Consider the following 57671-nt stretch of genomic DNA (forward strand, 5'->3'; position numbering starts at 1 on the left):
GCATTTGCACCATGTTCATAGGCATCAGGCAGATACTTAAACAGTAAGTCTAGTGCTTGTAATGCTTGACCATCGCTATATTCGTTAGCCATTACACTCACGTATGCCTCTAATGCATGGGTCACCGCATCTATGCCACCAAAGGCCGTGAGTGACTTTGGCATATCCATTACCAGATTCGGATCAACGATTGCCATGTTTGGGGTTAACTCATAATCGGCAATCGGATACTTCATACCCGTTTTTTCATCTGTTACTACGGCAAAAGGAGTCACCTCAGAGCCTGTTCCAGATGTTGTTGGTATAGCAACCATTTTAGCTTTCCTACCCAATTTAGGAAATTTATAAATACGTTTTCTAATATCCATAAAGCGCAGTGCTAAGTCGGCAAAATCAACATCAGGATGTTCATACATTACCCAAATAATTTTAGCCGCATCCATTGGCGAACCACCGCCTAAGGCGATAATGACGTCAGGTTGGAAGCTTTGAGCAACTTTGGCACCTTGTTTAACGATCTGCATGGTTGGGTCGGCCTCTACCTCGTAGAAGACTTCAGTTTCAACCCCTTGGCTTTTTAAAATCTTGATGGTCTCATCACAGTAACCGTTATTGAACAGGTATTTATCCGTTACAATAAGCGCACGTTTGTTATCGCTGAGCTCTTCTAGAGCGATAGGTAAGCTACCACGGCGGAAATAAATAGAAGAGGGAAGTTTGTGCCACAACATATTTTCAGCTCTCTTAGCGACCATTTTCTTATTGATTAAGTGGCTCGGGCCGACATTTTCTGAAATGGAGTTACCACCCCAAGAGCCACAACCTAAGGTTAACGATGGAGCGAGCTTGAAGTTATATAGATCGCCAATCCCGCCCTGTGAAGCTGGGGTATTGATTAAAATGCGCGCGGTTTTCATTCTAAAACCGAAGGCCTTAACTCTTTCGATTTGTGTATCTTGATCGGTATACAGACCCGATGTGTGCCCAATGCCCCCAAGGGTGACTAAGGCTTCAGCTTTATCCATTGCATCGTCAAAATCTGCTGCTCGGTACATAGCAAGTAGTGGTGATAGTTTTTCATGGGCAAAAGCTTCAGCTTCATCAATATCAGATACCTCACCAATGAGCACCTTAGTGGTGTGGTGCACCTCTATTGCAGCCATCTTGGCAATACTCGCGGCGCTTTGACCAACGATATCGGCATTTAGCCCACCATTTTTTAAAATAACATCTTGCATAGCAGCAGTTTCTTCGGCATTTAATATATAACCGCCATGGCTTGCAAAACGCTCTTTAACCGCTTCGTAAACCTCATCTACAATGACAACCGCTTGCTCTGAAGCACAAACTACACCGTTATCGAAGGTCTTGGACATTAAAATAGAACTGACTGCACGTTTTATGTCAGCTGTCTCATCAATGACAATTGGCGTGTTACCTGCGCCGACACCAATAGCGGGTTTACCTGAAGAGTAGGCGGCTTTTACCATTCCTGGTCCACCTGTCGCAAGAATAAGATTGATCTCTTTATGGGTCATCAATTGATTAGATAATGCCACGGATGGCTCATCTATCCAGCCAATAATATCTTTAGGTGCACCAGCAGCTACCGCAGCGTCTAATACAATACGTGCAGCTGTGGTTGTTGAATTTTTTGCTCTGGGATGCGGGGAGAAAATAATGCCGTTTCGAGTCTTAAGGCTGATCAGCGCCTTAAAAATGGCGGTAGAAGTTGGGTTTGTTGTTGGCACTATGCCGCAGATAATACCGACTGGCTCGGCAATGGTGATGGTTCCAAATGTAGGATCTTCTGATAGGATCCCGCAGGTCTTTTCATCTTTATATTTGTTATAGATATATTCTGAGGCAAAGTGGTTTTTAATCACTTTATCTTCAATGACTCCCATTTGAGTTTCACTTGCAGCCATCTTGGCAAGGGAGATCCGCGCATCTGCAGCGGCAAGGGCGGCGGCTCTGAAAATCTTATCGACTTGTTCCTGAGAGTAGTTAGCGAACGCCAGTTGCGCCGTTCGCACTTTATCTACTAGGAGGTTGAGTTCTTGCTCATTTGATACAGTCATAATCGCAATCCTGAAAAAATTTAGCCAAACCGTATTTGGCTAAACATTCTCCGGTGCTCTAAAATCCATTTGATGAAGAAAAATTACACGCAAAAGCACGGCTATGCCGTGATGAATGCCACAGTTTCGGGGCAATCTGTAATTTTACAACTAACTTAACCAACTCTTGTTGCGGTTTTGGGTCAGAGTTTTGAATAATTAATTAGAAAATTTTATTCAAAGTTGTGATTCAGGATAGAAAATCTCATTTTTTGTTTTTAGGGTCATGAGTTAGAGTAGCGCAACATTTTTTAGAACAGATAACGCCTTGGGTGCGTTGAGGATAAGACGTTGGATTTAACACTCTATGTTAAATTTTTTCTCGGCTTAGTCGCGATAATTAATCCATTTGGTTTATTACCGGTTTTTGTGAGCCTAACCAGTCATCAGACTGAAGTTGAACGTAATCAAACGGCCAAGGTTGCTAACTTCGCTGTTGTGGTGATTTTACTGGTAACGATATTTGCAGGGCAACACATACTAAATCTGTTTAGTATTTCGTTGTCAGCATTTAGGATCGCAGGCGGTACGCTGATTGCCATCATTGCGATGTCGATGCTTCAAGGTAAATTGGGTGAAGTTAAACGGAACAAGGAAGAGGGACGAGAAGCCTCGGCTATGGACTCGGTCGCCGTAGTTCCATTAGCGCTGCCATTAATGGCTGGCCCTGGTGCGATCAGTTCTGTGATTGTTTCTTCTGCTGAGCATAGCAGCATAGAAAACCTTATCGGCATGTCAATTTCCATCATAGTGTTTGGTATATTGAGCTTTTTGCTGTTTAGAATGGCGCCGATAATTTTTAAATTACTCGGTAATACTGGCATTAACGTGATCACCCGTTTAATGGGCTTGATAATGTTGTCTATTGGTATTGAAGTGATAGCCGCAGGCGTTAAAGGTTTTTATCCTGGCTAATAACGAGCTAATAGATAGCTAAAGTTGCATAGGTATACTAAATGAAAGGCACTCGATGAGTGCCTTTCTTGTAAGTTTTAATCAATGAGCTAATCAACAACAAAATAGCAGGTTATGGTCGTAATTAGTAAGAGCATAAGCTAGGACTAAAACTCGCAATTAAGCTCCATCATAGAACCCGATTTTGGACTAAATAGGTGCTGATGCAATCTGGCGGCAAACTCGTCTGTCATGCCTGAAATATAGTCAGCTATCACTCTATGACTGTTTTCTCCTTGTTTTTCACTGGCAAGCCAACGTTCTTGGGTATTGAGTGGCAACAAGCGCTCTGGATCTGAAATAAAGGCTTCAAAGAGCTCCATCACAATCTGCTGTCCTTTATATTCAAGCATCTGGATCTCAGGCTTTCTAATCACATACTTAAATACAAACTGTTTTAGCACGTTAAGCGCAGCATCAAATGCTGGCTCTAATGCTGCATTATATTTTAATAAAGGCTCAGTAAATCCTTCGATTTCATTGATTGCTATTGCGGTGACAAAACCATTAACTAAGGTGCCAATTGCATCTTTACGTTCATGATGTTTAGCAGAGAATAAGCGTTGGCTTATTGTGGCAAACTCATTTTTTAGCCATGCATCTTCGCTATTACACAGCACTTGAGTGACGTCGTTGTTCCACTGATGTTCGCTGACAATGCCCATGACTATAGCATCTTCTAAATCGTGCACCGCGTAGGCAATATCGTCGGCTAGCTCCATGATTGAGCAATCAAGTGATTTATATCGGGTTCGTTTGTGCTGACCCTCGCTGACAGTATAGCTAGACAGAAATAACTGTTTGTCCTCTTTAGAAAGCGGTGCTAATACCCAATCTAAGATCTCTAGGTCATCATCAAAAATACCTTTTACGGGCGGCCACTGAGATGGCTTTAGTTGCCTAAAATGTTGGACAGATTCAATTGATTGTGCTCGACAAAGTTGTGAATAAGGCGCGGGATATTTTAAGATCCCAAGTAAGGTTCGCCTACAAAGGTTCATGCCGTAAAATTCGGTATAGGGTTCTAGGCGGGTTAATATTCTAAAAGTTTGTCCATTCCCTTCGAAGCCACCGTGGGCGCGCATCATATAGTTGAGGGCGACTTCACCTCCGTGTCCAAAAGGAGGGTGGCCAATATCGTGAGCTAAACATAAGGATTCGATTAAACTCATAGAATCGAGTAGAGGATTGAACTCAGGCTGTTTTTGCTTAAGCTGTGCCCTAATGCCAGTACCTATTTGAGACACCTCTAACGAATGTGTCAGCCGAGTACGATAAAAATCGTTCATGCCCACACCAAGTACTTGAGTTTTAGCTTGAAGTCGCCTAAAAGCGGCAGAGTGCAAGATCCGGGCACGATCACGCTGATAAGGACTACGATGATCATTGCGTCTAAGTTTATCTTCCCCTAAACGTCTTTCATTCCAAACCGAGTGTGTCATAGTCGAACCTCAAAAGGTGTTAAAGCAGTTTATTAATATCGTCGAGATCGAGAGTGAAGCTAGGAATAAAACATTCAACAAAGTATCTGACTGCAGGGTTAGGATCATTATTAATACTGTGTTCAAGTCTCTTTTGCGCGGTGTTGAACTCGGTATTTCCAGCGCGCTTTTCTTCAAGGCATTTAAGGTAGGCACACAAGGTATCAGCAGACTTCACCAGTGCTTTATATTGCGGATCGGCATACTCACTGGTGAGCAAGGCCTGATAATCACTTTTAAACTCATCTGGCACCATTTCAAGCAAACGGTGCTCAGCAATCGCTTCAATCTTTTTATATTCAGCTTCTATTTCTTTATTGAAATACTTAACGGGAGTTGGCAGATCGCCAGTTAATATTTCGCTGGCATCATGGAATATGGCGATGGTTGCAGCTTGGTATGGGTCAAACTTCCCATCAAATTTTTTGTTGCTAATTAAAGCAAGTGAATGCGCTACCATTGCGACCTGAAGAGAGTGTTCTTGAACATTTTCAGTTCTAATATTGTACATGAGTGGCCAGCGTTGAATTAATTTCATTCTAGCTAGGTGGGCAAATAAGTGGCTCATCGCATTCCTTGTAGGCATGTATACTTCAATGAATTCAGATTAGCATAGTTGTTATACAAAAAAACGACCCGAGGGTCGTTTTATCTATCTAGTTATTATAAATAATAATTTGATTAGCCACTTAGTCCACTTAGTCCACTTAGTTCACTTAGCTTAAGTGCTATTGCTTATAGTTTCCTAAAAAGTCGCCAAATTCCGACAGCGCCTTAGTTAACTCTTCTTTATGAGGCAGAAAAACGACGCGAACATGATCAGGCTCTGGATAGTTAAAGGCTGAACCTTGTACGAGTAAGATCTTGCGGTCTTTTAACAGGTCGAGAACCAAACGCTCATCATCACGTAAGTTAAACTTCTTTTGATCCAGCTTTGCAAAGGCATACAATGCGCCTTTAGGCGTTTTTACACTCACACCCGGAATCGAGTTAAGCATTTCAACACAGGCGTCACGTTGTACACGCAAGCGTCCGCCAGGTTGTACTAACTCCTGGATGCTCTGATAACCACCTAATGCTGTTTGAATCGCGTGCTGACTTGGTACGTTTGCGCATAGGCGCATAGATGCAAGCATATCCAAGCCTTCGATATAGCTCTTAGCCGATTTTAAGTTGCCTGTAAGCATCATCCAGCCTACGCGGAAACCTGCAGCACGATAAACTTTAGATAAACCGTTAAAAGTGACCGTTAAGATGTCGTCAGAGAGACTTGCTGCAGGAATATGTTCAGCTTCATCATATAGAATTTTGTCGTAGATCTCGTCAGCAAACAAAATCATATCGTTTTGGCGGCATAGTTCAATCACTTCAAGGATCAGTTCTCTTGAATAAACGGCGCCCGTTGGGTTGTTCGGGTTGATAAGAACGATACCACGGGTTCTAGGCGTAATTTTACTCTTGATATCTTCAAGATCAGGGAACCAGTCAGACTCTTCATCACAGCGATAATGCTGCGCTTTACCACCAGAAAGGTGTACAGCAGCGGTCCATAGAGGGTAATCAGGTGACGGAACCAGTATTTCATCGCCACTATTAAGTAGGCCTTGCATCGCCATAACGATCAGTTCTGATACGCCATTACCGATATAGATGTCTTCGATATCAACACCGAAAATACCTTGAGACTGATAATGCTGCACAATCGCTTTACGTGCTGAGAATAGTCCTTTGGACTCGCAGTATCCTTGCGCACTTGGTAGGTTCAGAATAACATCACGAACGATCTCTTCAGGCGCTTCAAATCCAAATGGGGCAGGGTTGCCGATGTTAAGCTTTAGAATTCGATGACCTTCATCTTCTAGTCGACGGGCTTCTTTATGCACCGGACCGCGAATGTCATAACAAACAGAATCTAATTTATTGGATTTGATAATAGGGCGCATCTACACCTCGAAAATGCTGAAAATTTTAGCCAAACATACCTTTGACTTAGTTGCAGGCACAATAGCTAATTTCAATCGACAAATAAAGGATTAAATCACTAATTTGACGGCGTTAAAAAGTATATGATCTCAATTATCAGCTGCCGGATATTCATATTTAGATTTTTACACTGTTCCGGTGCCAATCTGGCAGTGCTAAGTTTGGTCTGTTCTACTACTAACACCATATAAAAACTAATTGATTAATTTGTTAACTTGATCGGACTTCAGTATGAGCAAACTCATTTCAGGACAAGACACAGCCAATAAAAAAGCCAGCGTATATACGCTGGCTTTTTTAAAGCAATGTTTAAAAACTTAAACGCGCTTTTTGAACTCGTTAGTACGAGTATCAATTTCAATCATGTCACCAGTTTTCACGAAATCAGCAACACTTAATGTACCGCCGCCAGTGATGGTAGCTGGCTTCATTACTTTACCTGAAGTATCACCACGAGCAGATGGCTCAGTGTAAGTCACTTCACGTACCACTGAAGTTGGTAGTTCAACTGAAATCGCTTTGCCTTCGTAGAAAGTAACTTGGCAATTTTCTTCCATACCGTCAACGATGTATGCTGCTGCATCGCCAAGGTTTTCTGCTTCAACGTCGTACTGGTTGTATTCAGCATCCATGAATACAAACATAGGGTCAGCAAAGTATGAATATGTACAATCTAGACGCTCTAGAATGATGTCTTCCATCTTGTCTTCACCTTTGAAGGTGCTTTCAGTAGAAGAGTCTTGTAGAACATGCTTAAGCTTTAATTTAACGATTGCAGCGTTACGGCCAGAACGAGTTGTTTCAGTTTTTTGAACAACCCATGGGCTGCCATCTAACATGATCACGTTACCAGGACGGAGTTCATGAGCAGTTTTCATTACACTATTTCCTATTTTAGGTTTTTCTATTTAAACGTAGTATCTTAGCTATTTTTGACAAATTGAACTAGTCGAGAAACAAGATCTACATCATTTATTGCATCAATTGGCCATTGTTTAGCGTGCTGCAACAGTGGCAAACCGACTAAATTTATTTTTTGCCAGTAGCTAGCTGTTTGTTCTTGCTGTTCTTTATTAAAGGCAAGATTTAATGCTTTCCAGCTTATCGCTAATTCTGGCGGCAGATTATTACAGTAAAGCTGCATAAAGGCATCTAATTTTATTAGATGATAGTCATCTTCTTGTGCATATATGTGCCAAATGAAGGGTTTTGCGGCCCATTGGGCTCTTAAGAATGAATCTTCACCGCGCACAATATTAAAATCACAGCTCCAAAGTAACTTATCGTAACCTTCTTGATCTGTCATTGGCAAAATATGGATTACTAAATTCCCAAGCTTTATCTGCATTCCTGCACTGAGCTCTGCAATAGAGCAGGGGAGTATTGTTTGTAAGCTATTAAGGCTCCGCCCCTTAGGAAACAAAGCATGAATCGTTTGTTGGCTATCTTGCCATGTTTCACATAAAGCGAGTAACGCATCAGACTCATAGCTAAAAACGCTAACGACATTATCTTCAGGGCTTATGCCCCTAAGCCCGAGGCTTGCAAATAAATTGTGCCGATTTTGTGAGTCTTGCTGCCAAGCATCGCGCTGTTCAAACAGTTTATTTTCGCAAATGAGCCCACCAGTTTTAGCTGTGAATCCGGGGAAATAAAAGTATTTCTTCAATCCACTGGCTTGCATCGAAGGAAGTCCGTGACAGCCTTCTACCCAAGACTCTGCACTCAGGTATTCAAGATTAAGCCATAAAGGCGGTTTTGCTGCACTTGAATCGAGTTTGTATACCTGATGGATGGCGATTAAGTTGTTTTTAACAGACTCAGGCAATTCACACGCAAAGGCCTCAATAAGCACAGTACCGGCTTGATAAGAAATCGCTAATGGCTCAGACCACTGATTGATGGTGACACCAAAATGAACCTGGCTTATCAAGTTAGGATCGAGTGCGGGCAATATGTGTGAGAAGCTTTTTAAATCATCGACCCATAAGGTGATAGCAATAGGTTGCTCTGCAGACAATTGTTTTGCAAGTCGCCATGTGACGCCAATGTCACCATAATTATCAACGACCGCACAAAAGATATCCCAACGTTCTGGGCTATTTTGACTTGTCATATTACAAAACTCACTCTATCTGCTCAATGCGAGACGGTTAAATCGGCAATTGAGCCTTATTAATGAGACAAAAAAGCGGCATAATAATATGCCGCTTTTATAGAATTACGCTAAAAGTAAATGATTACCTTTAAGGTGTGATTCTTTAGTCTTCAAGCTCAGCTAAACACATCTCTTCATAGATCTGCTTAACCCATGCATCAACGCGCTCTTCTGTTAGCTCAGGCTGACGATCTTCGTCGATACCTAGACCTACAAAGTGCTTGTCGTCTGCTAAACCTTTTGATTCTTCGAAATCATAGCCTTCAGTTGGCCAATGGCCAATAACGACCGCGCCACGAGCTTCAACGATTTCGTTGACCATGCCCATAGCATCAAGGAAGTACTCTGCGTAATCTTCCTGATCGCCACAACCAAAGATTGCGACTAATTTGTCTTCGAAGTTGATTTGCTCAAGTTCAGGGAAAAAGTCGTCCCAGTCACATTGTGCTTCACCATAGTACCAAGTTGGAATGCCAAAAATGAGCAGATCGTAATCTGCAATTTGTTCCTTGGTACTTTTGGCAATATCTTTTACCTCAACCATTTTTTTACCCAGTTTCTTTTGGATAATCTTGGCTACGGCTTCGGTGTTGCCTGTATCAGACCCGAAAAAAAGACCTACAGTTGCCATTGTTGTTCCTTTAATATCTAGTTAACTATTAATGGTATGCGTGCATTTAAAAGTGGGTTAGTCACTAACCTGCTTTTGAAGTATAGATTCGATTAGTTGGCTACGGCTGATATTACTGGCCATAGCTTGTTCATTCAAGGCGTCGTACAAATCTTGTGACACCTTTAACTCTATTCGTTTTAATCCGTTTGCTCGATCACGCTGAATTTGGTTTCTTTTATTAATTTTAAGCTGTTGGTCCCGAGGCAAAGGATTGCTTCGAGGCCTACCACGTCGCTTTTCTGTTGCAAACAGATCAATGGTGGTTCTATCTGATGTTTCTTTTGCCATTGAGTTCGTATTTACCCGATGCCTGAGCTTTCCCAGGTCATCTGTATAATCCCTTTTGCAATAAACCCGGCGCAGCCGAGAAATAAAACTAGCCAAACAATGTTTCGCCCAAACGTCGGCACATTGCCTTGCTTGAGTACATCTCTAATGGCCATACCAATAAAAAAGAAAATGGCTGCAAAAAACAGGTTTAAGCCGAGAGCTTCAATCTGTTCCATATACTGCATCAACATTCGCCATTCCTTTCTAGGCTAAAAAAAGTTGCGCGAATATACCATATAAGTTTTCAAGCGGCTATATGCTTTACCGCTTTCTGTGGTGAAAAACAGCTTAACATTGTGTAATAAAATCTTTGACTATACGGTTAAAAATGCTGGCTTTTTGAGCGTGTAACCAATGACCCGTGCCTTCGATTGTTTTGGCTTTAACCGTTGGGAATTGTGACAGTATTGCTTGTCTGTGTTCAGCAGTCACATAATCTGAATCCCCTCCACGTATAAATAGACAAGGGCCTTGGTAGGAGTGATTAAAGGTTGGCCAATCAATAATATCGGCGTAACTGGCTTTTAAGCCGTCTAGGTTCATTTTCCATATAAAACCTTGCTCTGTGCGAGCAAGAGATTTTAATAAAAACTGCGCGGTACCCTCGTCAATATCACAAGATTGCATATAGGCGAGCGCTTGGCGTCTATCTTTAATCTCTGATAATGGCATGGATGCTAATGCAGTAAAGACTTTGTCATGGCGACTTTGGTAAGCTACCGGCGCGATATCTGCAACGACTAGCTGGCTAACACGCTCTGGGTAACTGAGTGCGGTTGCCATGGCTATTTTCCCCCCCATAGAATGTCCAATAAGAATCGCATCCTTGCAGTTAAGCTCATCAATCAAGTTAACCATGCTATCGGCTAGTGATTGATAACTCATATTGGCTACTTGGGGGCTGCTGCCGTGATTGAGTACATCAATGCGAACAACGGTAAAGTTTGCCTCGAGCTCTTTGCCCAAAGCCTTAAGGTTATCAAGATCACCAAATAAACCATGAATAAGGATAACTACGGGGCCTTGACCGCTTGTCACATAATGCATTGTCTTTCCACTTACTTGAATCGAATGGCGCAGATTGTGCCTTGGTTTACGCTAAAATCCAACAAAGAGCGCACATACCCGTGATTAACGCTTAAAAAGTAAACATTGTTTGTTTAGTAAATAGGATCTTTCTCCTCTGGATCGCAGTTTTCATTTAATGACGCTTTATCAAGGCTCTAAACCTCGCTACACTGGGCGGATAATTCGGGACAGTTATGCGATCTTTTTGCATTTTAGAACACCGATCCGCTTTTCTACTTAAGGAAGATAACCGTTATGAAATATATCGAAGTTGATGAAGAGCTTTATCGACACATCGCCAGCAAGACTGAACATATTGGCGAGAGCGCTTCGGATATTTTGCGCCGTATATTGGGATTACAAGTTGAATCAGTGGTTCAAGAAGCACCTGAAAAGATCAGTCATCCGAGTCTTGAGCACTCTTCACCTAAGCCAGTAAAGGTCGCTAAAGTAGCAACTAAGGCCGTTTCTGATTTTACCCGTTTGATCGATGTCGATGCGTTGGCAGCCCAAAAGGGCGCGGTAGGGCGTTTTCTATTTATTCTAGATACGGTTTATAGAGCATCAACGACACAATTTGAGCAGGTGTTACAAATTCAAGGGCGTGACCGCTTATACTTTGCGACGTCAAAAGATGCACTGTTAAAAGCCAGTAAATCAGCAAATCCAAAAGAGATAGGCCAAAGTGGTTTCTGGGTCACGACAAACAACAATACCGCTAAAAAGCGCACAATTCTTTCTGAAGTTTTGCTGCAGTTCGGTACGAATGAAGAGCAAGTGGCTCAAATTATAGAAAAAATTTAACGACATAAAGCGTTAACGTAAAATGTATAAACTTGCTGTGACGACATTAAAAACACGGTAAATAAAGGAGAGGGTAATTGGCTACACACAAGAGAGCAGGATTGATTGCTGAGCAAAAGGATTTGGTCAATATCCCCAAACTCGTTAGCCTATATTATAGCTTAACGCCCGATGTGAGAGATGTAACTCAAAAAGTGACATTTGGTACCTCGGGTCATCGTGGAAGTGCGATGCAAAAAAGCTTTAATGAAGCACATATTGTTGCCATTGCTCAAGCAGTTGCTGATTATCGAAAGCAAGCCAATATCACGGGTAAGTTGATATTAGGTATTGATACACATGCCTTGTCACAACCCGCAGCCATGTCGGTTGTTGAAGTGTTAGTGGCTAACGAAGTTAGCGTTGTGGTTCATAAAAATGATGGTTTCACACCGACTCCAGTGGTGTCTCATGCGATTATTTGTGCCAACAATAATCCAGTAGACGGTTTAGTCGATGGCCTCATTGTAACGCCTTCCCATAATCCGCCTCAAGATGGTGGTATTAAATACAATCCTCCCCATGGTGGACCCGCTGAAGGCGAAATCACCAGCTGGATTGAAGGCAGAGCCAACGAATATCTTGCTAAGCATTTAGCGGGCGTTAAGCGTACTCCATACAGCGCCGCGCTTGATAGTGGATATATAATAGAAGCCGACCTTATTTCACCTTATGTTGAAGACTTAAGTCAGGTCGTTGATATGCAGGCGATTGCAGATGCGAAACTCCGCTTGGGCGTCGACCCTCTCGGTGGCTCTGGGGTTCACTATTGGTCACCGATAGCAAAGTATTATGGTATCGACATCACAGTGCTTAACGACAAAGTCGATCCAAGTTTTAGCTTCATGCCTCTGGATAAAGACGGCAAGATCCGCATGGACTGCTCATCACCTTATGCAATGGCCGGTCTTTTAGAGCATAAAGATAATTTTGATCTTTGTTTAGGTAATGACCCTGACTTTGACCGTCATGGCATTGTCTGCCCAGGCAGTGGATTAATGAATCCCAATCATTTCCTTGCGGTTGCGATTGATTACCTAGTGACCCATCGACCTCATTGGACCGAACAGATGGTGATAGGTAAGACTTTAGTATCTAGTGCGATGATTGATAAAGTTTGTCAAATGCACAATAAACAGATGTCTGAAGTACCAGTAGGGTTTAAGTGGTTCGTTGAAGGCTTAGCCAATAGTGATTTTGCTTTTGGCGGTGAAGAAAGTGCTGGCGCAGCGTTTTTAAGAACAGATGGCAACACCTGGTGTACCGATAAAGATGGCTTTATTTTATGCTTGTTAGCGGCTGAAATTTTGGCTGTGACCGGTAAAACACCACAACAACGATACGATGAACTAGAAGCGCAGTTTGGTAAGAGTTTTTATCAACGCATCGATAGCCCTGTGAGCCTTGAAGACAAAGCTAAGTTTTCGAAGATTTCAGCAGATACGATTGCGGCGAATACCCTTGCCGGAGACGTTATCTTACAAAAGTTGACCCATGCACCGGGCAACGGCGCTGCTATTGGTGGTATTAAAGTTGTCACTGAAAAAGGCTGGTTTGCCGCTCGCCCATCGGGTACCGAAGCCTTATTTAAACTTTATGGTGAAAGTTTTGTTAGCCAAGCCCATCTGGCTAAGCTGTTAGACGATGCGCAGCAGATTGTCGCTCAAGCATTAAAGTAACAAATACAGCAAAAAATATACTCATCAGTAATGACTAAAAAAGGCACCTTGCGGGTGCCTTTTACTGTTTATAAGCATTAGTGAGCATGTTGGGGTTAGCGCCTTTGCTTCATTTGGCGTTGGGGCGATGACTAGTAGCTGATGTGGCAGCTCGGTAATTCGTTCTTAGCGAGGTAATTCTGATGGTACTCTTCGGCGTGATGAAACTGCTGGCAAGGGACGATTTCAGTTACCACGTGTCTCGCACCCCATTTTTGGCTTTTAATCAAAGCCAGTTTTGAGATCTCAGCCAGTTGTTTCTGCTGCTTATCGTGGAAAAAAACAGTACTTCGATACTGCGTTCCTATGTCTCCACCCTGTTGATTAAGGCTAGTTGGGTTATGGTTTTGCCAGAAAACATTGAGCAAATCATCAAACGACACAATGGCAGGATCGTATTTAACTTGTACGACTTCTGCATGACCGGTTGTGCCGGTTTTTACTTGCTGGTAGCGAGTGTATTGATCCTTACCGCCCATATAACCGCAAGTACAATCAATGACACCTTCGACTTCTCTAAAGAAATATTCAACTCCCCAAAAACAACCTGCGCCGAATGTTGCCAATGCCATAGTTTACCCCTTAGTGCTGCTCTTGAATGTTGATGACTTTGCCTAGTAGCCGTTTGGATGGCTAGATGTCTTTATCTTGTTTTATTTTTTTGGCTTATGCAAGCAGAAATTAGACTCGTTGATTATTAGTTATACTATCTCGATAAAATCTGTACCCGAATAGAGGGGCAAATATGCTATTATCCTTGGCAGAATCAGTTCAGAATGCCGTAGAAACAAATGCTTGTTGCTTAATGATTTCTCGGAATATAAAGCTGACGTACCACAAATAAGGAGTAGTTTGTGTTTCACGAATTGAAACAGTCTAAGGACTTTTTAGCGCTTACCCTGGCACATCCACAATATTTACCAGAAACGTTCGAGTTTGAGCTTGATAATCAGATCCGAGTAGAAGTGTGGGACACGGGTGTTATCATGTTTGAGCCGATTAATGCTAAGCACACCAAAGATATTGTCTTATCTTGTGCGGTTCACGGCAACGAAACAGCTCCGATAGAACTGTGTAATGATCTCATGACACAACTACTGGGTGAGAACATCGCGCTAAAACAGCGAATACTATTTCTTATTGGTAATCCACCGGCTATCCATAACGGCACGCGCTTTATCGATGAAAATCTCAATCGATTATTTAATGGCGCGTACTCTCGTGGTGAGGGCTTGTGTAATCCTGAGCGGGTAAGAGCGCAAAAACTTGAGCATTATATCGATAAGTTTTTTGCCTCTCAATCAGGCGAACGCCACAGAATACATTATGACCTCCATACTGCAATTCGCCCCTCTAAACATGAAAAGTTTGCTATTTACCCTTATCGCGCCAACCGTAAATACAGTAAGCAACAGATCATGTTTCTCGAATCTTGCGGTGTAAATACTATTTTATTACACCACGAACCAACGACAACGTTCAGTTATTTCTCCTCTGAAAATTATCATGCCGACGCATTTACCATTGAACTGGGTAAGGTGTTTCCTATGGGGCAAAATGATATGACGCGCTTTATTGCGATGAAAGAGATGCTAACACTATTAATGACGGGCAAAGATCTACAGTTACCCGACTTTGATATGAAACGCTTAAATCTGTATCAAGTTTGCCGTTCGGTAAATAAACATTTTGATGATTTTGAATTTAGCTTCGCTAACGATGTTGAAAACTTTACTGCTTTTCCAAGAGGATACACCTTAGCGAAAGAGGGCGGCAAAGAAGTCAAAATCGAACAAGAGTTTGAATCGATTGTTTTTCCAAATGCAAAAGTACCTGTAGGGCAGCGGACGGTTTTGTGTTTAAAGCCTGCCGATGAAAGTCAATTGGACTAAATTCAAACTGAATAACTGCGCATGTAAACCAATATATACATGCACAGACATGCTTAGTTGTGGTTTCAATGATGGGAAGTGTTGAGAGTTAGTTTACGTTAACGTAATGTTCTTCCCGCGTATTAGAATAGCAAGGCGCCGTATTTAGTCGTTTAGCGGCACCAACAATAACAAGAGCACATTATGAGCAACGCAACAACGAATGCAGAAACAGTCCATCGCGTGAGCTTTCTTGATAAAGACTCACTGTCGATCCCGATTTTAAAAGTGTTACAAGCAGATGGTACCGCCTATGAAGGCGCCGTATTGCCTGTAATAGACGAAAAGCTAGCCAAACAGATCCATGATACTTGCGTATTTACCCGAGTATTAGACGAGCGTATGTTGGGCGCACAACGTCAAGGTAGAATTAGCTTCTATATGACTTGTACTGGTGAAGAGGCTTCTATTATTGGTAGCACAGCCGCCCTCGATGATGGCGACGTTATCTTAGCGCAATATCGTGAACATGCAGCGCTGCGTTACCGAGGTTTTACGACTGAACAATTTATGAACCAAATGTTCAGTAATGAGAAAGACTTTGGTAAAGGCCGTCAAATGCCAATCCATTACGGCAGCCAAGCACTTAACTATCAAACGATTTCTTCGCCGCTAGCAACTCAAATCCCCCAGGCAACAGGTGTGGCTTATAGCCTTAAAAGACAAGGTAAGCGTAATATTGCTATCTGTTACTTTGGTGAAGGTGCGGCTTCTGAAGGTGATTTCCATGCGGGCCTCAACATGGCTGCAGTGTTAAATTCTCCGGTTATTTTCTTTTGCCGTAACAATGGTTACGCAATTTCTACACCTACAGAAGAGCAGTTCAAAGGTAACGGTATCGCCAGTCGTGGCGTGGGTTACGGCATGCATACTATCCGTGTTGATGGTAACGATATGTTGGCCGTACTTGCGGCAACGCAACAAGCTCGTGCCTATGCATTAGAGCATAACGCGCCAGTACTTATTGAAGCTATGACCTATCGCTTGGGAGCACACTCTTCTTCAGATGATCCATCGGGTTACCGCTCTAAAGATGAAGAAGCAAAGTGGCAACAACACGATCCAGTAAAACGCTTCAAACTTTGGATGATCAATAAAGGCTGGATGAATGAGCAAGAAGATGCCGATCTGTATGTGAAATACCGTGAAGAGGTATTATCTGAACTCAAAGTGGCAGAAAAAATACCCACGCCTCATCTCGATAGCATCATCGAAGATGTTTACGATACGCCAACTCCTTTACTTAAAAAACAGTTAGCACAGCTGAAAGAACACGTTAAAAAATATCCAGAATCCTATCCAAAAAGCGCAGGGAGAGTATAAGCCGTGGCTCAAATGAATATGTTGCAAGCCATTAACCAAGCGCTGAGCTCGGAAATGGAAACAGATGAAACAATGACAGTGTTTGGCGAAGATGTCGGTCACTTTGGAGGGGTCTTTAGAGCAACCTCTGGCCTACAAGAAAAGTTTGGACGCGACCGTTGTTTTAATACGCCGTTAACCGAACAAGGCATAGCAGGCTTTGCCAATGGTTTAGCATCAAATGGCATGACGGCTGTCGCTGAGATCCAATTTGCCGATTATATTTTTCCTGCAATTGATCAAATCGTTAATGAAAGTGCCAAATTTAGATACCGCAGTGGTAACGAGTTTGATGTGGGCGGGCTGACCTTTAGAACTCCATATGGTGGCGGAATTGCAGGCGGTCACTATCACTCGCAATCACCAGAAGCTTATTTTACTCAAACACCAGGGCTTAAAGTGGTTGTGCCGCGTAATCCAGAGCAAGCGAAGGGCTTATTAATCGCCTCTATTCGTGATAAAAACCCGGTGATATTCTTCGAGCCTAAACGCTTATATCGCGCCTCAGTTGGTGATGTACCCGAAGGTGACTACGTTATCGAACTCGGTAAAGCGGAAGTCGTGAAAGTGGGGACTGATATCACGCTTCTAGGCTGGGGAGCTCAGATGGAGATCCTTGAAAAATCGGCTGAAATGGCGGCTAAAAAAGGTATTTCTTGTGAAATAATCGATTTAAGAACCTTGTCTCCTTGGGATGTCGATACTGTCGCGGCATCAGTAAAAAAGACTGGTCGCTTACTGATTAACCACGAAGCACCATTAACGGGTGGGTTCGCAGGTGAAATCGCAGCAACAATTCAAGAAGAGTGTTTCTTGTACCTTGAGTCGCCAATTGCCCGTGTTTGTGGTCTAGATACACCGTATCCTTTGATCCATGAAAAAGAATATATGCCAGATGCGTTAAAGACGTTTGAAGCAATCAAAGCTTCGGTTAAATTTTAGGAGCCCGCCATGATTAAAGATTTTATCCTTCCGGATATCGGCGAAGGCGTTGTTGAATGTGAGCTGGTTGAATGGTTGGTAGCAGAGGGTGATAGTGTTGTTGAAGATCAACCTATTGCCGATGTGATGACCGATAAAGCATTAGTGCAAATTCCTGCGCCCAATGCCGGTGTTATTACTAAGCTTCATTACGCCAAAGGTGAAATCGCTTTGGTGCACGCACCGCTTTATTCTGTCGATGTAACAGAAGAGCTGCAAGTGACGCCAAGCGCTGCTTCAGGGGAGAGCTCGATAAGTGACACAAACTTTGTCGAAACTGCCTCCGTACAAACAAGTCCTTCCGTAGCGATCACTGCAGGTGTGACTATTGAAGAGTTTTTACTGCCCGATATCGGTGAAGGTATTGTTGAGTGTGAACTTGTCGAATGGCTCGTTAACGAAGGTGATATGGTCGTTGAAGATCAGCCTATTGCCGATGTGATGACCGATAAAGCCTTAGTGCAAATACCCGCCATAAAAAAAGGTAAAATTAGTAAATTACATTACCGTAAAGGCCAGCTGGCACGTGTGCATGAGCCGCTATTTGCCATTGAAGTTGTATCAGATGCAAACAGTGTAAATGTCACTGATGCAAGCAAGACTAGCACCGTCGATACACTTGCTAATGCATCAGTAACAACAAATGAAATAGTGCCACAAGGCAAAGCGCTAGCAAGCCCTGCGGTGCGACGTTTGGCTCGCAGTCTAGATATTGATATCTCAACGGTGAGTGGCTCTGGTAAAAATGGCCGGGTGTATAAGGAAGATATTGAGCGTCACCACCTTGGCGGCGCGGCAATGCAGTCAGGTATCACTGACGCAGTCAGCACGGCTAAGGCAACGGCGCAAACTGTGGCAGTTGCTCAACACGCACAGGTTGAAAACTTGCAGGTTAAAAACCACGCCGATAGAGTTGAGCCGATAAAAGGTGTACGCGCCGTGATGGCGAAAATGATGATGGACTCTGTATCAACGATCCCACATTTTACCTATTGCGAAGAGTTTGATTTAACCGATTTAGTTGCACTACGTGAAAGCATGAAGAAAAAGTATTCATCAGACGAGCTCAAGCTCACCATGATGCCTTTCTTTATGAAGTCTATGTCACTGGCACTGGCTCAATTTCCAGATATGAACAGCCGAGTTAATGCTGACTGCACTGAGCAGACTTATCTTGCAAGCCATAACATAGGCATGGCAGTTGATTCTAAAGTGGGTCTACTTGTGCCTAATGTAAAAGATGTACAAGATAAAACGATTCTTGAAATCGCTACTGAGATCACGCGTTTAACTCATGCTGCACGAAGTGGCAGGGTATCTCCAGCGGATCTTAAAGGTGGCAGTATTTCAATTTCAAACATCGGTGCATTGGGTGGTACGGTGGCAACACCAATCATTAATAAGCCTGAAGTAGCGATAGTCGCCTTAGGTAAACTGCAAATGCTACCGCGCTTTAATGAGAAAGGCGAAGTCGAAGCGCGTAAGATCATGCAGGTGAGTTGGTCTGGCGATCACCGGGTAATTGATGGTGGTACCATTGCTCGTTTTTGTAACTTGTGGAAACACTATTTAGAACAGCCACAAGAAATGTTGCTAGCTATGCGATAGCTATCAACAACGTGATAAAATGGCGCTAGTGATAGCGCCTTTTTTATCTCTATTAGCCCTGTAGTAGTTTTAAATTTGTTAACTATTCCGTATAATTCCGCTAATCTGTTATTGCCCATTGGTTTTACTATGAGCGCATTCGCCCCAATTATCGAAAATATTGACTATCCTTTTCCACCCAAGCCTGCTCCTTTATCCGATCGTGAGAAAGCTGAATCAACAGCCAGAATTAAGCAGCTTTTAAAAGAAAAAGATGCGGTTTTGGTTGCGCACTATTATACCGACCCAGAAATTCAAGCTTTAGCGGAAGAGACCGGCGGTTGTGTTTCTGACTCATTAGAGATGGCCCGTTTTGGCCGTGATCATCCCGCTAAAACATTAATTGTTGCTGGCGTTAAGTTTATGGGTGAAACCTCTAAGATCCTAAGTCCAGACAAAACGGTGTTAATGCCAACACTGGAAGCCACTTGCTCGCTCGATCTTGGTTGCCCAATTGAGACCTTTAGCGAGTTTTGTGATGCTCACCCAGATCATACTGTAGTGGTTTATGCTAATACCTCCGCAGCAGTAAAAGCTCGTGCAGACTGGGTTGTGACATCGAGCATTGCACTTGAAATTGTTGAGCATCTCGATAGCGAAGGTAAGAAGATTATCTGGGGCCCAGATCGCCACTTAGGTAGTTATATTGCAAAACAAACCGGTGCTGAAATGTTGATGTGGCAGGGCGAGTGCATTGTCCACGATGAGTTTCAAGCCAAAGCATTGCGTGAACTGAAGAAGTTACATCCCAATGCCGCTGTTTTAGTGCATCCAGAATCTCCCGCTAGCGTAGTAGAACTCGCTGATGCAGTTGGCTCAACTAGTCAGTTGATTAAAGCAGCCCAAACCATGGATAACGATATGTTTATCGTGGCTACCGATAAAGGGATCTTCTATAAGATGCAGCAGGCAGCCCCTAACAAGGAGCTAATTGCTGCACCGACAGGTGGAAATGGCGCGACTTGTAAGAGCTGTGCACATTGCCCTTGGATGGCGATGAATGGCCTCAAAGCAATTGAAAGTGCGTTAGAGAATAAAGACGCGAGTGCGCATGAGATCTTTGTCGACGATGAATTGCGCCTCGATGCACTCAAACCACTGGATAGAATGCTGGATTTTGCGGCTTCTTTAAATATGAAAGTTAAAGGTAATGCTTAAACTTTAGCAATTGATTTTAAATAAAATAGCCTACAAAGCAGGCTATTTTATTTTTATTCGTCGAGTAAATCTTTTAATTGACCATCAATTGTGCAAACGAAGAGTAATAGCGCTATTTGGCTTGACGCAATAAGGCCTTTTCAGTAAAGTAGCGCTCCGTTGCTAAGCAATTATTGTAAAAGATTTTTGGTAGCAATCGTGGTGCTTAAACACGTAAAAGATAATGCATCGGTGAGCTGGCTGAGTGGCTGAAGGCGCACGCCTGGAAAGTGTGTTTAGGTTAATCCCTAACGAGAGTTCGAATCTCTCGCTCACCGCCATATTAGAAAAGCCCGTTATCGCAAGATAACGGGCTTTTTGCTGTCTGTTACTTAGCTGTCTATCTATATACCTACCGGTAACTCTTTGTGCTACGAATTATCTGTTACTTTCACTCTGTTACTAATAGTTTGATAACAGGGCTTTTAATCAGTTTAGTTAAGGGCTTATCGTTTAGCTGCATAATCAAAAAACTTTCTATTTTCGATCCCCGCACTATTTGAATTCACTTTATTCGGATGCTTATGCTCCGCCCAGCAAGCCACTTTTTTTCCGATATTTAAGTGGGGGAACTTTGGCGTGCCTTCGAATCCGATACCGAGAAAACTCAGCATGCGGGTTAAGCTATCTTGATGGCTAACATTAATACGAATGAAATCATCACGGCCATCGAAATAATGAATGACTTGTTGTTGATGACGTAAGTAACAGGCTTTTAGATGCTCTGCATCATCAGGTTCTTTTGCAATAGCAAGATCGAACGTATTGTTAAAGGTCCGTTTAAGGATCGGGTTAAACGTACCCGTTTTCAGATCCAGCTGTGCCTTCATTTTATTGATAAGCATCTGCATAGAGGGAACCCATTGCGACAAATCACGCTCAAGGTAAACAAATTTGGAGTTGGGAAAGAGCCCATCCAGTTGTTGATAATCACAAAAACAGGGAGAGTCTGAAATGATGTCGGCTAAATGAAATGCCTGTTTAGTATATGCGGTATGGGCGACTTTAAAACCATAATCGAGCATAGCAACACTGATACTTGTAGTGCCAGTTCGCGGAAGGCCAATAATAAAAACTTTATTCATAATGTTGCCAAATATCGCATTCAAGCGATAACTACTATCAGGCCTAGCTTTCTAGGCTAGACCTCGGGGTAATGAGCAAGGGCTCTGAGTAAGAGTACTGGCTAAAGTTCTGTTCAAAAGTTCTGTTCAAAAGTTCAGCGAAAACTACCCAGATGGTTAGAGTAACGGACTAAAAAGATAAAATATTCGCTCAGCGGTGCGGCTAGCAATAGAGCGCTTTGCCCATTCCTGAGGTGAAATCTTCTTTGAATCTTTAAGGTAATCCTGTTGAACCTGTTCAAGCTTTTGAGTGAAAACAAGGTTATCGACAGCGAGTGTCACCTCGAAGTTAAGCCATAAACTGCGCATATCCCAGTTAACTGTGCCGATTAAGCAATGATTACTGTCGATAACAACTGACTTGGTATGCAGTAAGCCACCTTTAAATCTATGTATGTTGACCCCAGCCTCTAAGAGCTCGCTGAAAAATGCGCGACTTGCCCATTCAACCATCAATGAGTCATTTTTATCTGGGACAATAATATCAACTTGAACATTACGCTGTGCGGCAATAATCAATGCCATGTGTAAGTTATCGCTGGGAACGAAGTAGGGCGTTGTTATAACAATACTTTTTTGAGCCTGATATATACTTTGGAGTAGCACACGGTGGATCACTTCTTCGCGCATGCCAGGCCCTGAAGGAATAACTTGCACTAAATCGGTAATTTCACTGTCTTCATGAGACAAGCACTTGGGTTGCTCTGGAAGAAAACGTTCGTTGGTTTCAACTTCCCAGTCCCAGGCGTGAATACTATTGAGTACGGGGACAGACGTGCCAGTGATCCTAACCATGACATCAATCCATTGTCCGACGCCCGCGTCTTGATTAAAAAACTTAGGGTCGACCAAATTCATTGAGCCTGTATAGGCAATTTGATTATCTACGACAACAATTTTTCGATGTAATCTGAGATCTAAGCGTCTAAAGAACATACGAAAAGGTGATACCTCTAGCGCGCTAACGACTTCAACACCCTTTTGTTTCATGAGTTTTGGCCATTGGCTTTTGAAGAAGTGTCGACTTCCCGCCGCATCGAGTAGTAAGCGTACTTTCACGCCTCGCGCCGCACTTTGTATGAGCGCCTGGGCAACATCATCGGCTCTGCCGCCGGGGTGCCAGATGTAAAACTCTAATAATATTGTTTCAGTCGCTTGGTTTATGTCTTCAATAAGATTATCTAAAATCTCATAGGTTTCGCTGCACAGGGTTAAATTATTATCGGCCAATGCAGGGATCCCGACTTGCTTTTCACAAATGGCACTGATTGATTGACCATATAGGCTGGCAACATGAGGGCGATACTTTCGGTACTCATAGAGCTTTTTAAACCACTCTCCATAAGGTTTGAACATCAGCTCTGCTCGAAGCGCTCTTTTTTTGCCTAAATTGAGCTCACCAAAAAGTAAGTAAGCAAAAGCACCGCCTAACGGGACAATATAGATAATCATTAACCAAGCGAGTGATACGCCAATCGTTCGCCGTTTGGCAACGACACGAATACTAATACCAGCAATTATCAACCAGTACACAAAGACGCCTGCTATGGTTAGTAGCTGATAAAACTCATACATATTGTGTTTGATAAATTTATCCTTAGTCACTCAAAGCCAAGTGCGGGCGAGCGTTGGAGGGTGCTTGAGCGAATAATCCCTGTCTAGAATGATTATGTGATTAAGCGTAATAAGCTATTATAATGAAAAGATTACTTTAAATCTAAAAACAGAGCTGAATAAGTCAATTATGGCGAAAATTATCCGTAAACTCATTTTATTAGCACTTATCGCAGCTGTAGCCGTGGTTATTTATGTCTACGACGCATCGGTTATTCCCTCTGACGATATTCTCGTTAGTAACGATAATCCTGCAGGTGTGCAGGCCCAGTGTATGACAAAACCAACCAAAGCGTCGCTCGATAGGTTCGGCAAGCTCGATATCACTACTTGGAATCTTTATAAGCAAAACAGCGACGGTTGGGATGATACCTTAAAGCAACTCGTAGAACGTTCTGATCTGTTGTTACTTCAAGAGGCGCAGTTAACCAAAGAGCTCAAGAGCTTTGTGGAGTCACAAAAGCTTTCTATGATTCTGGCGCAGGCATTTAGTTTTGATGGCGAACCCGTTGGAGTGATGAATTTGACGAGAGAACCCGCAATGAGTAGTTGCGTGTTTAGGAAGGCTGAACCTTATATCAATTTCCCAAAATCAATGTTGGTGTCGTATTACTTACTGTCAGATCAAAGCCAACTGTTAGTGATCAATATCCATAGTATTAACTTCACCATCGGTCTAGAAGAGTACCTATCTCAGTTACGGGTAGTGGAAGAAGCGATGCAAGATCATCATGGACCTGTCATTTTTGCTGGTGACATGAATACCTGGAGCGATACTCGATTGGATACGGTTAAACAATTGGCAAAGCGCACAGGTTTAACTGAAGTTATTCCTGAGGTTGACTCTAGAACAACCATTCTTGGTCACCAGCTTGATCATATATTTTATCGAGGACTAGAGTTAGTAAAAGCTGAATCAATCATCACCTCAAGTTCTGATCATAACCCGGTTAAAGCCTATTTTAGACTAGTGAAAAAACGCCCCGTTAAAGGCATCGCAACAACTAAATAATCATCACATTTACAAAAAATCATACAGGATTTTATATGGATAACGCACTGGCGTTACTTAATCGCTATTTCGGTTTTAGCGAGTTCAGATTGGGGCAGGGCGATGTTATTAACAACGTGTTGAGCGGAAAAAGCGCGGCGGCGATTTTCCCTACGGGCTCGGGTAAATCCTTATGCTATCAATTGCCAGCACTTGCATTACCTCACCTTACTTTAGTGGTTTCACCGTTACTTGCGCTGATGGATGATCAATTACAGTTTCTTAATCGCAAAGGGATCCCCGCGGCATCAATCGATTCAACACAAACAAATGAACAGTCCAGTGCCGTGATCCAAGGTGTGACTGACGGGCAGATTAAAATTTTAATGATCTCGGTTGAGCGTCTAAACAATGAGCGTTTTAGACGTTTTATTTCATCGGTTCCCATCTCGTTGTTAGTGATCGACGAGGCGCACTGTATTTCTGAGTGGGGCCATAACTTTAGACCTGATTATCTCAAACTGCCAGCGTATCAAAGACAACTTAATATCCCTCAAGTCCTGTTGTTAACAGCCACTGCAACTCCGAAAGTTATCGAGGATATGGGCAGTAAGTTTGGCATAGAGCCGCAATGTATTACCCTAACGGGTTTTTATCGCGCTAACCTTAATTTATATGCGGTAGGAATAAGCGCACAGGATAAAATACGTTACTTAAGTGATTGGTTGGTTCAAAAACAGGATCAGAATCAAAGTGGCATTGTCTACGTCACCCTACAGCAAACAGCTGAGACTGTAGCTAAAGCGTTAGTTAATAGAGGTTTTTCAGCTGTTGCTTATCATGCAGGAATGGATAGCGATAAACGTAAAACCATACAAAATCAGTTTATGGCGGGTGAGGTACCCATTATTGTCGCAACGATCGCGTTTGGCATGGGGATTGATAAAAGTGATATCCGTTTTGTGGCGCATTACGACCTACCCAAATCGATTGAAAATTATGCCCAGGAGATTGGTCGAGCTGGACGAGACGGCTTAAGCTCTGACTGCCTAGTGCTGGCTAATCGTGACAATCTTAACGTGCTAGAAAACTTTGTGTATGGTGATACGCCAGAGCCTAGTGCCATTGAATTTGTCCTAGATGAAATCCGTCAAGCGTCAACCGTAAGCACGCAGTGGGAGCTGATGCTTAACCAACTATCAACGGCCTCAAACATCCGTGCATTAAGCTTAAAAACCTTACTGGTGTACCTTGAAATGCTGCGGGTGATTAAGCCTAAGTACAGTTATTTTGCCGATTATCGTTTTAAAGTTTTATGTCCTATCGATGAGCTCTTGTCAAAGTTTGATCCGCAGCGTCAAGTGTTTATCAATGCTGTTATCGACAGTTCTGATAAAGCCAAACTTTGGTACAGCGCCAACTTCAGTGCACTGGAGCAAACACTCCCAAATAGCCGAGATCGTGCCATTAAAGCACTCGATTACCTACATCAAAAGCAACTTATAGAATTACAAAGTAAGCAATTAACTCAGGTTTATGACATCTATAGCGCTAATATCAACGATTCGCTCGCGGCGCGTTTATTCGACCGATTTAGCACTAAAGAGCAGAGTGAAATAAGCCGAATTAATCAGTTAGTCGACTTTTTCGACAGCGAAGTTTGTTTAAGTTTACAGCTGGCACAATATTTCGCCGATCCTCACTTAACAGCCCCTTGTGGTCACTGTAGTGTATGCCTAGGTAATCTTGCGCGCTTACCTGCACCGCAACCCCTTAAGCCTTTAACCGACTTCTATTTTAATGATATTTGCCGTGAAGCAATTGAAAAGTTGGCTAAACACCTATCTCCAGTATTATTAAGCAGGTTTTTATGTGGTTTGACGACGCCGATATTTACCAAGATAAAGCTACGGCAGGCTAAAGGTTTTGCTCAGTTTGAGCATTACCGTTTTGCAGAAGTATTGGCCTGGGTTGAAGCCAACCTAGAAGCAGGTCGAATGCAATCAGAATAAAGATGTGAACCCTTAGCGAGAATGTAACGCTAAAAGACAATTTTTAGTGCCGAGCTTTGACAGCCTTTGTTGTGTAACAAAGGTTGTCAAACTGATTTTAGTTACTGAAAATATGCACAGAACATGATTTACTGGAGCGGATTTTAAAGTGGCAGTAGACCACGCTCTAACAAATTAAGGGACCACACCATGAAAAAAGCCGCACTGCCTTTGGCCATTGCGTTATCTCTTGTGGGCTTAACAGCCTGTCAAAGTCAGCCTACAACTGAGCAAGTGGCGGTTGAGATCACCGATCAAAACTTAGCATTTGCCCAGTTCAGTCAAAATTTTATTGATGCGTTATGGATAGAGTCTCCAACTTGGGCACTTTATAGTGGTTTTCATAAATATGATGGTGTGTTAAAGGTTCCTAATGCTGAAACCCGTGCAGCGAGTTTAGCGTTTATTCAAACACAACAAGCAGCGTTAGCTAAGTTTGACCCTAAACTCATGTCACCAGCGACACTGACCGATTACCGTCTTATCGAAAACTTACTTGCCGAAATGAAGTGGAACATTGACACCTTCAAGTCATGGCAATGGAACCCTGCCAGTTATAACGTCTCTGGTGGATTTGCCCAGATTATTAATGAAGACTTTGCCCCGCTTAGTGAGCGTTTGCGTTCAGTGTTAGCAAGAATGGAAAATGTGCCAGCTTATTACGCTGCAGCAAGAGAAAACATTCAAAACCCAACGATTGAACACACGCAACTCGCGATAATGCAAAACCAAGGCGCATTCTCTGTTTTTTCTAATGATCTACTGAATCAAGTTTTAGCGTCGAGTTTATCCAACGCTGAAAAGGCGTTATTTGCTAATCGTTTTAATAAAGTGACCATGGCAATTAATGAACACATTGATTGGTTAACTGCATTAGAGGCTAAACTTGAGGTCGAGGGCGCGAAAAGCTTCCGTATTGGTGAGAAACTGTACGAACAAAAGTTTACCTACGATATACAAGCGGGTATGTCAGGTAAGGCGCTTTATGAAAAAGCTGTCAAAGACAAAAATCGAGTTCAGGCCGAAATGGCCAAAATCACCAAGAAAATTTGGAGTAAATACTTCGATACTCCCATGCCAAAAGATGACAAAGTTGCAATTAAACAACTGATTAATAATCTTTCTGCCAAGCATGTTAAACGCGAAGATTTTGTTGATGAAGTTCGAGCGCAGATCCCAGAGCTGATTGATTTTGTTAACGAGAAGAACCTAGTCACCCTAGATCCAAATAAGCCCTTGGTGGTTCGTGAGACCCCCGCATACATGCGTGGATATGCCGGCGCTTCAATTAGTGCCCCTGGCCCCTATGAAAAGTCAGGTAACACCTATTATAACGTGACACCACTTGATGGAATGAGTGATCCCTCTGCTGAAAGTTACCTCAGAGAGTACAATCATTGGATACTACAGGTACTTAATATCCATGAGGCCATTCCTGGACATTACACTCAATTGGTTTATTCAAATGAATCGCCGAGCCTAATTAAAAGTTTATTTGGCAACGGTGCGATGGTAGAAGGCTGGGCTGTGTATACCGAACGTATGATGCTTGAAGAGGGCTATGGCAATTTTGAGCCTGAAATGTGGCTGATGTACTACAAATGGAACTTACGAGTCATCGCGAATACTATCCTAGATTACAGTATTCAAGTTAACGGCATGACTGAAGAGCAAGCTTTAGATCTTATGATTAACGAGGCATTTCAGCAGCAAGCTGAAGCTGAAGGGAAATGGCGCCGTGCAACACTGAGTCAGGTACAGTTAACCAGTTACTATTCGGGTTACCGTGAGATATACGATTTAAGAGAAGAGTATAAAACGCTTAAAGGTGATGACTTTGACTTAAAGGCATTCCACGAAGAATTTTTAAGTTACGGCAGCGCACCGGTAAAATATATTCGTGAGCTTATGCTGAATAAATAAGTTGTTTACGGTCAATACGTCAACATTAAACCTGCTTACATAGACAAAGTGCAGAGCCGCCAGTAAAAACTTGCGGCTCAGCTTCTTTCAATACCAGATCCTTATCAGAAAAATCGCGATAAATCCCGTTAAATCAATCCAAGTTAATCAAAGGTGCTGGTAAATTCTTACCTTTCAATGTAATCTTAATGAAAATTATTCGTATTAAGATTGTTTGAGATGAAACACCTTCTATTGGTAGATGATGATATTGTATTCCTAAAAGCTTTATTACCTGTTTTGGAACAAGAAGGCTTTATTGTCACCGTTGTAAATAGCGGCGCCGATGCACTGGATAAACTAAAGTCCATTAGGCCGGATTTGATATTGTTAGATATCAATTTGCTAGAGTTAAGCGGCTTTGAGTTGCTAACACTGCGACTCGATAAAACACCAGCTATCGTTATCTCAACTTTAGATACAGAAGAGGACAGAATTAAAATATATGAGTTAGGTGCCGATGACTTTCTGAGTAAGCCATTTAGTCACCGTGAGCTAGTGGTGCGGATTAACGCATTGATGCGCCGAATAGACTGCATTAAAAATAATGCTGATTGTCAGCTTAAATTCTCTGAAGATATTAGCTTTGATGATAACCAGTTTATGATTTCAACCTCTGAGCAATCAGTATCGTTCACTCAAACAGAGTTTAAACTGTTTAAGTATTTATTTGAAAGGAAAGGTTTGGTCGTAACAAAGCAGGAATTGCAGCTTAGGGTCTTACAAAAAGAGCTAGGGCAGTTTGATCGTAACCTTGATATGCATATCAGTAATACACGCCGTAAACTGTCAGAAAATCAACTCCCGAAGACATTGATCAATACAGTGAGAGGTAAAGGGTATAGCTTTGCGTAGCCAAGTTGATAGGTTTTATATGTTCATAAAAAAGGGAGCGATTTGCTCCCTTTTTTAATGACTGGTTCTGAGGTGTTACTTAAGTAGAATCATTGGATCAACAAATTCTAAATTAAGCGCTTCAGCAACTTCAGCACAAGTGATCTTACCGTGCATAACATTAAGACCGTTCAGTAAGTGCTTATCTTGTAGAAGTGCTTCTCTGTAACCGAGTTGAGCCAGCTTAATGATGTATGGCAGTGTTGCGTTGTTCAATGCAAATGTCGAGGTGCGAGCGACAGCACCTGGCATGTTAGCAACGCAGTAATGAACAACATCATCAACGATGTAAGTAGGATCTTGGTGAGTCGTCGCATGGGATGTTTCAATACAACCGCCCTGGTCAATTGCAACATCTACGATTGCAGAGCCAGGCTTCATGCGTTTGATATGTTCTTTAGTCACAAGTTTCGGAGCCGCAGCGCCTGGAACAAGAACACCACCAATCACAAGATCAGCTTCAAGTACATGTTTCTCAATTGCATCAGCAGTTGAGTAAATTGCTTTAACTTTATTGTCAAATTGAGCGTTAAGGCGACGAAGAGCATCAATGCTTCTATCTAAAATAACAACGTCGGCACCTAAACCCACAGCCATTTGCGCTGCGTTTGTACCCACCATGCCGCCGCCAATAATCACAACTTTAGCAGGCTCAACACCTGGCACGCCACCGAGTAACATACCGCGTCCACCCATAGATTTCTCTAGAGCCATGGCACCGGCTTGAATAGACATACGGCCTGCAACTTCAGACATAGGGGCAAGCAGTGGAAGGGTACCGCGATCATCAGTGACTGTTTCATATGCAATACAAACAGAACCGCTTTTCACTAGGTCTTCTGTTTGTGGAAGGTCTGGCGCTAAATGAAGGTAGGTGAATAGCAACTGGTCTTCACGTAACATTGCGCGTTCAACAGCTTGAGGCTCTTTTACTTTAACAATCATCTCTGATTGAGCAAACACCTCTGCAGCAGTGTCCAGTATTTTTGCACCGACTTCGATATAATCTTGATCTGTAAAACCAATGCCTGAGCCAGCATTTGTTTCAATAAAAACCTTATGACCACGTGACGTCAATTCACGAACACTTGATGGAACCATGCCAACACGATATTCGTGGTTTTTGATTTCTTTTGGAACACCTATAATCATCTTCGAGCCTCAAATTCGCATAAAAACCCATTTTCTATGGGTGTAATTGTTATTTTGTATTGCCTGAACGTGAATGTTTCAGGGAAATCTAGTATAGTATTCATTCCGCAGTTTATGCTGCTGAAGTTTTTTTAAAAGCAGATAATAATATCGTCTTTGACGTCAACCAGGGTTATATATATGGTTAATAATAAAAAGAGTCCTATAAAAGACTTAGATCGCATCGATAGAAATATACTTAATGAATTACAGATTGATGGCCGAATTTCTAATGTCGAGTTATCTAAGCGCGTAGGGTTAAGCCCAACACCTTGCCTAGAGAGGGTGAAACGACTTGAAAAGCAAGGGTATATAAAGGGTTACACAGCATTAGTGAACCCTCATTATTTAGGTGCCTCTTTGTTAGTGTTTGTAGAGATCACTCTAAACCGTGATACTGCAGAAGTATTTGATAAGTTTAATAAAGCGGTTCAGTTACTCGATGATATCCAAGAGTGTCACTTAGTCTCTGGAGACTTTGACTACCTATTGAAGACCCGAGTTTCTGATATGTCTGCATATCGTCGCTTATTGGGTGAAACACTTCTTAAATTACCAGCAGTTTCAGACACTCGTACTTATGTCGTGATGGAAGAAGTTAAGCAAACTAATCGTGTTGCTATCAATACTGTTTCAGACTCATAAATAATATACTAAATACAAAAAGGGGCCTAAAAGGCTCCTTTTTTTATACAAAATCCAAATTGATACAAATTGACGCAAACTGTTTGGGTGCATATTTATTCAATATTACTAGAAAGTCGCAAACGCTGCATAAAGTCTTAAATTCTGGTATGTTATCCCTAATTAACGTTTTTTAGTGTAGGTTTTCCATTGTCTAAGGGAAATAGTGTTAAAACGCTCTCAGGCGTACAACGGCTATTAGAAGGTAGTCTCATTGTTTGTTGCATGTTGGCAACTTACGTTCTTATCGCTTTGAGCAGTTTCCATTCTTCCGATCCAGGGTGGAGTCAATCAAATTTCAGTGGCGAAATTAATAACCTAACGGGCGCTGTAGGCGCGTGGTTAGCGGATGTTTTATTTTATTTCTTTGGTTACTGCGCATACATCATTCCTATCATTATCGCGTTAACGGGTTGGTTACTGTTTAAACGAACTCATAAGCTGTTAGAGATTGACTATTTTTCTGTTGGTCTACGTTTAATTGGCTTCTTGTTAATTGTATTTAGTCTTGCTGCGCTAGCGAGTATGAATGCAAACGGACTATATGGTTTTTCAGCCGGCGGCGTAGCGGGTGATGTTATTGGTCAAGCAATGCTGCCTTACTTTAATAAGTTGGGGACGACGCTATTACTACTGTGTTTTGTCGGTGCCGGTTTTACACTACTAACCGGTATTAGCTGGTTAACCGTGATAGAGCTAACAGGCTATGCCACGATTTGGCTATTTAAAAATCTGCGCGATCTACCTAATAAATTTAAGCCTGAATTGGGTGATACCGAAGATACACGCGGTTTTATGTCTGTGGTTGAACGCTTTAAAGAGCGACGTAATAGACAAACAGATGATGACTCGCATGAATACGAAGACGTCGATGAAGACGGCATTGAGCATGATGAATTTGATTCACAGCAAAAAGCCCAAAACAGTAACAGTAACAGTAACAGTAAGATTGTCGGACGAGAGTTAACACCTCAACCAAGAGTAAAGCCTAAAGTTATTGAACCTCAATTCAATACACCTAAGGCCAATGAACCTCAATTAACCGAGGCTGATAGCCACCATGCTACTTTAGCTGATGAACCAAGGATTTCAGCCCCATGGGTGAATGAAAGCTGTGATGAAATTGAATCAATCGATTTCAATAATAACGCCTCGTCGGGTGCAGTTAAGCGTATTGAGGATGACAAGGCTAAGATTGTTGATGGGATAGTTGTATTACCCGGTCAAGCCATTGAGCAAGAGCGCCAGCCTATGGCGCCGTTACCTAGTATCTCTTTATTGGATGTCCCAAATCGTAAGACCAATCCAATTAGTCAAGAAGAGCTAGAGCAAATTGGTAAGCTAGTTGAGGTTAAACTCGCCGACTTCAATATTACTGCAAACGTAGTAGGTGTTTATCCTGGCCCGGTTGTAACTCGTTTTGAGCTTGAACTCGCTCCTGGGATTAAAGCCTCTAAAATCACCAATTTATCGAAAGATCTGGCGCGTTCATTGTTAGCTGAAAATGTACGAGTAGTTGAGGTGATCCCAGGTAAAGCCTATGTGGGGCTAGAGTTGCCGAATAAGTTCCGTGAAACGGTATTTATGCGTGATGTGCTCGACTGTGAAGATTTCAGAGACGACCCTTCACATCTAAGCATGGTGCTCGGTGCTGATATCGGTGGTAAGCCAGTTGTTGTTGATTTAGGCAAAATGCCGCATCTGCTTGTTGCAGGTACTACCGGTTCAGGTAAGTCAGTGGGTGTAAACGTAATGATCACTAGTCTGTTGTATAAATCAGGCCCTGATGATGTGCGTTTCATCATGATTGATCCTAAGATGCTTGAGCTATCTGTTTATGAAGGGATCCCGCACTTACTGTGTGAAGTGGTTACCGATATGAAAGAAGCAGCTAACGCGCTACGTTGGTGTGTCGGAGAGATGGAGCGTCGCTATAAATTGATGTCAGCACTTGGCGTGCGAAATCTAAAAGGCTATAACGCTAAGATTAAACAGGCTAAAGAGTCAGGGCAGCCTGTACATGATCCACTGTGGAAGTCGTCTGACAGCATGGAGCCAGAAGCGCCAGAGTTAGATAAACTGCCCTCTATCGTAGTGGTCGTCGATGAATTTGCCGACATGATGATGATTGTAGGTAAAAAAGTAGAAGAGTTGATTGCACGTATCGCTCAAAAAGCCCGTGCTGCAGGGATCCATTTAATCCTTGCTACTCAAAGACCTTCTGTTGATGTGATCACCGGTTTGATTAAAGCTAACATTCCAACACGTATGGCGTTTCAAGTTTCATCTCGCATCGATTCGAGAACGATTCTAGATCAACAGGGCGCGGAAACCTTGCTTGGTATGGGGGATATGTTGTACTTGCCACCAGGTACTAGCGTTCCTATCCGCGTTCACGGTGCATTTATTGACGATCATGAGGTTCATAAAGTGGTCGCCGATTGGCATGCTCGAGGTAAACCGCAATATATCGAAGATATTTTGCAAGGTTCTGCAGAAGGTGAGCAAGTGTTATTACCTGGCGAAGCCAGTGATTCAGAAGAGGAGATGGATGCCTTATACGACGATGCGGTTGCGTTTGTGACACAAACTCGTCGTGGTTCAATATCAAGTGTGCAGCGTAAGTTTAAAATTGGTTATAACCGTGCAGCGCGTATTATCGAACAGATGGAACTTCAAGGTGTTGTCAGTGCCCAAGGTCATAACGGTAATCGAGAAGTATTAGCGCCGCCACCGCCAAAAGATTACGTGTAAATAAGTGCCATGCCCCACAAAATATATTCAGTGTTAAGCCTAAAATATAGGCTTAACTCGGAGAACAAAATGAAAAAGATTTTTGCTATTGCAGCGCTAAGCCTGCCTTTGTTGAGCCACTTTCCAGCTTTTGCTGGAGCGTCTGATGAACTAAAAGTTAAGTTGACTGAGGTCAATAGCTTAAAAGCTAACTTCACTCAGACTGTTACCGACATCAACGATAAAGTGATTCAAAGGGGCGAGGGGGTATTTGCTTTGTCTCACCCCAATCAATTTTATTGGCATTTAACCGCACCTGACGAGTCTTTAATTGTTGCAGACGGTACTGACGTTTGGATTTATAACCCATTTGCAGAAGAAGTTTCTGTTATGGACCTAAATCAGGCTATCAATGCATCTCCCATAGCCTTGTTAGTGCACTCTGACGATGCCACCTGGTCACAATACAATGTTATTCAACACCAAAACTGTTTTGATATCAGCCCTAAAGATAAAGACAGCGGTGTATCTGAAGTGCAAGTTTGCTTTAACGATAAGCAGTTAACTAAAATGGTACTCAAGGATCAACAGGGCAATATCAGTGACTTTACACTGACCAATCAAAGTGTCATTGCCGGTAAAGACCAAGCACTGTTTGAGTTCATCGTACCTGACGATGTAGATATCGACGATCAACGTCTTAAATCGACTAATTAAGAGAAGTTCGTGTCCAGTTTCAGTTTTGATTTTGCACCAGACTTTAGACCGTTAGCCGCAAGAATGCGGCCTGAACGGCTAGAGCAATATATTGGCCAGTCACATCTGTTAGGTGAGGGCAAGCCTCTGCGCCAGGCGCTTGAAGCGGGTCGGGCGCATTCGATGATGTTCTGGGGACCACCAGGCACAGGTAAAACAACCCTGGCCGAGTTAGTCGCACATTATGCCAATGCACATGTAGAACGCATTTCTGCGGTTAGCTCGGGGGTTAAAGAGATCCGTAGTGCCATTGAGCATGCCAAGAGCGTAGCGCAGTCGCGAGGGCAACGTACCTTACTGTTTGTTGATGAGGTACATCGCTTCAATAAGAGCCAGCAAGACGCCTTCTTACCCTTCATTGAAGATGGTACGGTGATATTTGTTGGTGCCACGACTGAAAACCCATCCTTTGAGATCAATAATGCATTGTTATCTAGGGCGCGGGTATACCTTATTAAGCAGTTAGCGCCCGATGAGATAGGCCAAATTGTTCAGCAAGCGCTTGAGGATGAAGAAAGAGGGCTTGGAAAACGTCATTTACTCATGCCTCCAGATGTTTCGTTAAAGTTGGCTCAAATCTGTGATGGTGACGCGCGGAAAGCGTTAAACCTGATTGAGCTAATGAGCGATATGCTTAAAGATGGCGAAGCATTTACCGAAGAGATGATCATCGCAGTTGCAGGTCAACAGCTTGCTGGATTCGATAAAAATGGTGATCAATATTACGATCTGATTTCAGCGGTTCATAAATCAATTCGTGGCTCGGCTCCTGATGCGGCGCTATATTGGTTTTGTCGGATGTTAGAAGGCGGCTGCGATCCTCTTTATATTGCACGTCGCCTGTTAGCGATTGCATCTGAAGATATTGGTAATGCTGATCCTATGGCGATGACAGTCGCCATTAACGCGTGGGAGTGTTTTCATCGGGTTGGGCCATCTGAAGGTGAGCGAGCAATCGCACAAGCTGTATTATATCTTGCTAGTGCACCTAAAAGTAATGCGGTCTATACTGCTTTTGCAGCTGCACGTCAGTTAGCGCGTGAAACGGGTCATGAGCCGGTACCTGAACATTTACGTAATGCACCGACACAACTGATGAAAGATATTGGATACGGCGAGGGCTATCGTTATGCTCACGATGAACCAAATGCGTACGCCAGTGGCGAGAAATACCTTCCGGCCTCGATAGTTGAACATCGTTTTTATTATCCTACCGAGCGTGGATTTGAAAAGCGGATTAAAGATAAGCTATCTCAATTACAGCAGTTAGATGAACAGAGTGAGGTGAAAAGATATGAATAATGTACTTTTTATCGCCTTGGGTGGATCAATTGGCGCTGTTTTACGCTATCTTATCTCATTATTGATGCTTCAGGTATTTGGTAGTGGATTTCCTTTTGGTACACTGGTCGTTAATATTTTAGGTTCGTTTTTAATGGGTGTTGTTTTTGCACTCGGAGAAGTTAGCGAACTTAGCCCAGAGATAAAAGCGTTCATTGGGGTCGGCCTGTTAGGAGCCCTAACCACGTTTTCCACTTTTTCCAATGAGTCTTTGCTTTTGATGCAAGAAGGTTTATTGGTTAAAGCCATATTGAATGTTGTTGTTAACGTATGCGTTTGTATTTTCGTCGTATATCTAGGACAGCAATTGGTGTTTTCTCGTTTTTAACTATTAAGATAATAAAATATGTTAGATCCAAAATTTTTACGTAATGAATTAGAAGTGACCGCAGAGCGTTTAGCGACTCGCGGATTTATTTTAGATGTTGAGCGCCTAGGCAAGCTTGAAGACAAGCGTAAGTCACTACAGGTTGCTACCGAAGAATTACAAGCATCACGTAACGCTATCTCTAAATCGATTGGTCAAGCTAAAGCTAAAGGCGAAGATGTTGCACCAATCATGGCTCAAGTGGGTTCACTAGGTGAAGAGCTTGATGCTAAGAAAGTTGAGCTTGCATCTTTACTCGACGAGCTAAACTCTATCGCAATGAGCGTTCCTAACCTACCTGATGAGTCTGCACCTATTGGAGCGGATGAGTCTGAAAATGTTGAAGTTCGCCGTTGGGGCACGCATAAAGAGTTTGATTTTGACGTTAAAGATCATGTAGAGCTTGGTGAGAATATTGGCGGTTTAGACTTTAAGAATGCCGTTAAGATCACCGGTTCACGCTTTATCGTTATGAAAGGCCAAATCGCTCGCATGCACCGCGCACTAGCACAGTTCATGTTGGATCTGCACACTACTGAACATGGTTATACTGAAGCTTATGTGCCTTTACTGGTGAATGAAGACAGCTTATTGGGTACCGGTCAGCTACCGAAATTTGGTGAAGATCTATTTCACACCAAACCAGCAACAGAAGAAGGTCAGGGCCTAAGCCTTATTCCAACGGCAGAAGTTCCGCTAACTAACTTAGTTCGCGATACCATTGTTGATGAAGAAGAGTTACCGATTAAGCTTACGGCACATACACCTTGCTTCAGAAGTGAAGCGGGTTCATACGGTCGTGATACACGTGGTTTGATCCGTCAGCATCAGTTTGACAAAGTTGAGCTAGTACAACTTGTAAAGCCAGAAGATTCTATGCAGGCATTAGAAGAGCTAACCGCTCACGCTGAAACTGTGCTGCAAAAGTTAGGTCTACCGTACCGTACTGTTGTGCTTTGTACTGGTGACATGGGCTTTGGTTCAAGCAAGACTTTTGATATTGAAGTTTGGTTACCTGCACAGAACACCTTTAGAGAGATCTCATCTTGCAGTAACATGCAAGATTTCCAGGCACGTCGTATGCAGGCTCGCTTTAAGGCTAAAACCGATAAGAAGCCAAGCTTACTTCATACTCTAAACGGTTCAGGCTTAGCAGTAGGTCGTACTTTGGTAGCGGTTATCGAAAACTGCCAAAATGCAGATGGTTCTATCACTGTGCCAGAAGTATTACGTGGTTATATGGGCGGCTTAGAAAAGATTGGTTAATACCAAGCGCCATTAACCGTAAAAGCCTTCATTTATTTGAAGGCTTTTTTGTTTGTGGCAATGTACGCACCGTCTTACAGTATTGTGATTAATTCGGAAAAATTTTAAGAAATACGTATATTTACTCCCCTTCGACTGATGAAAGCTAAGCGATAGCGCAAATTTTACTAATAGTCGCAGATCTCGCTTTGTGCTACTTAGCTTCAATGTTATAAATACACGCGAAAACCCTACACTTCTAATATTTAGGAAAGCCGTCATGATATTTTCCCAGGTTGAACTGGCCCCAGCTGATCCCATTTTAGGTCTAACAGATGCATTCAAAGCAGATGCTCGCGAAAACAAAGTGAATTTAGGCGTTGGCATTTATAAAGACGAATCAGGCCAGACACCTATCCTAAAGTCAGTAAAATTTGCAGAAGAAAAGCTATTAGGAACTGAGAAAAGTAAAAGCTACCTCGGTATGGAAGGCGTTCAAGCGTACAACCATGCCGTTCAAGGCTTACTATTTGGTACTGAACATGATGTAGTATCACAGCAACGCGCATTAACGGCGCAGGCACCAGGTGGTACGGGCTCTTTACGCGTTGCGGCAGAATTTCTTGTTCGTCACACGTCATCAAAAACTATCTGGATCAGTAATCCTACATGGGCCAACCATAATAATATTTTTGCTACTGCGGGCCTACAAATTGCTGAGTACCGCTATTACAAGGCTGAAACTCATGGTCTAGATTTCGAGGCTATGCTGACAGATCTTCAGGGCGCTAAGGCTGGCGATCTTGTCTTACTTCACGGCTGCTGTCACAACCCAACGGGTATCGACTTAAACCTTGACCAATGGCAGCAAGTTGCTGATCTGTGTTTAGATAAGTCGTTAGTTCCGCTTTTTGATTTTGCTTACCAAGGTTTTGGTGCTGGTGTTGAAGAAGATGCTCAAGGTCTTCGTATTGTTGCTAATACGGTTCCTGAGTTAATCGTTGCCAATTCATTTTCAAAAAACTTTGGCCTATATAACGAACGTATTGGCGCAGTAACGGTTGTTGCTTGTAATAGCGGCGAAGCAGTGAACGCATTCAGCCAAATTAAGAGCACTATCCGTGCATCATATTCGAATCCTCCAGCACACGGCGCGCTGATCGTTAGTACTATTTTGGCTGATGACACACTTAAGCAATTATGGCACGACGAACTAAAAGAGATGCGCGAACGTATTGCAGAAATGCGTACGCTGTTTGTAGAGTCATTAAAAGCGGCTGGTGTTGAGCAAAATTTTGATTTTATCTCTCGCCAAAACGGTATGTTCAGCTTTTCAGGTCTTAATAAAGACCAAGTTAATCGCTTAAAAGAAGAGTTTGGCGTTTACATTGTGGGTTCTGGGCGTATTAGTGTTGCAGGCATGACTAAAAACAATATGCCGGTCATCTGTGAAGCTATTGCTAAGGTTCTTTAATCTAGTGATGATACGATTACATCGTTGAAGATAAGCTCAGCCTAGTTATCAGAAGCTTAACATGCGCGTCAGTGACACACTACGCGCATTTTTTATGCTTATCTTTTAACAATCAGTATAAAGTTCTCCTCGCTTAGCAAGAGTTTAGTACTTTCAAACCAGGAACATCAATAGCTCCTGTGTTATACCAATCGCATTAAGTATTTAATCAATTCAGAAGCGCTCAAGCTGTTCAATTGAAGGTCTATGGACGACAGAATGGTTATTCCCTTGTGAGTCGGTGCAAAGCATTACTCTAATCTTATAATTTATATCCATATAGTCGTGCATTAATAACATTGGCAGCTTATAAAAGCTTTAAAGCATTAAAACTGGGCTTTAGCAGTGTTATTGGCCTTCCTACTACGGCGTTGAATAACACCTCAAGGGAAATTCTACTTTTTGATTCATTCGTTTAGTTTTAGTTGGTCAAACACACTCTGAATAGAAAGCTTTCTTAATGCAAATTAGTATCAATTGAGGTTTATCAGGCTAATAAACCTCTTGCTGCCGAGCATAAAGTCAATTTAGTTGTTATTGCAAAAGTGGTGATAGTGATATTAAAACGGCACGAGTTAATACTTAATTACTCTTTCTTTTCAAAGTAGGGATAAATATGCCCAGGAATTAACTTATGGTAGAGCACTGCTAATACCACAATTCCTAAGGTGCCAATTAAGATGGGATGCAGTAAAAAAGTCCAACTTGTATGGCCTCCAAGCATAATAAGCAAAGGGTTTCCCCCTGCGGGTGGATGGGTAACATCAAAAAGTAACATGAAAAATAGGCCAAGTCCCACAGCTAAACCAAGTGTTAAAGATGTGATAGGGAGATAGTTCACAAAGATAAGCCCAACCGTTGCAGTAATAATATGGCCCAATATGACATTTTTAGGTTGTGCTAATGGACTGCGGTGCACCCCAAAAATAAGCACCATAGTCGCCCCAAAAGGTGCAATTAAAACATAGGGAGAGTCAATTTCAGTATCAATTGCCGCTAGAGTCCATATACAAAGTGTCGCGCCTATTGCTGAAATAGTCGCTGTAACTAATTTATTATCTTTAATAAGTGAGGTGAGAGATGTTTTCATCGTGACAACTGGCCATTGCTTATCGATATCTGTAACTATTCAGTCTGGCTAGAGGAACCTAATAGGTCAAGTAATGGAACAGTGAAGGGCTGAGTTGCCAAATGCAGATAATAACGTGTGTTGTAATGACGGAATTCAAATATTGTATTACTAAATAGAAACTTACTGACCTGGATTTACGGCCTTTCTAATGCGATGTTTAAGTTAATTATATCAAACAATAATCCATCGCATTTTGTTAGCAACCCATAAAAAAGCGCTTGGCTGATTCCTCGTTAATCCATGGTCAACTCTTGAGTGGTTCTTGACTATGTTGTCATTACCTTAAAATCGTGACCAACCATTAAAGACAGTGCATCTGCTAACGCTCGTTTATCGTGTAAACCAATATGGTGTGAACTACGCAGCGGATAATAACTAATATTACCTTCCTGGTAAGCACTGTCAGCGTTGCACAGCACTTGATCGATAATCTTTAGCCCCAATACTTGATGGCACCAATCGATTTTGTGGCTCAAGCTGCAATTAGCAATGGGAGACGGCTCATCGGTGAGATTATCAATTAAAATCACTTCAGCCTTTGATTGTGCGAGTGCATTGGCTATTTTGGGGAGTAATAGTGGTGGCATAATACTCGTTAAAAAACTACCTGGACCTAAAATAATCAGCTCGGCCTCTCGAATGGCTTCACAAGCTTCGCATGTTGCCTGAACTTGTGGATCGAGTGACAAGGCGATGGGAGTATCTTGCATTCTATCAACATCGGTTTCACCAAAAACACTTGTCCCACAGGCTTGTAGTGCCACTAAGTGAGTAGGCTCTTCTGACATGGGGATTAGGCGAGTGTCGATATTAAGAAAGTTACGCACCAAGTTGACAGCGTCTAGCGGCCGTACACAAAGTTCATCCAGTGCCATAAGCATTAAATTGCCAAGGTTGTGACCTGACAACTCATTATCGCCACTAAAGCGATATTCAAACATTAACGAGCCGACAGAAGGGCGCTTGGCAAGTTGAGTTAAACAGTTACGTAAATCTCCCCAAGCAATGCAGTCTTGCTCTGCTCTTAACCGTCCTGTAGAACCACCGTTATCGGTCGTCGTAACAATACCGGTAAGCCTAGGGCCTAAGAATGAAAGTGCAGATAAAACTTGTCCTAAGCCATGCCCGCCACCTATGGCTACCACATGTTTGTATTGATTAAGCCCATTTTGTTTCATTTTTGGGGTCTCCTTCCTGAATACCCAAAGCAATATAAAAGACTGCAGAATTATAACTGAGATAACAAAATTAATCGCGATGTATTCTCAGCTAAAGCTAGCATATAATGGCCGTAATTAAGCAAAGTATTAAGCGTTTGATAAAGGAAAATGAGTGAAAACAGGTAAAGTCGGATTGTTTACCCTAGCATTAGGGCTTGTGATAGCGCTAATTCTACTGGTTAGATTAATATTAGTTCCCGTGAGTGAAGAGCAAACACAATCATTAGGAAAAGCAGTTAAAAACGCAGAAACTGCTAGCTTAGTGCCGGATTTTGCAGCCATCAACGATGTTAGCGAGAAAAAAAAGGCCTTCTTTGCCTTTCTTAAGCCTTCGATCAAACATCAAAATGCCATCATTCAAGATGAGCGCAACTTTCTTATTGGTATTCGTAATCAAATCGTTAATGACAAAGCGCTTACCGAAGCCGATGAGTTTAGACTGCAGCAGATCTCTGAAAAGTATCAATATACCTTTAGAAGTCTCAATATTGGCAATATAGATACCTTATTAGTTCGTGTTGATGTCATTCCACAAGAGATGGTACTTATTCAAGCTGCGAACGAAACTGGTTGGGGCAGTTCGCGTTTTGCTCGAGAAGGGCTTAACTTCTTCGGTCAATGGTGTTTTAGAAAAGGTTGCGGACTGGTGCCACAATCTAGAACTGAAGGCCTGTCTCATGAAGTCGCACTATTTAAAACAGTTGAAGATTCAGTGGCTTCTTATATGCGTAACTTGAATTCGAATGCTGCTTATTCTTTGTTGCGATCAATTCGTGCAGATTTACGTGCTCAAGACAAAAATCCAGAAGCACAAGACCTTGTTTATGGTTTAATTAATTACTCTGAACGTCAAGAAGCTTATATTGATGAGTTACTTGAAATGCTACGCCAAAACCAACGATTTTTAGTGGATAACAATGAAAAAACAACTGCTGTTTAGCTGTATCTTATTAGGACTTGCATCTGCAAGTCAGGCTGCGCCGATCTCACTTGAGTATCAAAGCTTTTACCAACGCCTTAAGCAAGTTAATAAAGGGAATTACCAATTAGTTGAACTGGCATTTTCTGTATCAAAGGCGAATGGCTGCAAAGTTAACAGTGGCACTATAACGACTGAAAACGATTCTTTTCCGCTGACAATCACTAAAGATCAACGTTTGTTCTTGCCTTATGATGGCCAACTAAAATCTGATCGCGCGCTAATTAATTTAGACGTTGAAGGTGATGCCAAGTCTTGTGCTATTGCCATGCAGGTTAGAGCTAAAAATACAAAAAAAGCCTATAACCAAGAAGAGCTTAAACAGATTGCAGCAGAGATGAATGCATTGTTGAGTCAGATGCAAGGTTTTCCAATGCGCTTATTTGCATCCGATATAGCGGGTCTAAATCTTGAATTTGATGGTGATGCAAGTTTAATCATTGATGGAAAAGTGATCCCTGTTACGGGGACTTATCGTCTTGTGATGAGTGACTTAGATAAACTGACAACGCTAGAATCTTCAGTAGCACCTAAGGTCATTAGTCCCTGGACCGCGAAGTAATAGGCATGTATATAAGCTAATGAAACTCAGTCATCGAGGGCATCTAGCTGCATCATCTAAGTCATAAGCATACAAAAAGCCCTGCATTGCAGGGCTTTTTGTATGGGATTTTTATGCCAGTATTAACTAATCAGGCGTATAGGTGCTGACCACATCAATACGGGCCGCTTTATCTAAATTGATGTGGCCATTGTTGGCTACATCAACAAAGTCAAAGGCGGGTAGATCAGACTCAGCCACATCACCACGCATAGGTGCATCTGGATCTCGAGTCAATGACAAGAAATCGAACTGCTCTCTATCGACACCTTGAGACGGCGCAGTATTTTGCATCGCAGTGAAGATGGTTTCAATACGGCCTGGATGTTCACTATCCCACTGGACTAACATCTCCTTTACTGCCGCACGCTTTAAGTTTTCTTGTGAACCACAAAGGTTACAAGGAATAATTGGGAAGTTTTTAAGTTCAGCATATTCAGCGATATCTTTTTCACGGCAATAAGCTAATGGGCGGATCACCATATTGGCGCCATCATCTGACAACAACTTTGGTGGCATCGCTTTCATTTTGCCAGCAAAGAACATGTTTAGGAACATGGTTTCAATGATGTCATCTCTGTGATGGCCAAGGGCGATCTTGGTCGCGCCAATTTTCTGTGCAAAGCCATAAAGCGTACCGCGGCGTAGACGAGAGCACAGAGAGCAGGTGGTTTTACCTTCTGGGATCTTATCCTTAACGATAGAGTAAGTGTCTTTTTCCAGAATATGGTAAGCAACGCCTAAAGTATCAAGATACGCTGGTAAAATGTCTTCAGGAAAGCCAGGTTGCTTCTGATCTAAATTAACCGCTACGATTTCGAATTTAATAGGTGCGCGTTGCTGAAGATTCAACAAGATATCAAGCATGGCATAACTATCCTTGCCACCAGATAGGCAACACATAACGCGGTCACCTTCTTCAATCATGTTGTAATCACCAATAGCACGGCCAACTTCACTGCGTAAACGCTTTTGCAATTTTGACATGCGGGTGACTTGTTTTGGAGTTAATTCTTCGGACATAAAAAAACGCGCCTAGTACACAAATGTTCAGGGCGCGTATTATTCCAGCTTAAAGGCTTTTGGTAAAGCTTAGAAAGCGGTTATACCTCTTCTAATGGTGATTTATAACCATCAGGCTTTATCGCAAGTAGATCGCAGTTGATGCTATCAATAACATGCTCTGCAGTATTACCGATTAAGGCTGCTGAAAGTCCAGTTCGGCCAACGGTACCTAATATCACAAGTTCTGCATCTAAAGAGGCTGCCATGTCAGGGATAACATCTTCTGGGAGACCTTCTTTAACGTGGCAAAAATCGGGTGAGATCCCATAAGCATTAGCAAGGTAACTGATGCGTTCCTCATGCTGTAACTTTATGGTTTCACTATAGGTATGAGCATCAAAGTCGGGGAGTTCGATAGCCAAGTTAACGGGGGTGCCAGGATAACCATTAACTAAATGCACTTGAGCGCTAAACTGCTGAGCGAGCTTTTTCGCGTGAGAGATAATCTTACCATTGAGTGATTCGTTAGCATCTTCTTCAGAGCTGACATTAACCGCACAAATAATTTTACCCGCTACAGGCCAATCATGCGTTTTTACAAGTAGCACTGGAATCGGGGCTTTACGCAACAAGTGCCAATCTGTCGGGGTGAAAATGACTGATTTTAACTTGTCATGTTCATGGGTACCTTTGACAATAAGATCATACTCACCATCAATAGCGTGTTTAATGATGCTTTCGAACGGGCGGTTGTGCCAAATAACATCTAAATTTATGGTTAAACCGTCTTTACGATAGGGTTTAACCACATCTTCAAGCCACGCTTTGCGTTGATTAACCACGCCTTCACGCATTGACTCTCGCTCTTGACCTGAAAGAATAGAGGTCATTTCATAAGAAAAGTCAAAAATGGATAAAAATACAGTTATTACGGCTTGATTATCACAAGCAAGTTCAACTGCTCTGGCTAGAGCCGTCTGTTTATCTGTCGTAGGGTCGACAACTACAAGGAGTTTTTTATAGTCCATCATAACTTTTTCCTTATCTAATATCGTCTAGTTTTATCTTGCATCAATAGGATGATTTCGTATTGTTCTAGATCAAGTGATAACCTAAAAGTTCTACCTTGCAATATTACTGTTACCAGATAGTTCGCTCAAGGCATCTATATCAAGTATTGTAATATATTTACCTTTAACTTCAATTAGTTCTGCTTTCTGAAAGCGGCCAAGCAGACGGCTGATGGTTTCAACGGTTAACCCTAGATAGTTACCAATATCACCGCGAGTCATGGTTAATCTAAACTCTCTTGGTGAGAACCCTCGGCTGCCAAATCGTTTAGCTAAGTTACTGATAAAAGCTGCGAGTCGTTCTTCTGCATTCTTTTTGCTCAGTAATAAAATCATCTCTTGATCGCTTTGAATTTCGTTACTCATTAAGCGCATGATCTGCTGTCTAAGCTTAGGCATTTTACCTGTAAGTTCATCGAGGGTCGTGTAGGGGATTTCACACACCATCGACGTTTCAAGCGCTTGAGCAAAGCTTTGATGAAATTGTGAATGAATTCCGTCAAAACCGATAACGTCACCCGCTAGATGAAAGCCCGTGATCTGTTCATCGCCTTGTTCGGTGATGGTATAACTTTTAATTGTGCCAGAGCGAATAGCAAATAAAGACTTTAATGGATCACCTGATTTAAAAATTGGCTCACCTTTTTGAATCGGCTTCTTGCGCTCAATAATTTCGTCAAGTTGATCTAACTCAGTCGAGTTTAGTGTAAACGGAATACATAGCGTACCCATGCTGCAATCATGACAATGAATCGCACATCCAGAAGCCATTTGGCGACGATTTTTGTTGTTATCTGTTGGCATTGTCTCTCTCAATTTTGACTATTCATCTACTATGTTAAACTAATTTGATATTAGGAGCTAGCGAAGCTGGGCGATAGCAATGTACAAGGTCTGCAATCCGAACCCCACCAAAGCGATCCCGCTGATAATGCGTACGGCTCTTTTCTGTACCCAACGGCTAAATGTACTTGCCGCAATACCTGCACTTAGCAGGGCGGGTAACGTACCTATACCAAAAGCAAACATAATTAAGGCGCCGTCTAGGGCATTTCCTGCTGCAACCGACCAAGTTAACATGCTGTAGACTAAACCACAGGGTAACCATCCCCATAGGCTTCCGGCGATAAATGCATGTCGCTTGTTTTTGATTGGAATAAATTTGTTAGCAATAGGCGAGATGTACTGCCACAGCCATTTTCCGAGGCGTTCTATCTGCACGATGCCGGCCCAAATTTGAGCAATGTAGAGGCCGGTGATAATCATCATAAAGCCAGCAAATAGTCTTAGTACCAGCAAATAGGTGTCAACATCAAATAACAAGCCTAATGCACTGGTGCTGGCACCGACTAATGCGCCTGCTATTGTGTAGCTAATTATCCGGCCACTGTTGTAACTTAACAGGTAACCCAACTGCGCAACGAGCTTATTGCCCGTTTGTTGCTTAGGCAGGTTTGTAGATAGTGCGCCAACTAGCCCACCGCACATACCAATGCAATGACCGGCGCCCATGATTCCCACAAGTAATGCGCCAATTAAGCTATAGTCATTCACTTTTAGCGCTCTTTTGTTTAGTAGCCTCTTGTTGAGCTGTATCGGTTTTCGCACTAGTTGCTACTGAGGAGGATTCGGTGCCCTGGGGAGCGGCAGCGTTTGTTTCAACAAGCTGTATATTTTCAGCCTGTGAACTAGACGTTTTGAGGTCAGTTGTATTAGCCAGGGGAGCAGACAGGTTGCTTGACGTATTGTGCTGGCTAGCATTGTCACTTTGCGCTTTGTCGTCTTCAAAGAGTATCGATACGCTTTGCTTTTCAAGATCATCAAACTGATCAGACTTTACAGCCCAAAAGAAGATCCCAACGGCAACCAAAACAAAAAGCATGGCAATTGGGATTAGGACATAGATAATACTCATAAACGAACCTTAAGTAGTCTTAGGCTATTACTGACAACAATGAGTGAACTGGCGGACATGCCTATTGCTGCAATGTATGGAGCGACGTGACCGGTTACGGCCAACGGAATTATAAACAGGTTGTATCCAAGCGCCCAGAATAAATTCTGTTTGATGATCCGCCCGGTAGATTTGGCCACTTGGACCGCATCGGCAAAGCGTGAAAGGTTATCACCCAACAAGATAATATCTGCACTGTTTTTAGAAATCGCAGCGCCACTGCCCATCGCAATAGATAAGTTCGCGCCAGCAAGTACAGGCGCATCGTTAATACCATCACCAAACATGGCCACTTGCCCTTGCTGCTGAAATTTGTCAATTAATGCCAGCTTACCTTTGGGTGAAAGCCCTTTGTGCACATCATCAATGCCGAGTCTTTTACCTAATGCTGTTACTTCAGTCGAGTTGTCGCCACTTGCGATACTCAGTTTGCAGCCCATCTGTTTAAGTTGTGCCACGGCTTTAGCGGTATCAGGTCTAACTTCATCATTTAACGTGACCTTAGCTTGAATAACGCCATCACAACTTAACCAAACCGTTGTCGCACTCTCTATAGTATCGGTGCCATTAACAAATTGCTGACTGCCCACTTTAAACGCCTGGCCATTTATCACTCCTGACAGACCATTACCAACCACACTTAGTCTTTGTGTCACGCTAATAGACTTATCGATATGAGCTGTAAACGCTTTGGCAATAGGGTGCAAGGAGCCAGATTCTAATGCCGCAATGTAACCAAGTGCTTCGGCCTTTGATATATCGCCGGTTAGCTCCACATCACTAATCGACAATGAACCTAAGGTAAGGGTACCGGTTTTATCAAAAACAACATGTTGGATTTTAGGCAATTTTTCAAATATACCAGAGCGACGGGTAATGATCCCAAGACGGGTCATAATCGCTGTACCACAGGTCACAGCGGTTGGCGTTGCTAAAGCAAGGGCGCAAGGGCAGGTTGCTACTAATACTGACAGCGTCACCCAAAAAACGTCTTCCGGTGAATAGAAATACCAAAACAGATAGGTCAATGTGGCAATCAGTAAAATAGCCGCAGTAAAGTAATTTGAGAACCTGTCGGCGTATAAGGCGACTTTGGGCTTATTGTTAGATGCTATCTCTTGCAGACGAATAATTTCAGCAACTAACTGATCTTGCCCAAGCGCAGTCACTCTAACTAATATTGGCTGCTCAATGTTAATGGTACCGGCAAACACCTCTGACTCAAGCGCTTTATGTAATGGCATCTGCTCACCCGTTAACATGGCTTCATTTACCGCAGACTCACCTTCAACAACAACACCGTCAGCAGCAATAACGTCACCCGGCTTAACTAAAATGATATCGCCAATAACCAGCCGTTTAGCGGGGACTTCATCAAAACCTTCGTCAGTTTTTAATTGTGCGGTTAACGGTACAAGCTTATGGAGGTTGCTGGAACTCACAGAGGCTTTTTGACGGGCATTTTGCTCAAAGAAGCGGCCCAGCAACAAGAAGAAGGTAAACATGGATACCGACTCAAAGTACACTTCGCCAGTACCATTGATGGTTTCAATACAGCTTGCGATATAAGCGCCGCAAATGGCGATACTCACAGAGACGTCCATGTTTAATCTGCCCATCAGCAACGAGCGCACAGCACTAAAGTAAAATGGTTGAGCAGAATAAAAAACAACAGGGGCGGCAAATAACATGCTCACCCAACGAAAGTAGTCTCGGTACTCGGTATCAAGATCGCTAAAATAGCCGGAATAAAGGGCGAGGGCGAACATCATCACCTGCATGGTCGCGAAACCTGCAAGGCCGAGTCTTAATAAAAATTTACGACTGTCTTTCTTACTTTTAGTTTCTTGTTCGTCGACTTGAAACGGCGCTGCTTGGTAGCCAATATGGCTAATTTGATTGAGAATTTCGCTGAGTTTGATTTTGTCACTGTCCCACGCGATCAAAGCACGCTGCGTGGTTGAGTTAACTTGAATGTTAGCGATGCCATTAAGCTTATTAATCTTATGTTCAATCAGCCAAGCACAAGCAGCGCAAGTGATCCCATCAACCGTTAACGAGACTTCATTTAACGCATCTCTTTGTTGAATAAAGTCTTGCTGCACTTCTGGTAAGTCATAAGCACTGAAATTTGATAACTCTTCAGGCACCAACGCAGTTTGCTTATTACCAGGCTCTGTACGGAACTTATAGTAATTGGTCAGTCCAGCATCGATAATCGCTTGCGACACTGCTTGGCAACCTGGGCAACACATGAGCTGCTCCACTTCGTTAATGGTGGTTGTGAATTGCTGACCAGTTAAAACGGGTTCGCTACAATGAAAGCAGCTTGTTTGACTCATGGGATGTTATTCTTTTTGTAAGTATTTGAAAAACCCGCTGCAGATGCGAACGGGTTAGGGCATAAACTAATTAGTTTAACCAGTACTGTTGATCATCTTTTAGCGTTACGCGTTGCTGTATACGCCAAGTTTGATCATAACCTTCAATTCTGACGTCCCAAGGGCCTTCAATACTCTGCGTTAAATCAATTCGATATACGCCATTGGCATCAGCGGTGACAATTTGCGAGAAATCTCGTTCTTCAAGAGTCGGGTGATAAAAGCTAATGCTTAAGCCTGCAAGATAGGTATCGCCACCTTGTTGAGAGAGCTCAACGTATTTGTCATCAAACTCTAGCATGTAGTTCATGCCAAGCTGCTTAGCATGCTTTATCTTTCGAAGGTCAATATTAATGCCTTTACCTTCTTTATAGTATTCTTCGGTAACCAATGGGTCTTGGTTGTTAAAAGCAACCCAAAATAAATTGATACTTGCGACCACGGCACATAATGGCAGTATGATAAGAAACCAAGGCCAGAACTGTTTATACCAGGGTTGTGGAGTCGACATTATTTACCGCCTTTATTTATTAGAATAGTTGTTAAATGCTGGGAAAAAAGAACGCATATTTTACCCAAAAAACTGTGATTTAGCACTTAAAAAAAAGGCCTCGTTGGTGACGAGGCCTTATTAGCACACTAGATGTTGCTCTGGTGTAATTACTTGTTTGACAAGCTGTAAACGTAAGCTGTGATTACGTGAACTTTTTCTTCACCTAATACATCTTTCCATGCAGGCATAACACCTGTACGACCGTTCTGAATTGACTGCTCGATAGCGCCACGACTTCCGCCGTAGACCCACGCATTGTCAGTTAGGTTAGGTGCACCCATAAACTTGTTACCGGTGCCGTCCATACCATGACAGGCAAAACAGCCTTTCATAAATGAACCCTGTCCTTGAGCTGCAAGTGCTGCATCGTGCTCACGACCAGATAGGCTTACAACGTATTCAGCTAGACCGGTAATCTCACTGTCTTCAATCGGTAAACCACCTTTTGGCGGCATCATACCGTGACGACCGTTCATGATTGAGGTCTTAATCGTTGCCAGCTCACCACCATATAACCAAGCGTTGTCGGTTAGGTTAGGGAAGCCTTTGCTACCACGCGCGTCACTACCATGACACATTGCACAGTTTTGTAAGAATAGACGTCCACCCACTTTTAGGGCTTCTTCATTCTTAACTAACTCTTCCAATGGCGTATCAGCATATGCCTTGAAGATAGGACCAAACTTTTCGTCTGCGTGCTTAACTTCTTGGTCATACTGTACCCAACGCCCTTCATTTTGAGCGTCAATAACAGCTTGCTTTGACTCTTCAATAGTACGAACGCTTTGGTTAGCACTTGTCCAACCTAATAAGCCTTTGAAACTACCAAGTCCTGGGTACAGTGCCAAATAGATAACACTGAATACGATGGTAATGTAGAACATATAACTCCACCACTTAGGTAGTGGGTTGTTTAGTTCTTCAATACCGTCGAAGCTGTGACCCATTGATTCGCCTTCTTCTACGCCCGTGTCGTTCTTAGAACAAGCACGAAGTAGAACAATACAACCAATGATTACCACAACGGTGAGTACGATAATCCATACACTCCAGAAGTTACTCATCACTTTTGTTCTCCTGAGTCCTTCGATACCGAGATTTTCTCATCATCTGAGAAAACTAGGTTAGCTGCATCGTCGAATTGTTTCTTACGACTAGCGCTATATGCCCAGGCAAATATACCGATGAAGGTCACCATTACAACGATAGTAATAATTCCACGTAATGTGCCGTAATCCATATTTTGCCTCCTTATTTAAGCGCGTGGCCAAGTGATTGCAGATATGCGATCAATGCGTCCAGCTCAGTCTTACCTTTCACAGCGTCTTTAGCGCCAGCAATCTCTTCAGCTGTATACAACTTATGAGTTGGGTGAAAGTTTTGCAGGATTTCCATCTTCTCACCGGTCAAATCACCAGTAAGGATGTTTTCTGCTAACCAAGGGTACGCAGGCATATTTGACTGAGGTACAACAGCGCGAGGATCAATTAAGTGAACCTCATGCCATTTGTCACTGTAACGACCGCCAACACGGGCTAAATCTGGACCTGTACGCTTAGAGCCCCACTGGAATGGGTGATCCCAAACTGACTCGCCAGCTACAGAGTAGTGGCCATAACGTTCAGTTTCTGCGCGAAGAGGACGGATCATCTGGCTGTGACAGCCATAACAGCCCTCACGAACATAGATGTCACGGCCTTCAATCTGCATTGCCGTATAAGGGATCTGACCTTCTAATGGCTCAGTTGTATCTTCTTGGAACAGTAGGGGTGTAATCTCAACCAAGCTACCAAAGCTGATTGCGATAACAGTAAAGATCCCTAATAGACCGATGTTTTTCTCAACTAGCTCATGATTAAATTTCATCGTATCTACTCCTTAAGCTGCTTTTGCTTCAGCAATTGCTGGCAAAGAATCTTTAGGGGCCTTAACAGTACGCAGTACGTTGTATGCCATTATGAACATACCTGTAAGGAAGAATACACCACCTAGGAAACGTACAAAGTAGAACGGGTAAGAGGCTTCTAAGCTTTCAACAAAGCTATAAGTCAATGTACCGTCAGAGTTAACTGCGCGCCACATTAGACCCTGCATCACACCAGAGATCCACATTGAAACGATATAAAGAACAGTACCGATTGTTGCCAACCAGAAGTGAACGTTAATTAGGCTTGTGCTGTACATACGGCCGTGGCCAAACAGAACTGGGATCAAGTGATACAAAGAACCGATTGAAACCATAGCAACCCAGCCCAATGCACCAGAGTGAACGTGTCCAACAGTCCAGTCAGTGTAATGAGAAAGTGCGTTAACCGTCTTAATTGCCATCATTGGGCCTTCGAAGGTAGACATACCATAGAAAGACAATGAAACAACAAGGAAACGCAAGATTGGGTCAGTACGAAGTTTGTGCCAGGCACCAGATAAAGTCATGATACCGTTAATCATACCACCCCAAGACGGAGCGAATAGGATTAGAGACATCACCATACCAAGTGACTGTGTCCAGTCTGGAAGCGCTGTATAGTGTAGGTGGTGAGGACCAGCCCAGATATACAAAGCAATCAATGCCCAGAAGTGAACGATAGATAGACGGTACGAGTAAACTGGTCGGCCAGCTTGCTTAGGAACGAAGTAGTACATCATACCTAGGAAGCCTGCAGTTAGCAGGAAGCCCACCGCGTTGTGACCATACCACCACTGGACCATCGCATCTACTGCACCACTATAGAGTGAGTAAGACTTAGTCATCGTTAACGGTACAGCCATAGAGTTAACTATGTGAAGTACTGCTACTGTGATAATAAAGGCACCAAAGAACCAGTTCGCCACATAAATGTGGGACGTTGTTCGTTTAATGATCGTACCGAAGAAAACCACAGCATAGGAAACCCATACGACGGTAATTGCGATATCAATTGGCCATTCTAATTCAGCGTATTCTTTACCACTGGTAATACCAAGCGGCAAACTAATGGCTGCTGAAAGAATGATGGCTTGCCAACCCCAGAACGTAAATGCAGCTAACTTAGGTGCAAATAGTCGAGTTTGACAGGTGCGTTGAACGATATAATAGGATGTGGCGAAAAGGGCTGAAGTGCCAAACGCAAAAATCACGGCATTCGTATGTAGTGGTCGTAGACGACTATACGTTAACCATGACGTTTCGAAGTTTAGCTGCGGCCAGATCAACTGAGCTGCAATTAATACACCTACTGACATACCAACAATTCCCCATAACACGGTAGTTAGGGCAAATTGACGGACGACAGTGTAGTTGTAATCAGCGCCTTGAGGCTGGGAATGGTTCATCATATTGCTTCCACTGCTTATTACTTATACTTATTGTTGTGTAGAGTAAAGCTCTACCCGTATATATGACAAAAACCATGCTACCTAACGGAAACATAGGTTATGTGTCAATGTGTAACCTTACATTTCATGAAGTAACGCAAGGCAAAGCAATGATACTTGAGCTATATCAAAAAAGATAGGAATTACCCCTCCAGATAAGTTGATCTAGATCAAGGTACTCAATAGAATGTTAAAACAAATGATGTAAAGGTTAAATAACGTGCAAGTCACTCACAAATCAACACTATTAACAATTCTATACAGCCTCATCCCGGTCGCATTTTTACTGGGGTGTGAGCCAAAAACCCAAGATGTTACACCGTCAACTCCTGTAGATATAAGTCTTTGCAGTTTTGAAATGGGTCCATGCATCAAAACGGTTGCCGATGTTGACATCGAGTTAAGCCTTAACCCTTGGCAGGCGCCGAGTGAGCAGCCTATACAGATGGCACTGCATACCTCGAAACCCTTAAGTAATGTTAAGGTTAAATTACAGGGTAGAGACATGTTTATGGGCATTATTCCGGTAAATTTGACCCAAATGGGAGAAAATGACTATAACGCACCACTAATATACGGTTCGTGTAGTAGTGGCTATATGGTTTGGAGTGCAGTAGTCAGTTTTGAGCACAATGGCGTAGAGTTATTTACCACTTTTGACTTTTTGGCCGATAGCACCGAGTAGACCTGAACAAGATTATCAGGGTAATTTTTAGTGCACTGCTTATTAAGAGTGCACGGCTTATTGATAGTGTGCTGTTTATTAATAGTGTGCTGTTTATTCATCGTTTCGGCCTGTTTATTAATAGTAAACACTCAAGCACAGATTAAGCACACCAAGCTTTGGGTTTAGGTTAAACAATGCTCAGTTATCACGCATTCACAAAACAGTTGTTGATAATCATTCTCATGTGGGTATATTGTTTTTAAATGAATCGCATTGGGAGGTTTCATCATGACCACTCCAACCAGACAGTTAAATATCAGTATATCTGAAGACAAAATAGCTAAGCTTATCCAGCAAGGCGTACTATGCGCCGCAGATTTCAAATGCCTCGATAGCGACACCAAAAAAGCGGTTTGGCAACTTTGTTTATGGAGCTGTGAGAAACGCATTCACTGCGACAAGCAGTGCCAAGAGCATTGTAAAAATCAATGCGCTATTGCCGAAAGCCCTAATGTACAAAAAATTGATGTACTAAGCTCTGAGCTGATCTTAATGTCGCAAACTGTTACATAAGTTGTGACATAAGCAGTGATAGAAACCTTAAGCATGCACACATTGATCGCTTGTTAAGCGATACGCCCATTTAAGCCGGTTAAACCCTAAATAACCATATCGTTTCTTCATCTTACTGATTAAGATAGTGATATACGGATTGTTACTGGCTCTATTTATGCAATTACCCCCGGTTATCCCATTTTTTGATTCCATCGATTTTATTCAACAGGGTAATCCCGTTGTCAATCAACGCATCACTCAACTTAGCTTGAGTTCACTCGATGAAGCAGGGCTCGCCTACGAGTTAGCTACCGATTGGTTGTTTGAGCAAAAGTACAATGAAAACAACTATAAAGCTTATAGAAGCGAACTGACGACATTTTTACATTGGTGTTTTGATGTGATTAAACTGAACGTTAGTGCAATAGGGCGCAAAGAGATCGGACTCTATGTCGACTATTGCAAGCACCCGCCGTTAGACCTTATTGGCTACTTTAATGTCGCCCAATTTAAACAAGATAAAACCAGCGACATAAGAACGCCCAATCCAAGCTGGCTTCCTTTTAGAGGCTGCAAGGTCGATGGCCAGATAAAACCCTATGTCCTCAGTGATAGCGCACTCAAAACAAAGATAGCCATTCTATCTAGCTTTTATACCTACTTAATGGGGGAGGACTATTGTGAGCGAAATCCCGCACAGATGTGGCTCAATAAGAGCCGCTTTTCATCTAGCCGAAAATACCGCCTCAACACTGACGACGATAATCAGTTGGCATTTACCGAGTTGCAGTGGTCATACATTATGTCCACGGTTGAGAAACTGGCCAAAGCACAGCCTGAATTACACCAACGTAGTTTGTTTCTCATAAAACTTATCTACTCCTGTTATCTGCGCGTATCAGAAGTCTCTGCCAGGGCGGGTTACTCACCGGTGATGAGCCAGTTTAAACAAAACCGTCATTCTGGGATCTGGAGTTTTCATATCCCTAAGAGTAAAGGTGGCAAGAGTCGAAGCGTGGCGATATCTAAAGCATTATTAGCTGCCTTAGTGGATTATCGACGTTACCTAAAGCTGTCAGATTATCCCTCTGCTACTGAGCAGCATCCATTAATCGTACGTCAAAAAGCCGCTGGGCGAGGGCGCGAAGTTGGCAATTTAAATGCCAACCTCGGAATACGCCAAATTCGAGAAGAAGTCGATAAGATCTTCGAACTGGCAGCGATTAGCATCGAAACTGATGGCTTTATTGAAGATGCACTACAGATGCGTGGCTTAAGTATCCACAATATTCGTCACACAGGCATTACTCACGACATCAATATTAATGGCCGGCCATTGTCACACGTACAAGCCGATGCAGGCCACGAGAGTATCGATACCACTTCGCAATATCTGCACACCACCCAGATAGAACGTCACGAAAGTGCCCAGAATAAACCGTTAGATTATCTGCAGGGGATTGAGTAAGAGAGCAGTAGCCACCTAAGCCAAAATCAGTAGGTGGTTTTCATCAATTAGGCTTTGCCTGAAATAAAACGAATGAAAGTTATGCTGCAGGCTATGTTTAATGGCGTATAAGCACGCCGAGGTTCCTTCCATGGAGGCTCGCTTATCGCATCCCTGCGATACACGGCTTATAAGCTCATTTAAACATATCCCTTAAGGTAAAAGTGTCGTTAAAACTTATCATTCGGCAAAGCCATGTTTGAGTTTTGGACGCGCTTTGCATTCGCTTTTATCCCTTCAGCTAATGTTGTAATGCCGCCGTATTCGCAGAACAAACCGCCGATGTAACCAGCCCCAGTAAAGCCCGCATTGGTGGGGGCAACTTATCCGCAAAAGGCCGCGCTCGTGGGCTATCACCTATTTTTGCCTTAACTCAACGCCCAGCCGAGTCTGACAAAACCGCTATCGCTATTTGTTAACAGCGATCAGTTAAGAGTTAACGCGGCCATATTTAGAACAGGGCGACTCAAACGTGTTAAAGGCTAAGGATAACGCAAGATGGTAGCCAAAGAACTAGAAGTACATTTGTCAGAAGTGACAGGACCCAAGCCACTAGATTTTGTTGAGCAGGATGATGTGACGGGTAAGGTAACAAAGGGAAATCTAAGGCGGTAAAGTAGGTTTTACTAAATAACTTAAGTTTTTTATCTCAATTTTAGTAAAAATTGAGATAAAAAAATTTAGTTAAGCTATATTCAACTCAATTACGGTAAAAAATGAGTTGAATATGATTTCAAAGCCTCCTAAACATATTTCTATTTCAAAAGCGCTTCAAGAAATGTCTCCAGTGCAGATGGAAGCTCATATGAAATACAACACGCCAGTTGATGACAAAGGGCGGTATCTACATTATGACGATTTTCAATATCGGTGCGATAAAGGGTTAGACATAAATACTTGCTGGCATTTCACTAAAATGGCAAGGAGAAGACAATCAAATCACCTGCTTACAGTTGGAAATAGTGAGCGTTGTCGTTTTTTCTTAACTGCAGGTATACAACGAGCAATCTCCTTGACAGATCGTTGCACTACAAATGCATCTTTAGAGTGGATGAGTAGTAATATTGGCGAAGATAAGCACTTTGAATATCTCTTTAATGATCTCGTAGAAGATGAAGCTATTAGCAGTAGTCAGCTCGAAGGAGCTGCAACTACGACTAAGGCTGCTAAAGATCTGTTAAAGTCACAAAGAAAACCTCGCACTCCTGATGAAAAAATGATTATCGGGAACTTTACTATGATGAAATTTGCTTGGGAAAATAGGAAAAAAGACCTGACACTAGATTTATTCCTTGAGCTTCATAAGATTGGAGTTGAAGGGATAGATGATAAAAAGTATTTTCCGGGCAAGCTGAGAGATAGTGAATCTGAAGTTGTAGTTGCTGATGGTGAAGGAAATATTATACATACTCTACCAGATGCAAATGGTTTGATTGCACGTTTAGAAAAACTATTCATTTGGGCTAACAAATGTCATCACGATGCTGATAATAAAACATTTGTTCATCCTTTAGTAAAAGCGTCTGCTTTACATTTTGCAATAGGTTACGAGCACCCATTTCACGATGGGAATGGGCGTGTAGCAAGATCTTTGTTTTATTGGTATATGTTTAAGCATGACTTTGCAGCTTTTAGGTATATAGCTATTAGTACCCTTTTAAAAGCTGCTCCAGTTCAGTACGGGAAAAGTTATTTATATACTGAAACGGATGAGATGGATTTAACGTATTTTATTGATTACCAATGCTCAATTGTTATAAGAGCTATTAATCAGTTTGTCG

Annotated in this window: 52 protein-coding genes and 1 tRNA gene (2 of these 53 only partly in view); 26 read left to right on the forward strand and 27 right to left on the reverse strand. The window is 42.5% G+C overall.

Features of this window, described 5'->3' with window-relative positions:
• Positions 1 to 2081: the 5' portion of a bifunctional acetaldehyde-CoA/alcohol dehydrogenase gene (gene adhE / locus ACVBIO_RS00775; protein ID WP_447171773.1), read on the reverse strand. It extends 535 nt beyond the left edge of the window; only the first 2081 of its 2616 coding nucleotides appear in the window; it begins with the start codon at positions 2079 to 2081; the stop codon falls past the left edge of the window.
• Positions 2082 to 2411: 330 nt separating this feature from the next.
• Between adhE and ACVBIO_RS00780 the strand changes: the two genes are divergently transcribed.
• Positions 2412 to 3035 carry a YchE family NAAT transporter gene (locus ACVBIO_RS00780; protein WP_447159193.1) on the forward strand — a complete coding sequence of 208 codons (624 nt, stop codon included), beginning with the start codon at positions 2412 to 2414 and terminating at the stop codon, positions 3033 to 3035.
• A 146-nt stretch (positions 3036 to 3181) separates the two neighbouring features.
• On the opposite strand, the gene ACVBIO_RS00785 is transcribed toward ACVBIO_RS00780, so the two are convergent.
• The 9 genes from ACVBIO_RS00785 to ACVBIO_RS00825 form a co-directional block, all read right to left on the reverse strand.
• The gene (locus tag ACVBIO_RS00785; protein WP_447171774.1) at positions 3182 to 4516 is read right to left on the reverse strand and encodes an anti-phage deoxyguanosine triphosphatase; all 1335 of its coding nucleotides are present in this window, start codon (positions 4514 to 4516) and stop codon (positions 3182 to 3184) included.
• A 19-nt stretch (positions 4517 to 4535) separates the two neighbouring features.
• Entirely contained in the window at positions 4536 to 5123 is a 588-nt protein-coding gene (yfbR, locus tag ACVBIO_RS00790; protein ID WP_447159362.1) for a 5'-deoxynucleotidase, read from the reverse strand.
• Positions 5124 to 5283: 160 nt separating this feature from the next.
• Complete coding sequence (locus ACVBIO_RS00795; protein ID WP_447159195.1) at positions 5284 to 6498, reverse strand: pyridoxal phosphate-dependent aminotransferase; 1215 nt, start codon at positions 6496 to 6498, stop codon at positions 5284 to 5286.
• A gap of 357 nt (positions 6499 to 6855) precedes the next feature.
• The gene (efp, locus tag ACVBIO_RS00800) at positions 6856 to 7416 is read right to left on the reverse strand and encodes an elongation factor P (protein WP_447159196.1); all 561 of its coding nucleotides are present in this window, start codon (positions 7414 to 7416) and stop codon (positions 6856 to 6858) included.
• Between the two features lie 44 nt (positions 7417 to 7460).
• Entirely contained in the window at positions 7461 to 8654 is a 1194-nt protein-coding gene (earP, locus tag ACVBIO_RS00805; RefSeq protein ID WP_447159197.1) for an elongation factor P maturation arginine rhamnosyltransferase EarP, read from the reverse strand.
• A 145-nt stretch (positions 8655 to 8799) separates the two neighbouring features.
• Positions 8800 to 9327, reverse strand: coding sequence for a flavodoxin FldA (gene fldA / locus ACVBIO_RS00810; RefSeq protein WP_447159198.1), 528 nt, complete (start codon positions 9325 to 9327; stop codon positions 8800 to 8802).
• Between the two features lie 57 nt (positions 9328 to 9384).
• Complete coding sequence (ybfE, locus tag ACVBIO_RS00815; RefSeq protein ID WP_012277331.1) at positions 9385 to 9657, reverse strand: LexA regulated protein; 273 nt, start codon at positions 9655 to 9657, stop codon at positions 9385 to 9387.
• 11 nt (positions 9658 to 9668) lie between these two features.
• On the reverse strand, positions 9669 to 9890 hold the full coding sequence (locus tag ACVBIO_RS00820; protein ID WP_012277330.1) for a DUF2788 domain-containing protein: 222 nt from the start codon (positions 9888 to 9890) through the stop codon (positions 9669 to 9671).
• A 97-nt stretch (positions 9891 to 9987) separates the two neighbouring features.
• Positions 9988 to 10746: an alpha/beta fold hydrolase gene (locus ACVBIO_RS00825; protein WP_447162777.1), complete on the reverse strand. Its 759-nt coding sequence runs from the start codon at positions 10744 to 10746 to the stop codon at positions 9988 to 9990.
• A gap of 276 nt (positions 10747 to 11022) precedes the next feature.
• On the opposite strand from ACVBIO_RS00825, the gene seqA reads away from it, so the two are divergent.
• Positions 11023 to 11571 (forward strand): replication initiation negative regulator SeqA, encoded by a 549-nt coding sequence (seqA, locus tag ACVBIO_RS00830; protein ID WP_447159200.1) that lies wholly within the window; start codon positions 11023 to 11025, stop codon positions 11569 to 11571.
• 77 nt (positions 11572 to 11648) lie between these two features.
• Positions 11649 to 13289 carry a phosphoglucomutase (alpha-D-glucose-1,6-bisphosphate-dependent) gene (gene pgm, locus ACVBIO_RS00835; protein ID WP_447171775.1) on the forward strand — a complete coding sequence of 547 codons (1641 nt, stop codon included), beginning with the start codon at positions 11649 to 11651 and terminating at the stop codon, positions 13287 to 13289.
• A gap of 131 nt (positions 13290 to 13420) precedes the next feature.
• On the opposite strand, the gene msrA is transcribed toward pgm, so the two are convergent.
• On the reverse strand, positions 13421 to 13900 hold the full coding sequence (gene msrA, locus ACVBIO_RS00840) for a peptide-methionine (S)-S-oxide reductase MsrA (RefSeq protein ID WP_447159202.1): 480 nt from the start codon (positions 13898 to 13900) through the stop codon (positions 13421 to 13423).
• A 282-nt stretch (positions 13901 to 14182) separates the two neighbouring features.
• Between msrA and astE the strand changes: the two genes are divergently transcribed.
• The 6 genes from astE (at position 14183) to ACVBIO_RS00870 (ending at position 20727) form a co-directional block, all read left to right on the forward strand.
• A complete protein-coding gene (astE, locus tag ACVBIO_RS00845; protein ID WP_447159203.1) occupies positions 14183 to 15220 on the forward strand; it encodes a succinylglutamate desuccinylase in 1038 nt (345 codons plus the stop codon).
• Positions 15221 to 15403: 183 nt separating this feature from the next.
• Positions 15404 to 16582 carry a thiamine pyrophosphate-dependent dehydrogenase E1 component subunit alpha gene (locus ACVBIO_RS00850; RefSeq protein WP_447159204.1) on the forward strand — a complete coding sequence of 393 codons (1179 nt, stop codon included), beginning with the start codon at positions 15404 to 15406 and terminating at the stop codon, positions 16580 to 16582.
• Positions 16583 to 16585: 3 nt separating this feature from the next.
• A complete protein-coding gene (locus tag ACVBIO_RS00855) occupies positions 16586 to 17563 on the forward strand; it encodes an alpha-ketoacid dehydrogenase subunit beta (protein ID WP_447171776.1) in 978 nt (325 codons plus the stop codon).
• Between the two features lie 9 nt (positions 17564 to 17572).
• Positions 17573 to 19210, forward strand: coding sequence for a dihydrolipoyllysine-residue acetyltransferase (locus tag ACVBIO_RS00860; protein WP_447171777.1), 1638 nt, complete (start codon positions 17573 to 17575; stop codon positions 19208 to 19210).
• A gap of 129 nt (positions 19211 to 19339) precedes the next feature.
• Positions 19340 to 20407 (forward strand): quinolinate synthase NadA, encoded by a 1068-nt coding sequence (nadA, locus tag ACVBIO_RS00865; RefSeq protein ID WP_447159207.1) that lies wholly within the window; start codon positions 19340 to 19342, stop codon positions 20405 to 20407.
• A 230-nt stretch (positions 20408 to 20637) separates the two neighbouring features.
• Positions 20638 to 20727: transfer RNA gene (locus tag ACVBIO_RS00870), tRNA-Ser, on the forward strand.
• Positions 20728 to 20892: 165 nt separating this feature from the next.
• Here ACVBIO_RS00870 and ACVBIO_RS00875 read toward each other — a convergent pair.
• Positions 20893 to 21531: a sulfotransferase gene (locus tag ACVBIO_RS00875; protein ID WP_447159208.1), complete on the reverse strand. Its 639-nt coding sequence runs from the start codon at positions 21529 to 21531 to the stop codon at positions 20893 to 20895.
• Between the two features lie 156 nt (positions 21532 to 21687).
• Positions 21688 to 23145 carry a cardiolipin synthase gene (gene cls / locus ACVBIO_RS00880; protein ID WP_447171813.1) on the reverse strand — a complete coding sequence of 486 codons (1458 nt, stop codon included), beginning with the start codon at positions 23143 to 23145 and terminating at the stop codon, positions 21688 to 21690.
• A gap of 169 nt (positions 23146 to 23314) precedes the next feature.
• Between cls and ACVBIO_RS00885 the strand changes: the two genes are divergently transcribed.
• The 4 genes from ACVBIO_RS00885 to ACVBIO_RS00900 all read left to right on the forward strand — a co-directional run bounded on the left by ACVBIO_RS00885 (position 23315) and on the right by ACVBIO_RS00900 (position 29043).
• On the forward strand, positions 23315 to 24196 hold the full coding sequence (locus ACVBIO_RS00885; RefSeq protein ID WP_447171778.1) for an endonuclease/exonuclease/phosphatase family protein: 882 nt from the start codon (positions 23315 to 23317) through the stop codon (positions 24194 to 24196).
• 35 nt (positions 24197 to 24231) lie between these two features.
• Positions 24232 to 26187 carry a RecQ family ATP-dependent DNA helicase gene (locus ACVBIO_RS00890; protein WP_447171779.1) on the forward strand — a complete coding sequence of 652 codons (1956 nt, stop codon included), beginning with the start codon at positions 24232 to 24234 and terminating at the stop codon, positions 26185 to 26187.
• 189 nt (positions 26188 to 26376) lie between these two features.
• The gene (locus ACVBIO_RS00895) at positions 26377 to 28149 is read left to right on the forward strand and encodes a DUF885 domain-containing protein (RefSeq protein WP_447171780.1); all 1773 of its coding nucleotides are present in this window, start codon (positions 26377 to 26379) and stop codon (positions 28147 to 28149) included.
• Positions 28150 to 28368: 219 nt separating this feature from the next.
• Positions 28369 to 29043 carry a response regulator transcription factor gene (locus tag ACVBIO_RS00900; protein WP_447162771.1) on the forward strand — a complete coding sequence of 225 codons (675 nt, stop codon included), beginning with the start codon at positions 28369 to 28371 and terminating at the stop codon, positions 29041 to 29043.
• 75 nt (positions 29044 to 29118) lie between these two features.
• Here ACVBIO_RS00900 and ald read toward each other — a convergent pair whose 3' ends face one another.
• Positions 29119 to 30234, reverse strand: a complete 1116-nt coding sequence (gene ald / locus ACVBIO_RS00905; protein WP_447159213.1) for an alanine dehydrogenase — start codon at positions 30232 to 30234, stop codon at positions 29119 to 29121.
• A 180-nt stretch (positions 30235 to 30414) separates the two neighbouring features.
• Here ald and lrp point away from each other — a divergent pair, with 180 nt between their 5' ends.
• The 7 genes from lrp to ACVBIO_RS00940 all read left to right on the forward strand — a co-directional run bounded on the left by lrp (position 30415) and on the right by ACVBIO_RS00940 (position 38873).
• Positions 30415 to 30918, forward strand: coding sequence for a leucine-responsive transcriptional regulator Lrp (gene lrp, locus ACVBIO_RS00910; protein WP_447159214.1), 504 nt, complete (start codon positions 30415 to 30417; stop codon positions 30916 to 30918).
• 189 nt (positions 30919 to 31107) lie between these two features.
• Positions 31108 to 33711, forward strand: coding sequence for a DNA translocase FtsK 4TM domain-containing protein (locus ACVBIO_RS00915; RefSeq protein ID WP_447171781.1), 2604 nt, complete (start codon positions 31108 to 31110; stop codon positions 33709 to 33711).
• Positions 33712 to 33780: 69 nt separating this feature from the next.
• Positions 33781 to 34407: an outer membrane lipoprotein chaperone LolA gene (lolA, locus tag ACVBIO_RS00920; protein ID WP_447159216.1), complete on the forward strand. Its 627-nt coding sequence runs from the start codon at positions 33781 to 33783 to the stop codon at positions 34405 to 34407.
• A 9-nt stretch (positions 34408 to 34416) separates the two neighbouring features.
• The gene (locus ACVBIO_RS00925; protein WP_447159217.1) at positions 34417 to 35748 is read left to right on the forward strand and encodes a replication-associated recombination protein A; all 1332 of its coding nucleotides are present in this window, start codon (positions 34417 to 34419) and stop codon (positions 35746 to 35748) included.
• Positions 35741 to 36115, forward strand: coding sequence for a fluoride efflux transporter CrcB (crcB, locus tag ACVBIO_RS00930; protein WP_447159218.1), 375 nt, complete (start codon positions 35741 to 35743; stop codon positions 36113 to 36115). The genes ACVBIO_RS00925 and crcB overlap by 8 nt, the downstream gene beginning before the upstream one ends.
• An 18-nt stretch (positions 36116 to 36133) precedes the next feature.
• Positions 36134 to 37420 carry a serine--tRNA ligase gene (gene serS, locus ACVBIO_RS00935; RefSeq protein ID WP_447171782.1) on the forward strand — a complete coding sequence of 429 codons (1287 nt, stop codon included), beginning with the start codon at positions 36134 to 36136 and terminating at the stop codon, positions 37418 to 37420.
• A 259-nt stretch (positions 37421 to 37679) separates the two neighbouring features.
• Positions 37680 to 38873, forward strand: coding sequence for an amino acid aminotransferase (locus ACVBIO_RS00940; RefSeq protein ID WP_447171783.1), 1194 nt, complete (start codon positions 37680 to 37682; stop codon positions 38871 to 38873).
• A gap of 625 nt (positions 38874 to 39498) precedes the next feature.
• Here the strand turns inward: ACVBIO_RS00940 and ACVBIO_RS00945 are convergent.
• Both ACVBIO_RS00945 and yvcK read right to left on the reverse strand, forming a co-directional pair.
• Complete coding sequence (locus tag ACVBIO_RS00945; protein ID WP_447159221.1) at positions 39499 to 40002, reverse strand: HPP family protein; 504 nt, start codon at positions 40000 to 40002, stop codon at positions 39499 to 39501.
• 308 nt (positions 40003 to 40310) lie between these two features.
• On the reverse strand, positions 40311 to 41222 hold the full coding sequence (gene yvcK, locus ACVBIO_RS00950; protein ID WP_447159222.1) for a uridine diphosphate-N-acetylglucosamine-binding protein YvcK: 912 nt from the start codon (positions 41220 to 41222) through the stop codon (positions 40311 to 40313).
• 154 nt (positions 41223 to 41376) lie between these two features.
• Here yvcK and ACVBIO_RS00955 point away from each other — a divergent pair, with 154 nt between their 5' ends.
• Both ACVBIO_RS00955 and ACVBIO_RS00960 read left to right on the forward strand, forming a co-directional pair.
• A complete protein-coding gene (locus ACVBIO_RS00955; RefSeq protein ID WP_447162767.1) occupies positions 41377 to 42204 on the forward strand; it encodes a glucosaminidase domain-containing protein in 828 nt (275 codons plus the stop codon).
• On the forward strand, positions 42182 to 42805 hold the full coding sequence (locus ACVBIO_RS00960; protein WP_447162766.1) for a DUF2987 domain-containing protein: 624 nt from the start codon (positions 42182 to 42184) through the stop codon (positions 42803 to 42805). The genes ACVBIO_RS00955 and ACVBIO_RS00960 overlap by 23 nt, the downstream gene beginning before the upstream one ends.
• Positions 42806 to 42931: 126 nt before the next feature.
• On the opposite strand, the gene ttcA is transcribed toward ACVBIO_RS00960, so the two are convergent.
• From ttcA to ccoN, 11 genes are all read right to left on the reverse strand, one after another.
• On the reverse strand, positions 42932 to 43867 hold the full coding sequence (gene ttcA, locus ACVBIO_RS00965; RefSeq protein ID WP_447159225.1) for a tRNA 2-thiocytidine(32) synthetase TtcA: 936 nt from the start codon (positions 43865 to 43867) through the stop codon (positions 42932 to 42934).
• An 80-nt stretch (positions 43868 to 43947) separates the two neighbouring features.
• A complete protein-coding gene (gene uspE / locus ACVBIO_RS00970; protein ID WP_447159226.1) occupies positions 43948 to 44880 on the reverse strand; it encodes a universal stress protein UspE in 933 nt (310 codons plus the stop codon).
• A gap of 90 nt (positions 44881 to 44970) precedes the next feature.
• The gene (etrA, locus tag ACVBIO_RS00975) at positions 44971 to 45723 is read right to left on the reverse strand and encodes an electron transport transcriptional regulator EtrA (RefSeq protein WP_447159227.1); all 753 of its coding nucleotides are present in this window, start codon (positions 45721 to 45723) and stop codon (positions 44971 to 44973) included.
• 57 nt (positions 45724 to 45780) lie between these two features.
• Positions 45781 to 46473 carry a sulfite exporter TauE/SafE family protein gene (locus tag ACVBIO_RS00980; RefSeq protein ID WP_447171784.1) on the reverse strand — a complete coding sequence of 231 codons (693 nt, stop codon included), beginning with the start codon at positions 46471 to 46473 and terminating at the stop codon, positions 45781 to 45783.
• Positions 46466 to 46834 carry a cbb3-type cytochrome oxidase assembly protein CcoS gene (gene ccoS, locus ACVBIO_RS00985; protein WP_447171785.1) on the reverse strand — a complete coding sequence of 123 codons (369 nt, stop codon included), beginning with the start codon at positions 46832 to 46834 and terminating at the stop codon, positions 46466 to 46468. The genes ACVBIO_RS00980 and ccoS overlap by 8 nt, the downstream gene beginning before the upstream one ends.
• Positions 46831 to 49215 carry a heavy metal translocating P-type ATPase gene (locus ACVBIO_RS00990; protein WP_447171786.1) on the reverse strand — a complete coding sequence of 795 codons (2385 nt, stop codon included), beginning with the start codon at positions 49213 to 49215 and terminating at the stop codon, positions 46831 to 46833. Before ACVBIO_RS00990 ends, ccoS begins: the two co-directional genes overlap by 4 nt.
• Positions 49216 to 49285: 70 nt before the next feature.
• Positions 49286 to 49765 carry a FixH family protein gene (locus tag ACVBIO_RS00995; RefSeq protein WP_447159230.1) on the reverse strand — a complete coding sequence of 160 codons (480 nt, stop codon included), beginning with the start codon at positions 49763 to 49765 and terminating at the stop codon, positions 49286 to 49288.
• 149 nt (positions 49766 to 49914) lie between these two features.
• A complete protein-coding gene (gene ccoP / locus ACVBIO_RS01000) occupies positions 49915 to 50871 on the reverse strand; it encodes a cytochrome-c oxidase, cbb3-type subunit III (RefSeq protein ID WP_447159231.1) in 957 nt (318 codons plus the stop codon).
• Complete coding sequence (locus ACVBIO_RS01005) at positions 50871 to 51047, reverse strand: cbb3-type cytochrome oxidase subunit 3 (RefSeq protein ID WP_447159232.1); 177 nt, start codon at positions 51045 to 51047, stop codon at positions 50871 to 50873. The genes ccoP and ACVBIO_RS01005 overlap by 1 nt, the downstream gene beginning before the upstream one ends.
• A gap of 11 nt (positions 51048 to 51058) precedes the next feature.
• Complete coding sequence (gene ccoO, locus ACVBIO_RS01010; protein WP_447159233.1) at positions 51059 to 51673, reverse strand: cytochrome-c oxidase, cbb3-type subunit II; 615 nt, start codon at positions 51671 to 51673, stop codon at positions 51059 to 51061.
• 12 nt (positions 51674 to 51685) lie between these two features.
• Entirely contained in the window at positions 51686 to 53122 is a 1437-nt protein-coding gene (ccoN, locus tag ACVBIO_RS01015) for a cytochrome-c oxidase, cbb3-type subunit I (RefSeq protein WP_447159234.1), read from the reverse strand.
• A gap of 259 nt (positions 53123 to 53381) precedes the next feature.
• Here ccoN and ACVBIO_RS01020 point away from each other — a divergent pair, with 259 nt between their 5' ends.
• The 4 genes from ACVBIO_RS01020 to ACVBIO_RS01035 form a co-directional block, all read left to right on the forward strand.
• Complete coding sequence (locus ACVBIO_RS01020; RefSeq protein WP_447171787.1) at positions 53382 to 53846, forward strand: hypothetical protein; 465 nt, start codon at positions 53382 to 53384, stop codon at positions 53844 to 53846.
• Between the two features lie 270 nt (positions 53847 to 54116).
• Positions 54117 to 54401: a hypothetical protein gene (locus tag ACVBIO_RS01025; protein ID WP_447171788.1), complete on the forward strand. Its 285-nt coding sequence runs from the start codon at positions 54117 to 54119 to the stop codon at positions 54399 to 54401.
• Between the two features lie 157 nt (positions 54402 to 54558).
• On the forward strand, positions 54559 to 55851 hold the full coding sequence (locus ACVBIO_RS01030; protein ID WP_447171789.1) for a tyrosine-type recombinase/integrase: 1293 nt from the start codon (positions 54559 to 54561) through the stop codon (positions 55849 to 55851).
• Between the two features lie 766 nt (positions 55852 to 56617).
• On the forward strand, positions 56618 to 57671 hold the 5' portion of the coding sequence (locus tag ACVBIO_RS01035; RefSeq protein ID WP_447171790.1) for a Fic family protein. Its footprint extends 305 nt past the window's final position; only the first 1054 of its 1359 coding nucleotides appear in the window; it begins with the start codon at positions 56618 to 56620; its stop codon lies beyond the right edge, outside the window.

It is taken from the genome of Shewanella sp. 0m-8, assembly GCF_052977265.1.

Excerpts from the sequence above, each read along its gene's own strand:
- ACVBIO_RS00785 (WP_447171774.1), bottom strand. The coding sequence starts at position 4,516 with ATGACACACTCGGTTTGGAATGAAAGACGTTTAGGGGAAGATAAACTT.
- yfbR (WP_447159362.1), bottom strand. The coding sequence starts at position 5,123 with ATGAGCCACTTATTTGCCCACCTAGCTAGAATGAAATTAATTCAACGC.
- ACVBIO_RS00795 (WP_447159195.1), bottom strand. The coding sequence starts at position 6,498 with ATGCGCCCTATTATCAAATCCAATAAATTAGATTCTGTTTGTTATGAC.
- efp (WP_447159196.1), bottom strand. The coding sequence starts at position 7,416 with ATGAAAACTGCTCATGAACTCCGTCCTGGTAACGTGATCATGTTAGAT.
- earP (WP_447159197.1), bottom strand. The coding sequence starts at position 8,654 with ATGACAAGTCAAAATAGCCCAGAACGTTGGGATATCTTTTGTGCGGTC.
- fldA (WP_447159198.1), bottom strand. The coding sequence starts at position 9,327 with ATGGCAACTGTAGGTCTTTTTTTCGGGTCTGATACAGGCAACACCGAA.
- ybfE (WP_012277331.1), bottom strand. The coding sequence starts at position 9,657 with ATGGCAAAAGAAACATCAGATAGAACCACCATTGATCTGTTTGCAACA.
- ACVBIO_RS00820 (WP_012277330.1), bottom strand. The coding sequence starts at position 9,890 with ATGTTGATGCAGTATATGGAACAGATTGAAGCTCTCGGCTTAAACCTG.
- ACVBIO_RS00825 (WP_447162777.1), bottom strand. The coding sequence starts at position 10,746 with ATGCATTATGTGACAAGCGGTCAAGGCCCCGTAGTTATCCTTATTCAT.
- seqA (WP_447159200.1), top strand. The coding sequence starts at position 11,023 with ATGAAATATATCGAAGTTGATGAAGAGCTTTATCGACACATCGCCAGC.
- msrA (WP_447159202.1), bottom strand. The coding sequence starts at position 13,900 with ATGGCATTGGCAACATTCGGCGCAGGTTGTTTTTGGGGAGTTGAATAT.
- ACVBIO_RS00850 (WP_447159204.1), top strand. The coding sequence starts at position 15,404 with ATGAGCAACGCAACAACGAATGCAGAAACAGTCCATCGCGTGAGCTTT.
- ACVBIO_RS00860 (WP_447171777.1), top strand. The coding sequence starts at position 17,573 with ATGATTAAAGATTTTATCCTTCCGGATATCGGCGAAGGCGTTGTTGAA.
- nadA (WP_447159207.1), top strand. The coding sequence starts at position 19,340 with ATGAGCGCATTCGCCCCAATTATCGAAAATATTGACTATCCTTTTCCA.
- ACVBIO_RS00875 (WP_447159208.1), bottom strand. The coding sequence starts at position 21,531 with ATGAATAAAGTTTTTATTATTGGCCTTCCGCGAACTGGCACTACAAGT.
- cls (WP_447171813.1), bottom strand. The coding sequence starts at position 23,145 with ATGTATGAGTTTTATCAGCTACTAACCATAGCAGGCGTCTTTGTGTAC.
- ACVBIO_RS00885 (WP_447171778.1), top strand. The coding sequence starts at position 23,315 with ATGGCGAAAATTATCCGTAAACTCATTTTATTAGCACTTATCGCAGCT.
- ACVBIO_RS00890 (WP_447171779.1), top strand. The coding sequence starts at position 24,232 with ATGGATAACGCACTGGCGTTACTTAATCGCTATTTCGGTTTTAGCGAG.
- ACVBIO_RS00895 (WP_447171780.1), top strand. The coding sequence starts at position 26,377 with ATGAAAAAAGCCGCACTGCCTTTGGCCATTGCGTTATCTCTTGTGGGC.
- ACVBIO_RS00900 (WP_447162771.1), top strand. The coding sequence starts at position 28,369 with ATGAAACACCTTCTATTGGTAGATGATGATATTGTATTCCTAAAAGCT.
- ald (WP_447159213.1), bottom strand. The coding sequence starts at position 30,234 with ATGATTATAGGTGTTCCAAAAGAAATCAAAAACCACGAATATCGTGTT.
- lrp (WP_447159214.1), top strand. The coding sequence starts at position 30,415 with ATGGTTAATAATAAAAAGAGTCCTATAAAAGACTTAGATCGCATCGAT.
- lolA (WP_447159216.1), top strand. The coding sequence starts at position 33,781 with ATGAAAAAGATTTTTGCTATTGCAGCGCTAAGCCTGCCTTTGTTGAGC.
- crcB (WP_447159218.1), top strand. The coding sequence starts at position 35,741 with ATGAATAATGTACTTTTTATCGCCTTGGGTGGATCAATTGGCGCTGTT.
- serS (WP_447171782.1), top strand. The coding sequence starts at position 36,134 with ATGTTAGATCCAAAATTTTTACGTAATGAATTAGAAGTGACCGCAGAG.
- ACVBIO_RS00940 (WP_447171783.1), top strand. The coding sequence starts at position 37,680 with ATGATATTTTCCCAGGTTGAACTGGCCCCAGCTGATCCCATTTTAGGT.
- ACVBIO_RS00945 (WP_447159221.1), bottom strand. The coding sequence starts at position 40,002 with ATGAAAACATCTCTCACCTCACTTATTAAAGATAATAAATTAGTTACA.
- yvcK (WP_447159222.1), bottom strand. The coding sequence starts at position 41,222 with ATGAAACAAAATGGGCTTAATCAATACAAACATGTGGTAGCCATAGGT.
- ACVBIO_RS00960 (WP_447162766.1), top strand. The coding sequence starts at position 42,182 with ATGAAAAAACAACTGCTGTTTAGCTGTATCTTATTAGGACTTGCATCT.
- ttcA (WP_447159225.1), bottom strand. The coding sequence starts at position 43,867 with ATGTCCGAAGAATTAACTCCAAAACAAGTCACCCGCATGTCAAAATTG.
- uspE (WP_447159226.1), bottom strand. The coding sequence starts at position 44,880 with ATGATGGACTATAAAAAACTCCTTGTAGTTGTCGACCCTACGACAGAT.
- etrA (WP_447159227.1), bottom strand. The coding sequence starts at position 45,723 with ATGCCAACAGATAACAACAAAAATCGTCGCCAAATGGCTTCTGGATGT.
- ccoS (WP_447171785.1), bottom strand. The coding sequence starts at position 46,834 with ATGAGTATTATCTATGTCCTAATCCCAATTGCCATGCTTTTTGTTTTG.
- ACVBIO_RS00990 (WP_447171786.1), bottom strand. The coding sequence starts at position 49,215 with ATGAGTCAAACAAGCTGCTTTCATTGTAGCGAACCCGTTTTAACTGGT.
- ACVBIO_RS00995 (WP_447159230.1), bottom strand. The coding sequence starts at position 49,765 with ATGTCGACTCCACAACCCTGGTATAAACAGTTCTGGCCTTGGTTTCTT.
- ccoP (WP_447159231.1), bottom strand. The coding sequence starts at position 50,871 with ATGAGTAACTTCTGGAGTGTATGGATTATCGTACTCACCGTTGTGGTA.
- ACVBIO_RS01005 (WP_447159232.1), bottom strand. The coding sequence starts at position 51,047 with ATGGATTACGGCACATTACGTGGAATTATTACTATCGTTGTAATGGTG.
- ccoO (WP_447159233.1), bottom strand. The coding sequence starts at position 51,673 with ATGAAATTTAATCATGAGCTAGTTGAGAAAAACATCGGTCTATTAGGG.
- ccoN (WP_447159234.1), bottom strand. The coding sequence starts at position 53,122 with ATGATGAACCATTCCCAGCCTCAAGGCGCTGATTACAACTACACTGTC.
- ACVBIO_RS01025 (WP_447171788.1), top strand. The coding sequence starts at position 54,117 with ATGACCACTCCAACCAGACAGTTAAATATCAGTATATCTGAAGACAAA.
- ACVBIO_RS01030 (WP_447171789.1), top strand. The coding sequence starts at position 54,559 with ATGCAATTACCCCCGGTTATCCCATTTTTTGATTCCATCGATTTTATT.